Annotated in this window: 49 protein-coding genes (2 of these 49 cut by a window edge); 23 read left to right on the top strand and 26 right to left on the bottom strand. The window is 70.7% G+C overall.

Going from position 1 to position 57241, the window contains the following annotated elements; translation table 11 throughout:
- Positions 1–702, bottom strand: partial view of a DUF418 domain-containing protein gene (locus AB8810_RS15675; RefSeq protein ID WP_369914148.1) — the 5' portion only. The gene continues 576 nt to the left of window position 1, outside the view; the window shows 702 of its 1278 coding nt (coding positions 1–702); it begins with the start codon at positions 700–702; its stop codon lies beyond the left edge, outside the window.
- A gap of 169 nt (positions 703–871) precedes the next feature.
- Complete coding sequence (locus tag AB8810_RS15680) at positions 872–1351, bottom strand: peptidylprolyl isomerase (protein ID WP_369914149.1); 480 nt, start codon at positions 1349–1351, stop codon at positions 872–874.
- Positions 1352–1527: 176 nt separating this feature from the next.
- Between AB8810_RS15680 and AB8810_RS15685 the strand changes: the two genes are divergently transcribed.
- From AB8810_RS15685 to AB8810_RS15695, 3 genes are all read left to right on the top strand, one after another.
- Complete coding sequence (locus AB8810_RS15685) at positions 1528–2004, top strand: C40 family peptidase (protein WP_369914150.1); 477 nt, start codon at positions 1528–1530, stop codon at positions 2002–2004.
- 107 nt (positions 2005–2111) lie between these two features.
- Positions 2112–2933 carry a C40 family peptidase gene (locus AB8810_RS15690; protein WP_369914151.1) on the top strand — a complete coding sequence of 274 codons (822 nt, stop codon included), beginning with the start codon at positions 2112–2114 and terminating at the stop codon, positions 2931–2933.
- A 245-nt stretch (positions 2934–3178) separates the two neighbouring features.
- A complete protein-coding gene (locus tag AB8810_RS15695) occupies positions 3179–3928 on the top strand; it encodes a nucleotidyltransferase domain-containing protein (RefSeq protein ID WP_369914152.1) in 750 nt (249 codons plus the stop codon).
- A gap of 28 nt (positions 3929–3956) precedes the next feature.
- Here the strand turns inward: AB8810_RS15695 and AB8810_RS15700 are convergent, their stop codons facing one another.
- The 3 genes from AB8810_RS15700 to AB8810_RS15710 all read right to left on the bottom strand — a co-directional run bounded on the left by AB8810_RS15700 (position 3957) and on the right by AB8810_RS15710 (position 6792).
- Positions 3957–4436, bottom strand: coding sequence for an acyl-CoA thioesterase (locus AB8810_RS15700; protein ID WP_009584133.1), 480 nt, complete (start codon positions 4434–4436; stop codon positions 3957–3959).
- A 171-nt stretch (positions 4437–4607) separates the two neighbouring features.
- Positions 4608–5444: a class I SAM-dependent methyltransferase gene (locus AB8810_RS15705; RefSeq protein WP_369914153.1), complete on the bottom strand. Its 837-nt coding sequence runs from the start codon at positions 5442–5444 to the stop codon at positions 4608–4610.
- A 7-nt stretch (positions 5445–5451) separates the two neighbouring features.
- On the bottom strand, positions 5452–6792 hold the full coding sequence (locus AB8810_RS15710) for a dicarboxylate/amino acid:cation symporter (RefSeq protein ID WP_191824750.1): 1341 nt from the start codon (positions 6790–6792) through the stop codon (positions 5452–5454).
- Between the two features lie 150 nt (positions 6793–6942).
- On the opposite strand from AB8810_RS15710, the gene AB8810_RS15715 reads away from it, so the two are divergent.
- The 5 genes from AB8810_RS15715 to AB8810_RS15735 all read left to right on the top strand — a co-directional run bounded on the left by AB8810_RS15715 (position 6943) and on the right by AB8810_RS15735 (position 12216).
- Positions 6943–8652, top strand: coding sequence for an alkaline phosphatase (locus AB8810_RS15715; RefSeq protein ID WP_369914154.1), 1710 nt, complete (start codon positions 6943–6945; stop codon positions 8650–8652).
- Positions 8653–8675: 23 nt separating this feature from the next.
- Positions 8676–9224: a WG repeat-containing protein gene (locus tag AB8810_RS15720; protein ID WP_369914155.1), complete on the top strand. Its 549-nt coding sequence runs from the start codon at positions 8676–8678 to the stop codon at positions 9222–9224.
- Between the two features lie 515 nt (positions 9225–9739).
- The gene (gene tilS, locus AB8810_RS15725) at positions 9740–11050 is read left to right on the top strand and encodes a tRNA lysidine(34) synthetase TilS (RefSeq protein ID WP_369914156.1); all 1311 of its coding nucleotides are present in this window, start codon (positions 9740–9742) and stop codon (positions 11048–11050) included.
- 31 nt (positions 11051–11081) lie between these two features.
- The gene (locus tag AB8810_RS15730; RefSeq protein ID WP_038237299.1) at positions 11082–11345 is read left to right on the top strand and encodes an exodeoxyribonuclease VII small subunit; all 264 of its coding nucleotides are present in this window, start codon (positions 11082–11084) and stop codon (positions 11343–11345) included.
- A complete protein-coding gene (locus AB8810_RS15735; protein ID WP_206257467.1) occupies positions 11335–12216 on the top strand; it encodes a polyprenyl synthetase family protein in 882 nt (293 codons plus the stop codon). The genes AB8810_RS15730 and AB8810_RS15735 overlap by 11 nt, the downstream gene beginning before the upstream one ends.
- Positions 12217–12505: 289 nt before the next feature.
- Here AB8810_RS15735 and AB8810_RS15740 read toward each other — a convergent pair whose 3' ends face one another.
- Complete coding sequence (locus tag AB8810_RS15740) at positions 12506–14059, bottom strand: beta-xylosidase (RefSeq protein ID WP_369914157.1); 1554 nt, start codon at positions 14057–14059, stop codon at positions 12506–12508.
- 281 nt (positions 14060–14340) lie between these two features.
- Here AB8810_RS15740 and AB8810_RS15745 point away from each other — a divergent pair, with 281 nt between their 5' ends.
- Positions 14341–15432 carry a M35 family metallo-endopeptidase gene (locus tag AB8810_RS15745; protein WP_206228629.1) on the top strand — a complete coding sequence of 364 codons (1092 nt, stop codon included), beginning with the start codon at positions 14341–14343 and terminating at the stop codon, positions 15430–15432.
- A gap of 172 nt (positions 15433–15604) precedes the next feature.
- Here the strand turns inward: AB8810_RS15745 and AB8810_RS15750 are convergent, their stop codons facing one another.
- The 3 genes from AB8810_RS15750 to AB8810_RS15760 all read right to left on the bottom strand — a co-directional run bounded on the left by AB8810_RS15750 (position 15605) and on the right by AB8810_RS15760 (position 19723).
- A complete protein-coding gene (locus tag AB8810_RS15750) occupies positions 15605–16744 on the bottom strand; it encodes a DUF1501 domain-containing protein (protein ID WP_369914158.1) in 1140 nt (379 codons plus the stop codon).
- A 37-nt stretch (positions 16745–16781) separates the two neighbouring features.
- Positions 16782–18203, bottom strand: coding sequence for a DUF1800 family protein (locus AB8810_RS15755; RefSeq protein ID WP_369914159.1), 1422 nt, complete (start codon positions 18201–18203; stop codon positions 16782–16784).
- A 149-nt stretch (positions 18204–18352) separates the two neighbouring features.
- Positions 18353–19723, bottom strand: coding sequence for an MFS transporter (locus AB8810_RS15760; RefSeq protein ID WP_369914160.1), 1371 nt, complete (start codon positions 19721–19723; stop codon positions 18353–18355).
- Between AB8810_RS15760 and AB8810_RS15765 the strand changes: the two genes are divergently transcribed.
- Positions 19635–20714 carry a LysR family transcriptional regulator gene (locus AB8810_RS15765; protein WP_369914161.1) on the top strand — a complete coding sequence of 360 codons (1080 nt, stop codon included), beginning with the start codon at positions 19635–19637 and terminating at the stop codon, positions 20712–20714. The two genes, AB8810_RS15760 and AB8810_RS15765, sit on opposite strands and share 89 nt — an antisense overlap.
- A gap of 47 nt (positions 20715–20761) precedes the next feature.
- On the opposite strand, the gene AB8810_RS15770 is transcribed toward AB8810_RS15765, so the two are convergent.
- The 3 genes from AB8810_RS15770 to pmbA form a co-directional block, all read right to left on the bottom strand.
- Positions 20762–21139, bottom strand: a complete 378-nt coding sequence (locus AB8810_RS15770) for a DUF4870 domain-containing protein (RefSeq protein ID WP_185813339.1) — start codon at positions 21137–21139, stop codon at positions 20762–20764.
- Between the two features lie 112 nt (positions 21140–21251).
- Positions 21252–21665: a DUF4870 domain-containing protein gene (locus AB8810_RS15775; protein WP_369914162.1), complete on the bottom strand. Its 414-nt coding sequence runs from the start codon at positions 21663–21665 to the stop codon at positions 21252–21254.
- A 55-nt stretch (positions 21666–21720) separates the two neighbouring features.
- On the bottom strand, positions 21721–23085 hold the full coding sequence (gene pmbA, locus AB8810_RS15780; RefSeq protein ID WP_179563790.1) for a metalloprotease PmbA: 1365 nt from the start codon (positions 23083–23085) through the stop codon (positions 21721–21723).
- Between the two features lie 146 nt (positions 23086–23231).
- On the opposite strand from pmbA, the gene yjgA reads away from it, so the two are divergent.
- Entirely contained in the window at positions 23232–23825 is a 594-nt protein-coding gene (yjgA, locus tag AB8810_RS15785) for a ribosome biogenesis factor YjgA (protein ID WP_179563789.1), read from the top strand.
- A 147-nt stretch (positions 23826–23972) separates the two neighbouring features.
- Here yjgA and tldD read toward each other — a convergent pair whose 3' ends face one another.
- The 4 genes from tldD to AB8810_RS15805 all read right to left on the bottom strand — a co-directional run bounded on the left by tldD (position 23973) and on the right by AB8810_RS15805 (position 31599).
- Positions 23973–25415 carry a metalloprotease TldD gene (tldD, locus tag AB8810_RS15790; protein WP_179563788.1) on the bottom strand — a complete coding sequence of 481 codons (1443 nt, stop codon included), beginning with the start codon at positions 25413–25415 and terminating at the stop codon, positions 23973–23975.
- A 64-nt stretch (positions 25416–25479) separates the two neighbouring features.
- Positions 25480–29373, bottom strand: a complete 3894-nt coding sequence (locus AB8810_RS15795; protein WP_369914163.1) for a YhdP family protein — start codon at positions 29371–29373, stop codon at positions 25480–25482.
- Positions 29374–29542: 169 nt separating this feature from the next.
- A complete protein-coding gene (gene rng, locus AB8810_RS15800) occupies positions 29543–31033 on the bottom strand; it encodes a ribonuclease G (RefSeq protein WP_179563786.1) in 1491 nt (496 codons plus the stop codon).
- The gene (locus AB8810_RS15805) at positions 31033–31599 is read right to left on the bottom strand and encodes a Maf family nucleotide pyrophosphatase (RefSeq protein ID WP_369914164.1); all 567 of its coding nucleotides are present in this window, start codon (positions 31597–31599) and stop codon (positions 31033–31035) included. Before AB8810_RS15805 ends, rng begins: the two co-directional genes overlap by 1 nt.
- 132 nt (positions 31600–31731) lie before the next feature.
- On the opposite strand from AB8810_RS15805, the gene AB8810_RS15810 reads away from it, so the two are divergent.
- From AB8810_RS15810 to AB8810_RS15820, 3 genes are all read left to right on the top strand, one after another.
- A complete protein-coding gene (locus tag AB8810_RS15810; RefSeq protein WP_179563784.1) occupies positions 31732–32469 on the top strand; it encodes an SIMPL domain-containing protein in 738 nt (245 codons plus the stop codon).
- Positions 32470–32707: 238 nt separating this feature from the next.
- Entirely contained in the window at positions 32708–33379 is a 672-nt protein-coding gene (locus AB8810_RS15815) for an energy transducer TonB (protein ID WP_206228640.1), read from the top strand.
- A gap of 224 nt (positions 33380–33603) precedes the next feature.
- The gene (locus AB8810_RS15820; protein ID WP_369914165.1) at positions 33604–36318 is read left to right on the top strand and encodes a TonB-dependent receptor; all 2715 of its coding nucleotides are present in this window, start codon (positions 33604–33606) and stop codon (positions 36316–36318) included.
- Positions 36319–36489: 171 nt separating this feature from the next.
- On the opposite strand, the gene rlmH is transcribed toward AB8810_RS15820, so the two are convergent.
- The 8 genes from rlmH to AB8810_RS15860 form a co-directional block, all read right to left on the bottom strand.
- Positions 36490–36960, bottom strand: coding sequence for a 23S rRNA (pseudouridine(1915)-N(3))-methyltransferase RlmH (gene rlmH / locus AB8810_RS15825; protein ID WP_064540057.1), 471 nt, complete (start codon positions 36958–36960; stop codon positions 36490–36492).
- A 178-nt stretch (positions 36961–37138) separates the two neighbouring features.
- On the bottom strand, positions 37139–38269 hold the full coding sequence (locus AB8810_RS15830; protein ID WP_369914166.1) for a J domain-containing protein: 1131 nt from the start codon (positions 38267–38269) through the stop codon (positions 37139–37141).
- Positions 38270–38297: 28 nt separating this feature from the next.
- Positions 38298–38711: a ribosome silencing factor gene (gene rsfS / locus AB8810_RS15835; protein ID WP_179563780.1), complete on the bottom strand. Its 414-nt coding sequence runs from the start codon at positions 38709–38711 to the stop codon at positions 38298–38300.
- Between the two features lie 59 nt (positions 38712–38770).
- Positions 38771–39493: a nicotinate-nucleotide adenylyltransferase gene (nadD, locus tag AB8810_RS15840; RefSeq protein WP_369914168.1), complete on the bottom strand. Its 723-nt coding sequence runs from the start codon at positions 39491–39493 to the stop codon at positions 38771–38773.
- A gap of 80 nt (positions 39494–39573) precedes the next feature.
- Entirely contained in the window at positions 39574–40608 is a 1035-nt protein-coding gene (gene holA / locus AB8810_RS15845; RefSeq protein ID WP_179563778.1) for a DNA polymerase III subunit delta, read from the bottom strand.
- Positions 40609–40694: 86 nt separating this feature from the next.
- On the bottom strand, positions 40695–41297 hold the full coding sequence (gene lptE / locus AB8810_RS15850) for an LPS assembly lipoprotein LptE (RefSeq protein WP_179563777.1): 603 nt from the start codon (positions 41295–41297) through the stop codon (positions 40695–40697).
- 151 nt (positions 41298–41448) lie between these two features.
- Positions 41449–44091: a leucine--tRNA ligase gene (leuS, locus tag AB8810_RS15855; RefSeq protein WP_369914169.1), complete on the bottom strand. Its 2643-nt coding sequence runs from the start codon at positions 44089–44091 to the stop codon at positions 41449–41451.
- 266 nt (positions 44092–44357) lie between these two features.
- Positions 44358–44981, bottom strand: a complete 624-nt coding sequence (locus AB8810_RS15860) for a DUF998 domain-containing protein (RefSeq protein ID WP_191824848.1) — start codon at positions 44979–44981, stop codon at positions 44358–44360.
- A gap of 210 nt (positions 44982–45191) precedes the next feature.
- Here AB8810_RS15860 and trxA point away from each other — a divergent pair, with 210 nt between their 5' ends.
- From trxA to AB8810_RS15880, 4 genes are all read left to right on the top strand, one after another.
- Positions 45192–46055: a thioredoxin gene (gene trxA / locus AB8810_RS15865; protein WP_191824767.1), complete on the top strand. Its 864-nt coding sequence runs from the start codon at positions 45192–45194 to the stop codon at positions 46053–46055.
- A gap of 157 nt (positions 46056–46212) precedes the next feature.
- Positions 46213–47898 carry a FecR domain-containing protein gene (locus AB8810_RS15870; RefSeq protein ID WP_369914170.1) on the top strand — a complete coding sequence of 562 codons (1686 nt, stop codon included), beginning with the start codon at positions 46213–46215 and terminating at the stop codon, positions 47896–47898.
- Positions 47895–49544 (top strand): CHASE2 domain-containing protein, encoded by a 1650-nt coding sequence (locus AB8810_RS15875; protein ID WP_369914171.1) that lies wholly within the window; start codon positions 47895–47897, stop codon positions 49542–49544. The genes AB8810_RS15870 and AB8810_RS15875 overlap by 4 nt, the downstream gene beginning before the upstream one ends.
- A gap of 202 nt (positions 49545–49746) precedes the next feature.
- Positions 49747–50196 carry a DUF4442 domain-containing protein gene (locus tag AB8810_RS15880; protein WP_206259856.1) on the top strand — a complete coding sequence of 150 codons (450 nt, stop codon included), beginning with the start codon at positions 49747–49749 and terminating at the stop codon, positions 50194–50196.
- A 234-nt stretch (positions 50197–50430) separates the two neighbouring features.
- Here AB8810_RS15880 and AB8810_RS15885 read toward each other — a convergent pair whose 3' ends face one another.
- The gene (locus AB8810_RS15885; RefSeq protein WP_369914172.1) at positions 50431–51765 is read right to left on the bottom strand and encodes a hypothetical protein; all 1335 of its coding nucleotides are present in this window, start codon (positions 51763–51765) and stop codon (positions 50431–50433) included.
- An 87-nt stretch (positions 51766–51852) separates the two neighbouring features.
- Between AB8810_RS15885 and AB8810_RS15890 the strand changes: the two genes are divergently transcribed.
- The 3 genes from AB8810_RS15890 to AB8810_RS15900 all read left to right on the top strand — a co-directional run bounded on the left by AB8810_RS15890 (position 51853) and on the right by AB8810_RS15900 (position 55480).
- The gene (locus tag AB8810_RS15890; RefSeq protein ID WP_179563772.1) at positions 51853–52530 is read left to right on the top strand and encodes a DUF502 domain-containing protein; all 678 of its coding nucleotides are present in this window, start codon (positions 51853–51855) and stop codon (positions 52528–52530) included.
- A 10-nt stretch (positions 52531–52540) separates the two neighbouring features.
- The gene (locus tag AB8810_RS15895) at positions 52541–53314 is read left to right on the top strand and encodes a queuosine precursor transporter (RefSeq protein ID WP_179563771.1); all 774 of its coding nucleotides are present in this window, start codon (positions 52541–52543) and stop codon (positions 53312–53314) included.
- A gap of 294 nt (positions 53315–53608) precedes the next feature.
- Positions 53609–55480 carry a DUF885 family protein gene (locus AB8810_RS15900; RefSeq protein WP_191824769.1) on the top strand — a complete coding sequence of 624 codons (1872 nt, stop codon included), beginning with the start codon at positions 53609–53611 and terminating at the stop codon, positions 55478–55480.
- 165 nt (positions 55481–55645) lie between these two features.
- Here the strand turns inward: AB8810_RS15900 and mmuM are convergent, their stop codons facing one another.
- Entirely contained in the window at positions 55646–56599 is a 954-nt protein-coding gene (mmuM, locus tag AB8810_RS15905) for a homocysteine S-methyltransferase (protein ID WP_369914173.1), read from the bottom strand.
- 225 nt (positions 56600–56824) lie between these two features.
- Between mmuM and AB8810_RS15910 the strand changes: the two genes are divergently transcribed.
- Both AB8810_RS15910 and AB8810_RS15915 read left to right on the top strand, forming a co-directional pair.
- Positions 56825–57190 carry a VOC family protein gene (locus AB8810_RS15910; protein ID WP_369914174.1) on the top strand — a complete coding sequence of 122 codons (366 nt, stop codon included), beginning with the start codon at positions 56825–56827 and terminating at the stop codon, positions 57188–57190.
- Positions 57187–57241 carry the start of a VOC family protein gene (locus AB8810_RS15915; protein ID WP_191824772.1) on the top strand. It continues 341 nt past the right edge of the window, so only the first 55 of its 396 coding nucleotides appear in the window; its start codon is at positions 57187–57189; the stop codon falls past the right edge of the window. Before AB8810_RS15910 ends, AB8810_RS15915 begins: the two co-directional genes overlap by 4 nt.

A 57241-nucleotide genomic window follows, 5' to 3' on the forward strand; every position in this document is an offset into this window, starting at 1 on the left:
GATCAGGTCGCGCAGGCGCTGCGCGGTCGCCTGCGCGTAGCTGCCGTGGCCGAACACCTGGCGCTGCTGTTCCAGCGCCGCCGCCGCGCGCTGCGCCTGCTCGGCCATGACCTGCCGCCACTGCACGGCGCCGTGCGGATCGGCCTGCGCCGCCGAGCCGACCGCGCCGGTCAGCAGCGACAGCAGCGGCGAGCACAGATAGACCGCCAACGCCATCCACGGCAGCCAGCGCGTCGGCGCCTCGCGAAAGGCCAGCAGCATGAACGCCAGCAGCGCATAGCTGACCAAGATGTCGCCGGACCACAGCAGCACCGCATGCAGCACGCCGATCAGCAGCAGCGCCGCGCTGCGGCGCACGAAGAAGCCGCCGAACTCGCGCCGCGCCGCCTCCGCGCGCTGCGCCATCACCGCAAAGCCCATGCCGAACAACAACGAGAACAAGGTGTAGAACTTGCCCTGCACCAGCAGGTAGACCGCCGCATCGGCGACGCGATCGGCACCGCGCAACAGCGGATCCAGCCCGGTCATCGCCGTATCCAGCGGACCGACGAAGCCTTCGATGTTCATCAGCAGGATGCCGAGCAGCGCGAAACCGCGCAGCACGTCCAGGGTGACGATGCGTTCGGCGGGCGCTACGGGCTGCAGCACGGGAGCGGAGGAAGCCAAGGCGTGGCACCGGACGAAAGACCGGCGATTATCCATCGCCGCGGCGCGCATGCGCCAAGGCGCATCGCGAAGTACATGAAGTACGGAAGTGGCCGAGCGGCGAGCGCGGCCGCGCCGTTCGGCCACGCCGATCAGGCAGCGGCGGCGCAGCGCGCACCCGCACGGCGCAGACGGATCCCGCCAACGGGACCCGCGCCGCGCTCACTCAATGATGGTGACCGCCCTCGCCGTGCACGTGGCCGTGCTCGATCTCTTCCGGCTTGGCTTCGCGCACCTCGAGGATCTCCACGTCGAAATGCAGGTCCTTGCCCGCCATCGGATGGTTGAGGTCGACATCGACCACGCTCATGCCGACCTTCTGCACGGTCACCGCGCGCGGGCCAAAGTTGGTCTGCAGGACCACCTGGCTGCCCGGCTGCAGCTTGGTCGCGCCGAAATGCTTCTTCGGCACGCGCTGGGTCAGGCCCTCGCGGTAGTCGCCGTAAGCGTCCTTGGCGGCCACGTCGACGCCGAAGCTGGCGCCGGTTTCCTGGTCCAGCATCGCGTTCTCCAGGCCCGGGATGATGTTGCCGTGGCCGATCAGGATCACCAGCGGATCGCGGTCCTTGGACGTCTCGATCGGCGCCTGGCCGGCTTCGGAGACGGTGTAGTGGAAACGGACGACGCGGTCTTTTTCGATCTTCATGTGCAACTCTGCGCTGTGGCTGCCGATGGCAGACGGTGTGGACGGCTTGTCGGCCGACGGGAGCGCCGCCATGATGGCGGCCATCTAAGGTTGCGCATTATCCCGGCTCCATGCAGAACAAGCCAGTTGCAACGTCCACGCGGCGCCTTCTTCCCTGTGGGGCGGTCCTGCTGTGCATGGCCGTGCTGGCCGCCTGCGGCCGCCACGAGGTGCGCCCGTCGCGCCCGCCGCCGGTGGCGGTGCGCAGCTGGCCGCAGGTGGCGCCGGCCGACCCGGCCGCGGCCAACGCGGTGCTGATGCGCGCGCTGGGCCTGGTCGGCACGCCCTACCGCTATGGCGGCAATACCCCGGATTCCGGCTTCGACTGCAGCGGCCTGGTCGCCTACGTCTACCGCGACATGCTCGACCTGCGGCTGCCGCGCACCTCGCGCGAACTGGCCGCGGTGCAGGGTCCGCGGATCGATCCGCAACGCCTGAGCACCGGCGATCTGGTGTTTTTCGGCAGCGGCGGCACGGTCAGCCATGTCGGCATCTATGTCGGCGAGGGCCGCTTCGTGCACGCCCCCAGCACCGGCGGAACGGTCCGCCTGGACTATCTGGACGGGACCTATTGGCGCGACCACTACACCGGCGCCAAGCGCGTCCTGCACTGAACTGTGGTTGCGCTCACATTCATAATTACGAAATATTAACGTAATTTGAACTTCGTCTTGCCGTCTACAGGGCATCATCGCCCATCGTTTGAATTTGTGATCGAAGCGTGACGACCGAAGCCAAGACCTCTCCAGGCAAGACCTCCGTCCCCCGCCGGGCCGCCTTCCGCTTAATCTGCACCGCCTCGCTCTGCCTCTCGGCCGTTCCGGCCCTGGCCCAGTCGGCTCCGGCCGACACCGTGATCCCCGAAACGATCGCCCCCGTCGCACCGGCGCAGATGACCGCCGCCGGCGCCACCAGCACCACTCCCACGACCTCCCAGCCCGCGACCGCCAAGCCGGTCGCCGCGCAGGCCCCGGCCACCGCACGCAGCAAGGCCGACGCCGCCGCCACCGCCACCCTGGCCGCCCTGCTCCCGCATCTGGCCGCCAACGACACCATTCCGCTGATGGACCGCTCGGCGATGTTCGCCGGCGACATCAGCCGCCTGCTGGCCAACTACGACGTGTCCCAGGCGCCGCTGCGCGAGGGCGTGGTCCCGGGCGGCGACAAGGTGCAGTCGGTGCTCAAGCGCGCCATGGCGCTGCTCGGCACCCCGTACCGCTGGGGCGGCGAAGACACCGAAGGCTTCGATTGCAGCGGCCTGGTCGGCTACGTGTTCCGGACCGCGCTGGGCATCGAGCTGCCGCGCGTGTCGCGCGAGATGGCGCGCGAGGCCAATGCCGAACTGATCAAGGACCGCGACGCGCTGGCGCCGGGCGACCTGGTGTTCTTCGGCCGCAAGGGCCGCGTCGACCACGTCGGCCTGTACGTCGGCGAAGGCCGCTTCCTGCACGCGCCGAGCCGCGGCAAGGACGTGCGCGTGGACACGCTGACCAGCGGCTACTGGAGCGAGAAGTTCGTGCAGGCGCGGCGCGTGGCGATGTAAGCCGCGCAGCACGCAGGCAAAAAAAGAAAGGCCGCTGGAGACAGCGGCCTTTTTCGTTGTGGCGATCGTTCGCCATCCGGCGCCTGGCGCCTGGCTGCCCTGCTGGCGGCACGTTACGCTGGTCCGGCTCGATCATGCCCCGGGACCACAATGACGCCACCGCCCTCGCCCGCAGCGCCGCCGCGCCGTGTCCACCGGCACCGTTGTTCCTCCATCCCTCCGCGGTGCCGGCAGGCGGCGCACTGATGCCGGCCGCGCCCGTTCTGCCCACACCCGCGCAAGCGCTGGCGATCGCGCAGGCGCTGCTGTCCAGCCGCTACGACGGGGCGGCCTTCGGCTTCGCCGCCGGCTCGATCCTGCGCGGCGAAGGCACCCACCTGTCCGATATCGATCTAGTGGTGGTCTACGAGCGGTTGCCCGCGGCGCGGCGCGAATCGTTCCTGGCCGACGGCGTGCCGGTCGAAGCCTTCGTCCACGATCCGGGCACGCTGACCTGGTTTCTCGATGACGACGTGGCCCGCGGCCGCCCCAGTTTGCTGCACATGATCGCCGAGGGCTGCATCGTCGGCACCGCGAGCGAACCCGCGCGCACCCTGCAAGGCCAGATCGCCGCACGCCTGCAGGCCGGTCCGCCGCCGCTGTCGCCGGCGCAAGTGGACGCGCTGCGCTACCAGATCACCGACCTGATCGACGACCTGTGCGGCGAGCGCAGCGCCGCCGAGATCGTCGCGATCGGCGCCGTGTTGCACCCGCTCCTGACGGAACTGGCGCTGCGCGGGCGCGGCCGCTGGTCCGGCAGCGGCAAATGGGCGCCGCGTCTGCTCGCGCGGATCGATCCCGCGCTGGGCCAGCGCTTCGAGCACGCCTTCGCCGCGCTGTTCGCCAGCGCGGACTGCGCGCCGGTGCTCGCGCTGGCGCAACGGGAACTGGCCGCGCACGGCGGCCGCCTGTTCGATGGCGACTGCCGCACCGCGCCTGCGGACTGGCGCGCTTGAGTCGCGGCGCGGCGTCTTGGCCGCGATATCAGGCCTGGTAGTGGGAAATGGTGTCCTCGATGCCCTTGCTCAGCTCCATCACCTTCAACGCGTACTCGGACAGGCGATGGTCTTCCGGCGTGTCCGGCTGCCACGACGGCACCGGGGTCGGCTTGCCCTCCACCCCGTCCAGGGCCACGAACACGATGATGCAGTGGGTGCACAGCCGCGAATCGCCGCCCATCGGGTCGCGCGCGCGCACGTCGATCGCGAAATGCATGCTGGTGCTGCCGGTGTAGACCAGCTTGGCGGTGACCGTGACCATGTCGCTGATCCGGATCGGCGAGACGAACCGGATGCCGCCGACCGCCACGGTCACGCTGTAGCGTCCGCTCCAACCCACCGCGGCGGCGTAGCCGACCTGGTCGATCCACTTCATCACCACCCCGCCGTGGACCTTGCCGCCGTAGTTGACGTCGATCGGCTCGGCCAGGAAGCGGAAGGTCAGTTCGCGTTGCGTGCCGCTCATCGGGGCTCCAGGGAAAGGAAGGAAGCGGAAGTCTGCCACGTACCGATGCTGCAGGCGCCGCGCCGCCGCATCGCGCGGATCGGCGGTTCAGGGCCGGCAACGGCGCCGCGCGGGAACCGCCAATGCCTCTCTTGCCTCGCCAGGGGCGCCCGCACGCGATCGCGACGGCAATTAACCAACCGCCAATGCCGGGTTGTCGCGTTTGCGGATGCACAGCCACGGAAAGTGCGGCTGTGGCCGGCGCAGCGCGCGCAGGCAACGGGCACGCAGGCTGCGCGGATCGAACAGCAAGCGCAGCGCGATGCCTTCGAACGCGGCCCAGGTGTGCTGGTGGTACTGGCTGGCCAGTTCCGCGCAACCCAGTCCGCTGAAGTAGCGCAGGCTGCGCGCGGCGCTGGCCTGCGCCTGCGCGGCGTCGGCGTAGAACGGACTGTCGATCACGTGCAGTTCGCCGTCGTGCTGCAACAGGCCGAGCAGGCGCGCGATCAGCGCGCGCGGGTCGGCGAAATACTGGATGCAGGCCGGCAGCACGACCGCATCGAAGCGCTGCGGCGGCAGCGGCAGCGTGTGGATGTCGCCGGCGACGAAGCTCAGATGCGCACTGGCCGCGAACACGCGCGCGGCCTGCGCCAGCTCGGTGCGGTTGACGTCGACGCCGCAGACCTCGCGCTGCAGGCCCTCGGCCAGCCGCTGCGACAGCCAGCCGTTGCCGCAGCCCAGTTCGAGCAACGGCCCGCTGCCGCCGCGCGCACGCAGGTGACGCAGCAGGCGCCGGCACGACTCGGCACGCACCCGCCACTCGTGGCTGGCGGCCAGCGCCCCGCCGGGATGCGGCAGCGTGCGTACCTGCGCGTCGCTGTAGACGCGGCCTTCCTGCTGCCGGACCGCGAGGTACTGGCGCTCGAACGGATCGGCGGCCAGCGCCTGCTGCACCAGCACCCCATCGATCGGCGTCAGCCCGGGAAGCTGTTGCAGCTGTTCGCGCAGACTGATCGCTGGCGTGCTCACCGCGGAATCAACGCAGCTGGCCGGACCCGTCGGCCGGCGGATCTTCCAGGCCGACATTGCTCGAGGCCGCCTCGTACACGCTGCGGTCGAGCAGGCCGGTTTCCTTGGCCACCAGCACCGGCACCAGCATCTGCCCGGTGACGTTGGTCATGGTGCGCATCATGTCCAGCACGCGGTCGATCGCGTACAGGTAGCCGATCACCTCCAGCGGCAGGTTGGCCGCGCTCAGCACCACCGTGGCCATCACCACCGCGGTACCGGGCACGCCGGCGGTGCCGAAGCTGCCCAGCACCGAGGCGATCAGCACCACGAAATACTGGTTGGCGGTCAGCGGCACCCCGGTGTATTGGGCGATGAACACTGCGCACAGCGCCGGGAAGATCGCCCCGCAGCCATCCATCTTGATGCTGGCGCCCAGCGGCACCGCGAACGCGGCGTAGTCCTTGTTGACGCCGAGGTTGTGGGTGATCGAGCGCAGCGCCACCGGCATCGCGGCGAAGCTGGAGGAACTGACGAAGGCCACCTGCATGCCCGGCGCGGCGCCGCGGAAGAACTTCCACGGGTTCAGCCCGTGCGCCAGCAGCAGGCCGCTGTACACCACCAGGATGTGGATCGCGCAGGCCAGGTACAGCGCCAGCACGAAGTTGCCGAACGGCAGCAGCTTCTCGAAGCCGTAGCTGCCGACCAGCGAGGCGATCAGGCCGAAGGTGCCGAGCGGGGTCATCTCCAGCACGAAGCGGGTGACCTGGATCATGATCTCGCTCATCTGCCCGGTGAGCTTGCGCGCCTCGGCCACGCGCTCGCCCAGCTTGACCATCGCAAAGCCCAGCAGCGCGGCGAAGAAGATCACCGGCAGGATCGAGCCGCGCCCGGCCGCCAGCACCGTCTCGCCGGCGGCGTTGGTCCTGGTGCCGATGCCGGTCAGCGCATAGAACGGATTGGACGGCACCACGTCCAGCAGCACCTGGATCGGGCTGGGCACGTCGCGCGGCTTCCATGCGCCATCCACGCTCAGGCCGAAGTGGCCGGCGCCCGGCTGCAGCAGCGTGCCCACGGCCAGGCCGACGCCGACCGCCAGCGCGGCGGTGAGCACGAACCACAGGAAGGTGCGCCCGCCGAGCCTGGCCACCGATTGCTGGCCGTGCAGCGAAGAGATCGCGTTGATCACCGCGAAGAACACCAGCGGTACCGCGATCATCTTGATCAGGGTCACGTACAGGTCGCCGAGCGGCCCGAACCAGGTGTCCGCCGCCGGCCCCAGCGCCCAGCCGGCCAACGCACCGAGCACGAAGCCGGCCACCACGCGCTGCCAGAACGGGATGCGCAACCAGGCGGTCACCACTTTCATCGATGCTGTCCAGAAAATCTCGGGGTCCTGCACCATAGCGCAAGCCGGCGCGGGCGACGACGCCATGGCTGGAAAGGCGCGATGTCATCGGCGTGCCTTGTCGCAGCCGGCATAATGCGCAGGACTTCGTGCCCAGGGGCCGTTCCTCGCATGCGCCATCTCGTTCCCGCTTTCGCCGCCGCTTCCACCCTGCTGCTGGCGGCCTGCGCCAGTGCGCCGCGCGCGCCTGCCAGCGCCGCCATCGCGCCCATCGCCGTGCCGGCCGTCGCCCATCCCGGCGGCGAGACGCCGGACTGGTGGTACCGCAGCGGCGCGGCCAAGGCCGCCAACAACGGCGCGATGCGCGGCAAGGCCAAGAACGTGATCCTGTTCCTCGGCGACGGCATGAGCCTGACCACGGTCGCCGCCGCGCGCATCCTCGACGGCCAGCGCAAGGGCGCCTCCGGCGAGGAGAACCAGCTGTCGTGGGAGGCGTTCCCGGCCACCGCGCTGAGCAAGACCTACAACACCGACTCGCAGACGCCGGACTCGGCCGGCACCATGACCTCGATCACCACCGGGGTGAAGACCCACATGGGCGCGATCGGCGTGTCCGCCGGCAAGCGCGAAGCCTGCGCCGACAGCCTCGGCAAGCAGTTGCTGACCTGGCTGGAACTGGCCGACAGCGCCGGCCTGAACACCGGCATCGTCACCACCACCCGGCTGACCCACGCCACCCCCGCGGCGACCTACGCGCACACCCCCGAACGCAACTGGGAAAGCGACACCGACCTGCCCGAGAAGGCGGTGGCCGAAGGCTGCCGCGACATCGCCCAGCAGATGGTGAGCGCGCGCTACGGCCGCGGCCCGCAGGTGATGCTGGCCGGCGGCCGCAGCCAGTTCACCACGGTCGAGCAGCGCGACCCGGAATACGACGACAAGGTCGGCCTGCGCCTGGACGGCCGCGACCTGGTCGGCGAATGGCGCCAGCGCCACCCGCAGGGTGCCTATGTGTGGAACCGCGGACAGCTGGAAGCGGCGCAGAACGCGCCGGCGCTGCTTGGCCTGTTCGAGCCGGACCACATGCAGTTCGACCACGACCGCGACCAGAGCGCGGCCGGCGACCCCAGCCTGGCCGAGATGACCCGCGCCGCGATCCGCACCCTGTCGCGCGGCAAGGACGGCTATGTGCTGATGGTCGAAGGCGGCCGCATCGACCACGCCCACCACGCCGGCAACGCCTACCGCGCGCTGGACGAGACCATCGCCCTGTCGCAGGCGGTGCAGGCCGCGGCGGAGGCGACCTCGGCCGAGGACACGCTGATCGTCGTCACCGCCGACCATTCGCACACGCTCAACTTCGTCGGCTACCCGCAGCGCGGGAACCCGATCCTGGGCAAGGTGCGCGGCACCAGCGGCGAAGACGCCAACACCGGCGAGTTGGCGCTGGACGGCAACGGCCAGCCGTATGCCACGCTCAGCTACGCCAACGGCCCCGGCTACACCGGCGCCAGCAACCAGCAGCCGGCCGGGATCAAACAGTTCCCGCACGCGCCAAGCAGCTTCGAACCGGTCAAGGGCCGCCCCGACCTGACCCACGTCGATACCGAACAGCCGGACTTCATGCAGGAAGCACTGGTGCCGACCAAGGCCGAGACCCATGGCGGCGACGACGTCGGCATCTGGGCGCGCGGCCCCGGCAGCGACGCGTTCCGCGGCAGCCTGGAAGAGAACGTGATCTACCACGTGATCGTGCAGGCCACGCCGAAGCTGCGCGGGCGCCTGTGCCAGGCCGGCACCTGCAACGGCGACGGCGTGCCGGTGCAGTTGCCGAAGCCGGACGCGTTCGTCGCCGACGCTGCCGGCGCCACCGCAAAGTGAGTTTGGCGCGGCAGCGGCACGCGATGACGACAAGGCGGCGGGCGGCGGCGCTGGTCGCGCTGGTCGCGCTGGCTGCGCTCGCGGCGGCGCCGGCCGCCTGGGCGCAGGCCGACAGCGCATGCCGGATCGCCGACCCGAACTCCGACCGCGCCATCGTGCCCGGCTGCAGCGTCGCGGCCGATGGCCGCCTGCGGCTTTCGCCGCGGACAGCGCAAGGCTTGCAGTTCGACGCCGATGGCCTGTCGGTGCTGACCGTAGGCGACCAGTTCTACTACGTGCGCGCCGATGGCAGCAGCCTGCCGGTGATCCTCTGGGACAGCGGCCCGGACTATTTCGCCGAAGGCCTCACCCGCGGCATCTTCCATGGCCGCATCGGTTTCTACGACCGGCAGCTGCGCGAAGTGATTCCGCCGGTCCACGACTTCGCCTGGCCGTTCGAGAACGGCGTGGCCCGGGTCTGCGACGGCTGCCGCCGCGGCACGCCCGATGGCGACGGGCATACGCCGATGGAGGGCGGGCGCTGGTACGCCATCGACCGCAAAAACCGCGAAGTGCCCGAACCGCAGCCCTGAGCGTATCCATAGCGGGGCGACCGCGTCGGCCTACCGACAAAGCAGGCGGCGGACTGCGTCCCTATCCCCTTTTCAGTGCCCGCGCCGCTGGCGCGAAGCGAAGCTTGCGGCGCGGCCGCCGCGTACCGTCGAACGGGACAGGAGCCGCAACCCGCCACGGCGCGCGGACGCGGCGCTGCGGTACGGCACCGAGCCCCTGCTCCAGGCGCTCGACAACCGGCAGCCGGTTGCCGGTTGCCGCTGCCGTCTTCGACAGGATCGGCTGCAGGTTCCTGCCGACACCGCCACCGACAGCGCGGCGATACGCCGCATGCCGAGCGCGGCCGCGTCGGATTGGATCGGATCGGGCAGCGATACAAGCGCATGGTCGCGATCCAGGCCACCCTTCGCCGCCGCCTCCAGGACAATCCGCTGCGCGACCGCGACGTACCGTCCGCAGCATGCTTCGCGGCCACGCCGCCAGCCTCTAAAGTGACGCGATGAAGCCCCATTCGGATATCGCATCGTCCTGCGCCGTGAGCGCCGCCCTGCCCGACCCGGCGCCGGCGGCGGTCCTGGTCGCGCTCAGCGGCGGGCTGGATTCCAGCGTGCTGCTGCACGCGCTGGCGCGACAGCCGCAGTACCGCCGCGCCGGGCTGCGCGCGCTGCACGTGCACCACGGCCTGCATGTCGACGCCGATGCATGGGCCGAGCACTGCACCGCCTGCTGCGCCGCCCTGGCGATCCCGCTGCAGGTGTTGCGCGTGCAGGTCCCGCGCGACAGCGGCCACGGCCTGGAGGCGGCGGCGCGGCAGGCGCGACGCGCAGCCTTCGCCCAGGTGCTGGGCGAAGGCGAGTGGCTGGCGCTGGCGCAGCATCGCGACGACCAGGCCGAGACATTTCTGCTGCGCGCGTTGCGCGCGTCCGGCCCGGACGGGCTGGCGGCGATGCAGCCGCTGCGCAGCTTCGCCAACGGCATGCTGTGGCGTCCGTTGCTGGCCTTGCCGCGCAGCGCATTGCAGGCCTATGCGCAGCTGCACGCGCTGCGCTGGATCGAAGACCCGAGCAATGCCGACCCCGGCTTCGACCGCAACTTCCTGCGCCTGCAGGTGTTGCCGCTGCTGCGCCAGCGCTGGCCGCATGCCGATGCCGCGCTGGCGCGCAGCGCGCAGCTGTGCGGCGAGGCCGGCGCGCTGCTGGACGACGGCGACCAGGCCGCGCTGGAGGCGCTGCGCGCCGACGCCACCGCGCCGCTGTCGCTGCCGCAGCTGCGCGCACTGCCGGCGCCGCGCCGTGCGCGCGTGCTGCGGCGCTGGATCGCGCAAGCCGGCCTGCCGCCGCTGCCGGCTGCCGGCCTGCTGGCGATCGAGCGCACGCTGCTGCACGCGCGTGCCGACGCCGCCGCGCAGTTCGCCTGGCATGGCGCGACGCTGCGCAGCTGGCGCGAGGCGCTGTACGCCGAACGCGATCCGCCGCCGCTGCCCGCCGACTGGCAGGCGCAGTGGGACGGCCGCGCACCGCTGGCGCTGCCCGACGGCCGCCGCCTGCGGCTGCTCGCCGACACCCCATTGGTGTTCGACGCCCCGCTGCTGGTGCGCTTGCGCCAGGGCGGCGAACGCATCCTGTTGCCCGGGCGCCTCCACTCGCAGGCGCTCAAGCAACTGCTGCAGGAGCGCGCCGTGCCGCCCTGGCAGCGCGCGCGCCTGCCGCTGCTGTTCGACGCCGAGCGCCTGCTCGCCGCCGGCGACCGGATCGTCGCCGCGCCGCTGCACGCCTGGCTGCAGGCACGGCACGCGCGGCTGGTACTGGACAGCGCCGCCACGCCATCGTCACCCGCCTCGCATTGACCCTGCCGCCGGCGCCGCGCACACTTCCGCGATGCCCAAGAAGTCATTAGAAGAAGCCTCCCCGGTCGCCCGCTTCGAGCAATCGCTCGAGGAACTGGAAGTGCTGGTGGAGAAGATGGAAACCGGCGACCTGAGCCTGGAGCAGTCGCTGAGCGCCTACGAGCGCGGCGTCGGCCTGTACCGGCAGTGCCAGCAGGCGTTGGAACAGGCCGAACTGCGCGTGCGCCTGCTCAGCGACCCGGAGCAGCCGGACACCGCCGAGCCGTTCGATCCCGCCCCGCTCCATGGCGGCTGACGCCGCGTTCGCGCGCTGGCGCCAGCGCGTGGAAGCCGGCCTGGATGCGCACCTGCCCAGTGCCGCGGCCGCGCCGCAGCGCCTGCACGCGGCGATGCGCCACGCCACCCTCGGCGGTGGCAAGCGCATGCGTCCACTGCTGGTCTACGCCACTGGCGCGCTGTTCGCCGCCGACGAAACCCGACTGGACGCGCCGGCGCTGGCGGTGGAACTGATCCACGCCTATTCGCTGGTCCACGACGACCTGCCGGCGATGGACGACGACGCCTTGCGCCGCGGCCGTCCCACCGTACACATCGCCTTCGACGAGGCCACCGCGATCCTGGCCGGCGATGCGTTGCAGAGCCTGGCCTTCGCGCTGTTGGCCGGTGCCGACGCGGCCGATGCGGCATTGCGCGTGCGCTGGCTGCAGACCCTGGCCGAGGCCGCGGGCGCGGCCGGCATGTGCGGCGGCCAGGCGCTGGACATCGACGCCACCGGCACGGTGCAGCCGCTGGCCGAGCTGCAGCGCATGCACGCATTGAAGACCGGCGCGCTGATCCGCGCCAGCGTGCGCCTGGGCGCGCTGGCCGGCGGTGCCGACGCCGCCGCGCTCGCGCAACTGGATAGCTTCGCCAGCGCGCTGGGCCTGGCGTTCCAGGTGCGCGACGACATCCTCGACATCGAGGCCAGCTCCGAGCAGCTCGGCAAGACCGCCGGCAAGGACGCGGCACAGGCCAAGTCCACCTATCCCGCACTGCTCGGCATGGACGGCGCCAAGGCCAAGCTCACCGAACTGGCGGCGACGATGCGCGACAGCCTGCATGGCCACGGCGCCCGCGCCGAGACGCTGGCGGCGCTGGCGCGGCTGGCGGTGGATCGCTCGCACTGAGTCCATCCAGCCGCTCCCTGTAAAGCCCTGTAGGAGCGGCTTCAGCCGCGACAGAGGCAGCGGCAGGATCGGATAGGCTCGGTGCCTTCGGGCTGAAGGTTCACGTGGGAGCGACTTCAGTCGCGACGGACTCCATCGGTAGCCCTCCAGCACGACTGGGCGCTGGCACGTTGTAGGAGCGGCTTCAGCCGCGACCGGAGCTGTCCCAGGCAGGAACGACCCGGTCGCGGCTGAAGCCGCTCCTACAGGTTGCAGGCGCGCGCTGCCAATGGGCGCGAAAACCCGCGCGCTAGCGCGGACGCAACTCGACCAATACCACATCGTTGGCGCGCATCGCCACGTCCACCTGCGCGCTGCCGTCCTTGCCGACGCGTACGCGGCGCAATTCCGGCGTGTCGGTCGTCCGCTCCTGCAGCTGCCGCAGCTGCTGCGCGCTCAGCGCCTTCGGCGAGCCCATGCGCAGATAGGCACTGTACGCATCGTTGGCGTCGAAACCGGTGCGGCGGATCGCCAGCGCATACGTGCCCGGCGCCAGTCCGCGCAACTGCAGCCGCAGCGGCGTGGTCGCGGCCGCCGGCAGCACCTGGGTGAAATACGGGCGGTTGCTCTTGTCCTGCTGCGGGGTGACGAACTCCCAGGCCAGCAGCTTCAGCACGCCGCCGTCGTAGGTCGCATAGCTCTGCGCATCCGTAGTGCGCAGCTGCCGCTCGCCCAGCGCATTGAGGTACTTGTAGGCGAAGTACGCCGGCTTGCGGATGCCCTGCGGATTGAGCAGGCCGAAGCCGCCCTGGAACGGCGCGGTCGGCGGGCCCGGTTCCTCGAACAGGTCGCTGTAGGTCCAGTAGCTCATGCCCTGCGCCAGCCCCTCGACTGCCTTGAGCTTGCTCAGGATGTAGGCCGCGCTGAGGTAGGCATCGTGGACCGGATCGCGCGGGTTGTAGCTGGCGCTCCACTCGGTGAAGTACAGCGGCAGCCCCGGCATCGCCGAAGCCTGGATCTGCTCGCGCACGCGGCGCACGTCGCCGGTCACCGCATCGGGCGATGGCGACAACTTGTTGTCGCTCTCGCCCTTCTCGTCGAGGAAGCCGCCGTCCACGCCGTAGGTGTGGGTGGCGATGAAATCCAGCGGCGTGCCGGCGGCATGCGCATGCGCGATGAACTCCGGCACCCAGGCCGCGCCCGCGGTCGACGGCCCGCCGACCTTGAGCTGCGGATCGATGCGCTTGATCGTCTTCGCCGTTGCGGCGTACAGCGCGAAGTACGCGGGCTGGTCGGCGCCTTCCCAGAAACCGGCCAGGTTCGGCTCGTTCCAGACCTCGAAGTACCAGCGGCGCACTTCCTCCTCGCCGTAACGCTGGCGCGCATGGCGCACGAACGCGTCCACCAGCGCACTCCACTTGTCCAGCTGCGGATGCGAGGTGTTGCCCTTCCAGTAGAAGATCTGCTGGTCGGAAGTCTTCATCGCCTCGGGAGTGAAGCCCAGTTCGACGAAGGGACGGATGCCCATGCCGAGCATGCGGTCGTAGAGCTGGTCGATCTTGCTCCAGTCGTAGACCGGGCGCCCATCGACCTCGCGGTAGGTGCCGAGCACGTCGTGGAAGATCGCGTGGAAACGCAGATAACGGAAGCCCAGTTCGTCGCGGGCCGTGCGCAGCTGCGCCAGGCTGTCCTCGCGCAGCAGCGTGCCCGAATAGTCCGACCCCACCGACAGGTCGTAGAAGCGATCGCGCGGCGAGGTCGGCCCCTGCACGTCCAGCGCGATCTCGCGGACCGCAGGCTGCGCCGCGGCAACCGCTGCCAGCGAACCCAATGCAGCAGCCAGCAACAGCCGTAGCACTCCCATGACATCCCCTCTCCCAAGGCGCGAATGCCCGACTCTAGCATCGGCATGCGCACCGGCAAACCGGAAGCGCACGGGCGAACAGGCGATGCGAGGCGCTACACGCGCGTCCTGCAGCGAATCGCTGCGCCGCGTCTGCGCGCGAACGTCGTTTGTGGGACCGATCGCCCGGTTCGCTGGACGGAATCGCAGACAAACGCGCAAACGCCGGTTGCCCGCGGATCGTCGGGCTAGTTTGCATACGCCCTCGCACGGGCACCCCCTTTTCGACGGAGAGAGCCTGCATGAAACACGTATCCCTGATCTCGGCAGCCATCGGCTTCAGCCTGGTCGGCCTCATGTCGGCGGCCACTGCGCAATCGCAGCTGTCGCGCACCGCCACGCCGCTGCAGGTCGAACTGGCGCCGGTCGCCGACGCGGACGGCCACTACCGCGGCCAGGTCGCGGTCACCGTGCGCAACACCGGCGAGCGCGTGGCGCGCGTGCCCAGGTGGGAGCTGCCGCTGGGCGAACTTGATGCCAGCCTGTTCGAGATCGCACGCGACGGCAGCACGGTCGATTACGTCGGGCGACTGGTCAAGCGCGCCGCGCCGCGCGCCGAGGATTACGTGACCCTGCAGCCGGGCGAAGCGCGGCACGCGCAGATCGACCTGGCCAACGCCTACGACCTGTCGCGCAGCGGCAACTACACCATCCACCTCAACGCGTCGCTGCAGTACGCCGCATTCGCCGACGGCGAGCGGATGCAGCGCGCCGACGGCCAGGCGCAGACCGTGTCCAGCGCACCGCTGACATTGTGGCTGGACGGCCGCGGCCGCGCGGTGCGCAACGAGCTGATGGCCGGTCCGCAGGCCGTGGTCAACGGCATCAACTACGCCTCGTGCAGCAGCAGCCAGATCAGCACAATCGGCAGCGCGGTGAACTCGGCGCGCACCTATTCGCAGAACGCCAAGACCTATCTCAACGGCGGCAGCACCGGCGCGCGCTACACCTCCTGGTTCGGCGCGTACAACGCCAGCCGCTACAGCACCGCCACCTCCAACTTCGTCAACATCGATGCGGCGATCGACCAGAACAACGGCCAGGTCACCATCAACTGCGGCTGCAGCGACAGCTCCTACGCCTACGTCTACGCCAACCAGCCGTATCAGATCTACGTGTGCAACGCGTTCTGGAGCGCGCCGCTGACCGGCACCGACTCCAAGGCCGGCACGCTGATCCACGAGATGAGCCACTTCACCGTGGTCGCCGGCACCTCGGACTATGCCTACGGCCAGAGCGCGGCGCGCAACCTGGCTACCAGCAACCCGGCGCGCGCAGTGAAGAACGCCGACAGCCACGAGTACTTCGCCGAGAACACCCCGGCGCAGAACTGAGCCTGGCGCCGCACGCAGCGCACGCGCGACCGGTGCCGGCAGCCCATGCCGGCACCGGTGCCGCAGCGCAGTACCAGGTGATGGCCGCCGCATCGGATGCCGAGCGGCGGCCGGTTTGTCGTGCATGCGACCACGGATCGGAAGCGTCGACGTGCAGCGTCGGCATGCCCTGTCAGCGCGACGCCACCAGTCCCTCCATCGCGCGCACCGCACCGCTGCCCGGAAACACCTGCGTTTCCAGCGCCGCTTCGGACACGCCCAGGTGGGCGCTCAACAGATGCTTGAACAGGCCGCGCAAGTCGGCCGTCGCGCGCAGATCGCGGCCTTCGTTCAAGGCCCGCGGCGACAGCCCCGGCCAGTCGCCGGCAACGCGCCCGCCGCGGATCGCGCCGCCGGCCAGGAAGGCCACGCCACCGGTGCCGTGATCGGTACCGCCGGTGCCGTTGACCGCCGCGGTGCGTCCGAACTCGGTCACCACCGCGACCACGCTGCGCTCCCAGCTGGCGCCGGCGCCGTCGTGGAACGCGCGCACTCCGGCATCGAGTTCGGCCAGCTTGCGCTGCAGCACCGCGGCCTGGTTGCCGTGCGTGTCCCAGCCCGAATCCTCGACAAAGCCGATCCGCGGGCCGTCGGCCTTGGCCATGAAGCTGGCGGCGGCGCTCATCGCCTGCGGCAGCTGCCCGCCCTTGACGCTATCCACCTGCATGCCCTGCCCGCGCACCGCGCGCGCGAAGCCGTCGGCCAGTTGCGCATCTGCGGCGTACAGGGGCTGCAGCCGCTGCAGCAGGATCGGATTGACCGCGGTCGGCAACGGCGGCGACCAACTGCTGACCGCGCCCGGACCGCGCATGATCAACGGCGTCACCGTGCTCACCGAGAGCGCGTCGGCACCGTGCAGCGCCGCCGCACAACGGTTGAGCCAGCCGCTGGAGGCGCCGCTGGGCCGCGCGGTGCCATTTTCCAGGCAGTCCTGCGCTTCGAAATGCGAGCGTTGCCGATACGGCGGCGCCACCGCCACCACCGGCAGCCACTGCTTGCGCGCATACAGTTCGTGGGCGAAGGCCAGCGCCGGGTGCAGCGCGAAACTGCCGTCCAGCGCCAGGGTCTGCGGCGGCGCCAGCGCGCCGCGCAGCCGCGCGTAGTCCGCATCGCCCTGCGGCACCAGCGCATGCAGGCCGTCCAGCGCACCGCGCAGCAGCACCACCAGCAGCCGCGTCTGCGCGCCCGGCGTGGCCAGAGCGGAACCGGACCACAGGCTCAACAACGTGGCCGCACCGCTGGCGGCGAGAAAACGGCGGCGTGTCAGTTGCATCGGGCGCTCTCCGCGATCATGGTGCGCGACGCGCCGCTCAGGCGCGCCATTGGAAGGCCGGGCTGGCCAGCAGCAAGGCCACGCCGTCGCGCGGCGATTCGGCGCGGCGCAAGGCACTGGCGGTGTCCTGGTCCAGGCTGGTGGCGAACACGCTGCCGGCCAGCGCCAGCGGATCGGTGGGCGCGACCAGCCCGGCCAGCGCCTCGGCCGCCTGCACCCGCTTCCACAGCGCATCCGGCCCGCTCCATTCGGCGGCCACGTCGGCATAGCCGGCGGGCGAGCGCGGCGTGAACGGCGGCTGCCCCATGCGCATCAGCAGGCCGAGCACCGTTTTCTGCTGCGCCGGCGCCTGCGGCCATTCGCCGCCGGCGCGCAGCGCCGACAGCACGAAATCCTGCGGTGGCTTGAACTTGCGCGCCTGCGCACTCCACGCCTCCGGACTGTCGATCAGCGCCCGGTACACGCTGGGCAAATGCCCATCGCTGCGCAGCCAGGCGTCGGCCATGCGCTGCACCAGCGCCGGCGGCGGGTCGTCATGGACGAAATGCCGCGCCAGCTTCAGCGACACATGCCGCGCGGTGGCCGGGTGCCCGGCCAATGCGGTCAGGATCGCCTCGCCCTGCTCCAGCCCGGCCTCGGCGTAGCGCCGGCCCAGCACCTGACGGCTGCCGGCGGCATGCGCCGGGGCGCGAAACACGAAGGCGCGATCGGGCGCGCCCTGTTCGAAATCGCGCGGCGTCGGCACGCCCCAGCCGGTGATCGCGCGCGCCAGCTCGGTGACGTCGGCCTGGGTATAGCCGCCGTCCACGCCCAGCGTATGCAGCTCCAGGATCTCGCGCGCCAGGTTCTCGTTGAGGCCGGGCCGGCGCGCCGGCGCATCCAGCCCCTGGCGCGCCGCACGGCGCTGTGCGCGTTGCGCCAGCACCGAGTCGGGACCGATCGAATTGGCGTTGTCCAGGTAGCGCAGCATCGCCGGATGCCGCTCCACCGCCAGCAACAGGTCGGCGAAACGGCCCATGCACTGCGGGCGGATCGCTTCGCGCTCCATCGGCGCGGCGTACAGCGCGGCCGCACGCTTGTCGACCGAGACCGCGAAATGGTTGGACCAGAAATGCACCAGGCGCTCGGCGAAACCGTCCGCGCTGGCGACCGCGACAGCGTAGCGCGCCGCCAGTTCCTGCGCCTGCGCCTGCCGGTACAGGCCGCGCGCCGCCTGCTGCGCGGGCTTGGCATCCGCTGGCGCCTGCATCCGCGCCTGGCGCCGTTCGCGCTGGTAGTCGGCTTCGCGGCGCAGATAGTCCAGGCTGTCGGGCAAGCCCTGCATGGCGGGAACGGCAGCGGGCGCCGCGCGCACCTGCGCGGCCAGCCACGCGTGCGGATCGCCGATGGTCGCCAGTTCGCCGGGGCGTGCGCCCAGACCGAAGCGGTTCGCGGCACTCAGGGTTTCGCGACGGATCATGCGGCGCTCCGGTTCGGCATCGGTAATGCAAACGCGCGACACCAGGCCGGGTTGACCGGCCGCAGCCGCAACCTGCCGCGCGAGCTCGCCGGAAGAGCGGATCGTGGGCGAGGAACCACGCGCAGGCCGAGGCGGCACCACAGACCCGGTCACACGGTCGGACGCTCCGGACGGATGCCGAACCAGCACAGCACGCTCCCGCACAGCAGCAACGCCACGCAAATGCCGATCGACAGATGCATGCCGCGCATGAAGGCCGCGGCCGCGGTATCCCGGATCAGGTAGCCGAAGATGGCCACGCCGAGCATGCCGCCCACCTGCCGTGCGGAATTGAGCACGCCGGAGGCGATCCCCGCACGCGACGCGTCCACCGACGACAGCGTCGCGTTGGTCATGGTCGGCACCATCAGCGCGATGCCGCTGGCCGCCAGCAGCATCGGCCCCACCAAGCGCCAATAGCTGCCATCGATGCTGACCGGCAGCAGCAGCGCGTAGCCCAGCGCCGCCAGCAGCAACCCCGCGACCATCAAGCGCCGGCTGCCCATGCGGGTGATCAGGCGGCCGGCCAGCACATTGACCGCCATCAGCACCAGCGTCATCGGCAGGAAGGCAACCCCCGCCAGTTGCGGCGAGAGCTGCTGCTGGATCTGGAAGAACAGGCTGAACACGAAAATCAACCCGTAATAGGCGAAGTTCACCACCACGCCGGCGACCGAGGCCACGGCGAAGGTCGGAATCCGCAACAGCGGCAACGGCAACATCGGCGCGGCGCTGTGCGCCTCGATCCAGACGAACCCCAGCGCCGCCGCGACCGCCAGCAACAGCATGCCGAGGACCAGCCCATGGCTCCAGCCGAGCGGGCCGGCTTCGGTCAAGGCCATGGTCATCGCCGCCAACGCCACGATGGCCGTCGCCTGCCCGCCCCAGTCCAGGCTGCGCCGATGACTGCCGCCATGCGCGGCGACATGGCGCAGCGTCAGGCAGATCCCGATCGCGCCGATGGGCAGGTTGAGCAGGAAAATGCTGCGCCAGCTCAGGTGGGTCACCAGCACTCCGCCCAGCACCGGCCCGGCCGCCAGCGAGATGCCGCCGCAGGCGCCCCACCAGCCCACCGCGCGGCTGCGCCGCTCGCGGTCCGGGAATGCCTGTTGCAGCATGGACAGCGAATTGGGCACCAGCAGCGCCGCGCCCAGGCCCTGCACCAAGCGTGCGGCGATCAACAGCGGCAGGCTGCCGGCCAGGCCGCACGCGGCCGATGCCAGGGTGAACACCGCGAAGCCGAGCAGGAAGATCCGCCGCGCGCCGTAGCGGTCGCCGAGCGCGCCGCTGCTCAGCAGCAGGGCGGCGAACACCAGCGTATAGGCGTTGATGACCCATTGCAGGCCGGCCACGTCGGTGGCGAAGCGCTGGCGCAAGGCGTCCAGCGCCACGTTGACCACGCTGACATCGAGCAGCACGACCACGAAGCCGAGCGCGGCCGCCAGCAAGGTGCCGCGCGCGGAGGGAGAAGGCGAAGCCATGGAATGCGTCCGAAATGCGATGACGCTGCATGCTAGGCGCCGCCCATATCCGCGCAAATTCCCTAAAATCGCCAGCCAGCCTGGAGAAAACGCACAAATGTTCGATTGGGAGAACTTTCGTCATTTCCTGGCGGTCGCGCGTGCCGGCACCTTGTCCGGCGCGGCCCGCGCCCTGCAGGTGGACCATGCCACGGTCAGCCGCCGGCTGACCGCGCTGGAAGCCGAGCTGCAGGCTGCGCTGGTCGAGCGCCTGCCGCGTTGCTGTCGTCTGACCGCCATGGGCGCGCATCTCTACGAACACGCCAAAACGATGGAAGCGGCCGCGTTCGCCGCGGAACGCCTGGTCCGTGCCGACCACACGCCGCTGAGTGGAACGGTGACGCTCAGCGCGCCGCCGGTCTTGGTGACGCACCTGCTGGCACAGCGGCTGCCCGATTTCCGCAGCGACTACCCCGGCATCCGCCTGTCGGTGCTGGCGCAGGCGCAGCAGGTCTCGCTCAGCCGGCGCGAAGCCGACGTCGCCCTGCGGCTGGTACGCCCCACCGAAGCCAGCAGCGTCGTGCGCAGGCTCGCGCAGATGCCGTTCGCGCTGTACGCGAGCCGCGACTACGCGGCGGCGCACCACCCCGAGGACTGGACCTTCATCGCCTACGACGCGCAATTCGCCGACATGCCGCAGCAACAGTGGCTGCTGGACATCGCCGGCAAGCGGACGGTGGGCTGCGAACTCAGCGACATCGGCAGTCATCTGGCCGCGGCGCGGGCCGGGGCCGGCGTCGCCGGCCTGCCGTGCTTCCTGGGCGACGCAGACCCCGCGATGCAGCGACTGGAACACGCGGGAAACATGTTCTCGCGCGATATCTGGCTGGTCGTGCACCGCGACCTGCGCCGATCTGCGCCGGTGCGTGCGGTGATGGACTTCGTGGCCGCGGCTGTCGCAGCGACACCGGGACTTGGCCTTGAACCGCCGGTTGCCGAGCGGCCGAAATAAAAAAGGCCCGGCGAATGCCGGGCCTTTTTGCGAACCGGACCGCGCGCTTACTTGATCAGGCGCAGCGCGAACGGGTAGCGGTAGGCCACGCCTTCGTTGGCCTTGATCCCGGCCAGGATGCAGAACACCAGGTTCACCACCCACACCACCGGCATCAGCAGCCCGCCGATCACGATGACGCTGAGCACCACGCAGATCACGTAGGCGATGGCGACGGTGATCTGGAAGTTCAGCGCTTCCTTGGCCTGATCGTTGAGGAACGACTTGGCCGGGTTGTCCTTGTTGATCAGCCAGATGATCAGCGGCACGATGAAGCCGGCGATGATGCCCGACAGATGGGTGATCAAGGCGACCGTGCGGTCTTCCTGCGGACCGGCAGCAGCCGGCGGCGGCGGCGGTGCGGTCACGTTGTCGAATTCGCTCATCGGTATTCCTTTCCTTATGGTGGTGAGTGGGCAAGGCGCTTCGCGCGCCACTCTCGGTGGCCCGCGCGAGCCTGTCAAGTGATCCGGCCCCCCGCGCCGGGGCGGCGCCTGCTCAATCGCCACCCCAGGGCAGCAAGGGATGGCGGTAGCGGCGGCCGCACACGGCCGCAACGGTGGCGGCCAGGCCAGACCCCATGCTGGCCAACATAACCAGCATCAGCAGCGGCAGCGCAAGCAGCCCCGCAACGACGACCAGCAACGCCGGCGCCAGCAGCGCGCACAGGAGCGACAGGCAGGCGCCGAGGGCCAGCGCCTGCGCGCAATGCGCGGCAGCGAAGGGCCGGCGGCGCCTGGTCGCCAGCCACAGGCGGCCAGGCGGCACCCACAGGCACAGCAGCGCGTACAGCATGTAGACCAGATGCCCGTTCGCCGCGACGAACGCGACCAGCCACATCGACAGATGCGCGGCCACCGCCACTGCGCGCTGCGGCGCCGATGCGGTCGGATCCGGCGCCCCGGCGCGCATGCCTGTGCGGTGGTCGCGTTCGCCCAGTTTCGGTCCGGACCGGGGAGCGACGGCCTCAGTCGTTGCCGGCCACCGTCATCTTGCCGACCAGCACCGCGCCGATGTGCACGTGCGAACGCACGTCGATGTCGCGGCCGACCGCTTCGATGCGCTGGAACATCTCGCGCAGGTTGCCGGCGATGGTCACCTCGTCCACCGGGTAGGCGATGGCGCCGTTCTCGATCCAGAAGCCGCCGGCGCCGCGCGAATAGTCGCCGGTGACCGGGTTGACGCCGTTGCCCATCAGCTCGGTGACCAGCAGGCCGCGCGGGATGCCGGCGGCGATCGTGGCCAGATCGTCCGCGTTCGCCGCCACCTGCAGGTTGTGCACGCCGCCGGCGTTGGCGGTGGTCTGCAGGCCGAGCTTGCGCGCCGAGTAGCTGCCCAGCACGTAGCGCTGCAGCACCCCGCCGGCAACCAGCGGCGCGGCACGGGTGGCCACGCCCTCGCCGTCGAAGGTCGCCGAGCGCATGCCGCGGCGCAGGTGCGGCAGTTCGTCGATCGCGAACCACTCCGGGAACAGGCGGCTGCCGACGCTGTCGAGCAGGAAGCTGGCGCGGCGGTACAGCGCGCCGCCGGACACCGCACCGAGCAGATGCCCGACCAGCGAGCGCGCCATCTCCGGCGCGAACAGCACCGGCAGCTCACCGGTCGGCAGCGAGCGCGGCTGCAGCCGGGCCACGGTGCGCTCGGCGGCGCGGCGGCCGATCGCCGCCGGCTGTTCGAGATCCTCGCGCGCCAACGCGCTGCTGTACCAATGGTCGCGCTGCATGCCGTCGCCGTGGCCGGCGATCAGCGCGCAACCGATCGAATGGTGGGTGCTGCGCTCGCGGCCGACGAAGCCGTGCGAGTTGGCGTACACCGACAGGCTCTCGCTGCTGCCGGCCGAGGCGCCGTCGGAATTGGCCACCCGCGGGTCGGCCTCGCGCCCGGCGGCCTCGCAGGCCAGCGCCAGCTCGATCGCCTCCTCGGCCTCCAGCGCCCACGGATGCCAGCGGTCCAGCTCGGGCATGTCGCGCGCCATCAGCGCCGCGTCGGCCAGCCCGGAGGCGACGTCGTCCTCGGTATAGCGGGCGATCGCGCAGGCCTGGGCGACGGTCGCCTCGAGGCTGGACTCGTGCAGGTCGGCGGTGCTGGCGCTGCCCTTGCGCTGGCCGAAGTAGACGGTGACGCCGATGCCGCGATCGCGGGTGGCCTCGACCGTTTCCACCGCGCCCAGGCGCACGTTGACGTCCAGCCCGCGGTCTTCGCTGCAGCTGACCTCGGCCTGGCTGGCGCCCAGCTCGCGCGCCCGCGCCAGCAGCCGCTCGGCGATGCCGGACAGGCGCTCCAGGCGTTCCAGGCTGTCGTCGCGGCGCAGTTCGGAAGTGATCGCGTTCAATGCTTTATCCTTGTTGTGCGAGTCCCTTCGCAAGAGCCCGTCCATCCATGGCCGGACTTGGAATTGTGCGATTCCTTCGCAACAGCCCGGCCATCCATGGCCGGACTTTCTAATTTGATGTTTCAGACTGATCGAGTAGTACGACGATGCGCGGACGCGACGAAGACACCGGTGAATTCCGCGGCGACAGCCGCAGCCAGCAGCGCCGCGCGGCGCTGGAAGTGCTGACCCTGGGCGAGAAGCTGGTGGCGCTGACCCCGGCGCAGCTGGCCAAGCTGCCGGTGCCCGAGTCGCTGATCCCGCATATCGAGGAAAGCAAGCGCATCACCTCGCACATCGCGCACAAGCGGCAGCTGGCGTTCCTGGCCAAGCAGATGCGCCGCGAGGACGACGCCACCCTGGACGCGATCCGCGAGGCGATGGACGCCAACAGCGACGGCGCGCGCCGCGAAGTGGCGGCGATCCACCGCGTCGAGGACTGGCGCGCGCGCCTGCTCGCCGACGGCGACAGCGCGCTGTCCGAACTGCTGGGCGACTACCCCGAGGCCGACCGCCAGCGCCTGCGCCAGCTGATCCGCAACGCCAAGGAAGAGCGACTGAAGAACAAGCCGCCGCACGCCTACCGGGAGTTGTTCCGGGAGTTGCGCGAGTTGGTATTGGAGGGTGCGGGACTCGGGACCGGCGACTCGGGACTCGAGGAAGTAGACGACGACGCGTTCGAGGACGACGCGCGCGACTGAGCCGCGGCGGCGCCGGCCCCGCACGGTTGCGCACCCGCGACCGCTTCGGCACGCGGGGCGGCGACGCCGACCAAACGCATCGGCATCGCCACAGCCACCGCGCGCGGCTGTACCGAATCCCGAATCCCGAATCCCCACTCCCGGCTCCTACGCCGTCCCGCCCACGGTCAGCCCGTCGATCAGCAGCGACGGCTGGCCGACGCCGACCGGCACGCTCTGCCCGTCCTTGCCGCACACGCCCACGCCTTCGTCCAGCGCCAGGTCGTGGCCGATCATGCGCACCTTCTGCATCGTCTCCGGGCCGTTGCCGATCAGGGTGGCGCCCTTCACCGGCGCGGTGACCTTGCCGTCCTCGATCAGGTAGGCCTCGGTCGCCGAGAACACGTACTTGCCGCTGGTGATGTCGACCTGGCCGCCGCCGAAATTGACCGCGTACAGGCCCTTCTTCACCGAGCGGATCATTTCTTCCGGATCGTGCTGGCCGGCCAGCATGTAGGTGTTGGTCATGCGCGGCATCGGCAGGTGCGCGAACGATTCGCGGCGGCCGTTGCCGGTCGGCGCCACGCCCATCAGCCGCGCGTTCAGCGAATCCTGCATGTAGCCCACCAGCACGCCGTCTTCGATCAGCGTGGTGCAGTTGGTCGGCGTGCCTTCGTCGTCCACGTTCAGCGAGCCGCGGCGGCCGTCGAGGGTGCCGTCGTCGACGATGGTCACGCCCGGCGAGGCCACGCGCTGGCCGATGCGCCCGGCATAGACGCTTGTGCCCTTGCGCGCGAAGTCGCCTTCCAGGCCATGGCCGACCGCTTCGTGCAGCAGCACGCCGGGCCAGCCGGGACCCAGCACCACCGGCATCACCCCGGCCGGCGCCGGCACCGCCTCCAGGTTGACCAGCGCCTGGCGCAGCGCTTCCTTGGCGAAGGCTTCGGGGCGGCCGTCGGCGAACAGCACTTCGTAACCGTAGCGGCCGCCGCCGCCGGCATAGCCGGACTCGCGGCGCCCGTCCTGCTCGACGATCACCTGCACGTTGAGCCGCACCAGCGGGCGCACGTCGGCGGCGAGCACGCCGTCGCTGCGTGCCACCAGCACCGTGTCCACGCCGCCGGACAGGCCGACCATCACCTGCTGCACGCGCGGGTCGGCGGCGCGCAGGAACTGGTCCAGGCGCCGCAGCATCTCGACCTTGAGGTCGTTGCCCATGCCGTCCACCGGGTCCAGCGCCGGATACAGCGCGCGCCCGTTGCCGCGCAGCAGCGACTGCGCCGGCTGCGCGCCGCCGTCGCGGGAAATCGCCCGCGCCGACTGCGCCGCGGCCAGCAGCGCGTCGCGGTGGATGTCGTCGGAATAGGCGAAACCGGTCTTTTCGCCGGAAATCGCGCGTACGCCCACGCCCTGCTCGATGGAATGGGCGCCGTCCTTGACGATGCCGTCCTCCACGCTCCAGCTCTCGCGCCGCGAATGCTGGAAATACAGGTCGCCGAAGTCGATGCCGGGGCCGAGCAGCGTGCCGAAGGCGCGCTCCAGGCTGGTGGCATCGAGGCCGGCGGGAAGCAACAGGCGGGTTTCGGCGAGGCTGAGGGCGTTTTCGGTCATGGGGCTCAACATGGGGGACGGGGACGCTCAGCGCAAGCGCCGGCGGTGCGGCGCGGGCGCCGATTCAGGGACTTCTGGACGCCGCAGGCGGTGCCGGCGGACGCGCCGATTCGCGCTCGATCACCTCCACCTTGGGATCCTTCCACGGGCCGGTGACGCGGTAGGTGCGCGCGCCGATCGCGCCCAGCGGCTTGCCCAGCACCGCGTTGGCGGCGGCGCCGACCGCCGCGCCGACCGGGCCGCCGGCGACCGCGCCGACCACGGTCAGCAGGTTGCCGGATTTGGGATTGACGTCGATGGTCTGGTCGAACTGCTGCGCGCGCAGGTCGGCCTGCCCGCGCACCTTGATCTCCGCGGCCGGACCGTCGATCAGCATCGATTCGCTGCGCGCGACGCCGTCGCCGAACTGGACCTGGCCGTCGATGCGGTTGAAGGCGAAGCCCTTGGAGAAGAAATCGCGGAAATCGAACATCAGCCGGCGCGGCAGCTGCGCCACGCTGAGCAGGCCGAGCACGCGCCCGGCGCCGGGGTTCAGTTCCAGCAGCTGGCCATTGCGCGCGGCCACGTCGAGCTGGCCCTGCAGCGTGGCCAGCTGGAACCCGGCCGGATCGCCGGGCCAGGCGGCGCGCAGGGTCAGCGTGCCTTCGCCACCGCGCACCTGGCCGCCGAAGTCCAGGCTCTGCATCAGTTCGCCCAGGTCCTGGCTGTCCACGCTGGCGCTGAGCTGGGTGCGCGCGGTGGCGCCCTTGCCGCGCCAGTCGCCGCTGATGTCGATCTTCTGCTTGTCCGAGCGCAGGTGCAGCTGGTCCACCTGCATGCCGTCGCTCAGCTTGCGGGTGCGCAGCGAGGCGGCACCGAGGTTCATCGCGCCGAAACGCAGGTCGTCCACGTCCAGCGCCAGCGCCGGGATCGAGGCCGGATCGATCGCCTCGGTCAGCGGCCGCACCGCCGCAGCCGCGGCCGCGGGGGTGGGATCGGATGTCGCGTCGGCCGGCGCCGCGGCCGCGGCCGCAGGCGCGCTCGCCGCCGGCGCGGCGCGCCAGTGCACCCGCGCCAGACGGCCGCCGAGCACCCCGCCCTCCTTGCTCGGCACGCTGAGTTCCCCGGCCAACGCCGGTCCGTCCAGATGCACCGCCACCGTGTCGGCCTGCGGCTGCAGCCGCAGCCGGGTGTTGTCGAACACGCCGCCGAGCAGCAGCAGGTGGTCGGCCAGCACGTCGATCTGGCGCAGCGGCATCGGGTCTTCGGCGCCCGGCGTGGCCGACTTGTTCGGATCCGGGCCGCTGACCAGGCCGATCCAGTCGATCGCGTTCAACGAGGCGGTGCGGCCGCTCACGGTCAGGCCGCTGCTGGGCGGATCCTCGGCCACGTGGTCGCTGCCCATCACCACCTTGACCCCGGTCTTGCCGTTCTGGCTGCGCGCGACCAGCGCCATCAGCTTGCCGAAGGCCACCTCGATGCGCCCGCTGCCGACCGGCAGTGGCACGTTGACCGAGGTCGCCAGCGGCGCGGTCACGCCCTTGTCCATCGGCGCCGGCAGCAACAGCTGGGTGCCGACCAGATCCGAATGCAACTGCAGACGGCTCGGCGGCTGCACCCCGCCATCGGCGGTCTTGGGCAGGCCGACACCGATGTTCCAGCGCGAGCGGCCCTGCACGAACGGCTTGAGCCAGGCCATTTCCGGCGCCCGGTCGAGCAGTTCGTCGGCGTCCACCGAGGCGCTCAGCGCCGCCTCGAAGGCCTGCTGCGGATCGCTCACGCCATCGCCGGCGCGCAGCGCCAGTTCGCCGGCATGGCCCGCGTACTGCACCGCCAGTCTGGGCGCTTCGAAGCCGGTATCGCGATAGTCGGCACTGCCGCGCATGTCGTCGAAGGCCACATCCCAGCGGCGGTCGGCGATGTGCGCGCCGAGCAGCTCGACCTTGCCGCGCAGATGATGCACGCCCACGTCGCGGCGCAACGGCTGCAGCAGGTCGAAACTGACGTCGGCCGGGCCGGAGGCGCTGAGCGCGTCGAGGGTGTCGCCATAGCGCTTGCGCAGCGGACTCTGGCGCAGCATCGCCAGCAGCTGCCCGGTTTCGGCGCGGCTGCTGGCCAGCACGCTGAGCTGGCCCTCTTTGTAGTCCGGCAAGGTCGCCGACAGCCGTTCCACCGGCACCCCGCCCATCTCGCCGCGGCCCTGGACCTGGAAGCCATTGCCGATGAACACGACATCGGCGTCCACCTTCTCCACCGCCGGCCATTCGCGCTGGAAGCGGACCTTGCCGTCGTCCAGCCGTGCACTGGCCTCGAAGCGGCCGTTGTGGTCGACGAACGGCCACTGGTCCAGGTCGCCGGACACCAGCGCGCGGCCGCCGCGCAGGCGCCCGCCCTGCAGCGCGGCGTCCAGCCAGTCGGTGGCCGCCTTGCTCATCTTCGAGTGCACCCAGAATTTCTTCGCCGCCACCACCGGCGCGTCCTGCAGCTCGGCGGCCACGTCGATCCACGGCCGCGAGCCGTCGGCCTGGAAGCGCAGCCCGCCGCGGAAGTCGGCGCCGTAGTCGGTGCCCTGCACGCGCAGCGCGGGCGTCGCCACGCGCAGGTCCTCGCCGTCGCGGAACACCACGATGCGCCCGGCCAGTTGCACGTCGTGGGGCACACCGAACCCGGTGGGCCAGTCGAAACGCACCGGGCTGGCGGCATCCAGCACCAGCTCGCCGCCCTGCGCGTCGCCCTCGAAGCGTCCGCGCAGGCCGCTGACGCCGGGCGATTGCCCGACCGGCGCGAACGCCAGCGCGCCCAGCCGGCCCTGGCCGTACAGCGGCCCGCCGGCGCGGCCGGTCAGCGCCACCTGGGTCAGCTGCAGCCGCGGCCGCGCCGCGTGCAGCCAGGCGCGCAGGGACGGCGACAGGCCGTCGCTGAGCGCGGCCACCGCCAACAGCGGCGCCAGGTCCAGGTGTTCGCCGAGCAGCGCGAAGCGGCGCCCGCCGGCCACGGTCAGCCCGTCCAGGCGCTGCATCGGCTGGCCCGCCTGGCCGATCTGCAACTGCGGCGCATCCAGCCGCCAGCCGCCGTCGATCTGCCGCCAGCGCGCGGTGGCGCGCAGCGTGGTGAACGCGGTCTGCAGCCGTGCTGCGCCGGCGACCGGCGCCGCGCCGCTCAGGCGCAGGTCGCGCAGCGTGGCCTCGACGCTGACCCCGACGATCCGATGCCGCTGCAACTGCGCCCAGCCCTGCACCTGGCCGGTGCCGCCGTCGACGCGGATGCCGCCGGCCTGCAGCAGCCCCGACCAACCGGCCAGTTCGGCCGGGCGCGCGGCCACATAGGCCTGGCCGTTGCCGCGCCGGCGGTCCATGTCCAGCACCGCGGTCAGCGGCGCCTGCCTGGGATCGATCCAGCCCTGCGCACCGACGCGCAGGCGGTCGCCGTCCACACGCAGGCGCAGGTCGATCTTCGGCAACGTCGCCTCCACGCCCAGTTCCGGCGCATGCACCGCCAGCCGGCCGTCGATGACCTGCAGCTCGCCCAGGCCCTGCAGCGCGTCCAGCGGATCGCCGCCCTGCCCGGTGGTCGGCAGGCCCTGCACCGACCAGGTGCCGTCGGCGCCACGCAGCAGGGTCAGCGCCAGTCCGCGCAGGCGCAGCTCGGTGAACGAGCGGCCCGGCAACAGGCCGGCGTACATCGACACCAGCACCTCGGCCTGGCCGACGCGCACGCCATCGCCGGCGCCCACGCGCAAGCCATCCAGGCGCAGCAGCGGACCGCGCCGGGTCCACGCGGTCTCGACCCGGTCGAACTGGATCGGGCGCCCGGCGCGCTCGCTGAGCCAGGCCTGGATCCGCTGCGGATGCCGCTCCACGAACGGCAATGCCTGGCTCAGCGCCCCCACCACCAGCGCCACGCACACCAGCCCGATCGCCACCGCGTAGAACGCGAAACGGCGGGCCAGGCGCAGGCGGCGGCGCAGGGGGGTAGGCATCAGAGGCCGGGAGTGGGGAATCGGGAATCGGGAATGGGAAGGGCAGGACGCCGGCAACTCACTGCTGCGTGCAATGCCGCAAACGACTTCGTGGATCGAAAACAGGATGCATCGGGGCCGACATCACGCTCTTGCCCCATTCCCCATTCCCGATTCCCCACTCCCAGCCTCACAACAACACCACGTCGAACTGCTCCTGCAGGTATTGCTCGTCGGCCTGGAAACGGATGCTCTTGCCGAGGAATTCCTCCAGCTCGGCCACCGCCGAGGATTCCTCGTCGGTGATCCGCGCCACCACCTTGCTCGAGGCGATCACCAGCAGCCGCGCGGCGTCGAACTGGCGCACCGCGCGGGTGATCTCGCGGAAGATCTCGTAGGTCACGGTTTCGGCGGTCTTGATCGAACCGCGCCCGCTGCATTCCGGGCACGGCTCGGACAGCTGCCGCTCCAGGCTCTCGACGGTGCGCTTGCGGGTCATCTCGACCAGGCCCAGCGGCGAGAATTCGTACACCGTGGTCTTGGCGTGGTCGCGCGACAAGGCCTTCTCCAGCGTGCGCAGCACCTGGCGGCGGTGCTCGGCGTCGTCCATGTCGATGAAGTCGATGATGATGATGCCGCCCAGGTTGCGCAGCCGCAGCTGCCGCGCCACCGCCTGCGCCGCCTCCAGGTTGGTGCGGAACACCGTTTCCTCGAGGTTGCGCTGGCCCAGGAACGAGCCGGTGTTGACGTCGATGGTGGTCATCGCCTCGGTCTGGTCGATCACCAGGTAGCCGCCGGACTTCAGCGGGACCTGCTTGTCGAGCGCGCGCGCGATCTCGTCCTCGACGCCGTACAGATCGAAGATCGGGCGGTCGCCGGTGTACAGCTCCAGGCGCTCGGCCAGGATCGGCATGTACTTGGCGACGAACGCCTGCAGCCGTTCGAAGGTCTCGTGCGAATCGACCTTGACCTTCTCCACGTCCTTGCGGATCAGGTCGCGCACCGCGCGCAGCGGCAGGCTCAGGTCTTCGTAGATGATGCTGGCCGGGGCGCCGTCGCGGCCGCGCCGCTCGACCACGTTCCAGACCCGCGACAGATAGGCGATGTCCTCGGCCAGCGCCTCGGCCGGCTGGCCCTCGGCATTGGTGCGGATGATGTAGCCGAAGCCGCCGTGGCTGGCGGCCAGGTCGGCGACCAGGGTCTTCAGGCGCAGCCGCTCGGCCTCGTCCTCGATCCGCGCCGACACCCCGATCACCCGCGACTGCGGCAGCAGCACCAGGTAGCGCGAGGGAATGCTGATCTGCGTGGTCAGCCGCGCGCCCTTGCTGCCGATCGGGTCCTTGACCACCTGCACCACGATGTCCTGGCCGTCGCGCAGCAGCTCCACGATCGGCACCCCCGCCGCCACCGGCAGCGGCGGCGCCTCGTCGGTGTCGCCGTTGGCCACCGGCGCCGGCCGCACCACGTCGTTGGCGTGCAGGAACGCCGCGCGCTCCAGCCCGACCTCGACGAACGCCGCCTGCATGCCCGGCATGACCCGCTGCACCCGGCCCTTGTAGATGTTGCCCACCACCCCGCGGCGCCAGCCGCGCTCGATGTGCAGTTCCTGCAGCATGCCGTTCTCGATGACGGCCACCCGGGTCTCGCGCGGTGTGACGTTGACCAGGATCTCTTGCGACATCAAAGCACTCCGAAGGCGCGCAGCAGTTGGGAAGTTTGGTGCAGGGGCAGGCCCATCACCCCGGAATAACTGCCGTCCAGGCGGCTGACGAAGCGCTCGGCGCCGCCCTGGATCGCATAGGCGCCGGCGCGCCCCATCGGCTCGCCGCTGGCCACGTAGTCGGCGATGTCCTGCGCCGACAAGGCCGCGAAGCTGACCTGGGTCGGCACCAGCAGCACGTCCTCGCGCGCCGCGGCGACCAGCGCCACCGCGGTGATCGCCTGGTGGGTGCGCGCGGACAACGCGGCCAGCATCGCCGCCGCGTCGGCGGCGTCGGCCGGCTTGCCGAACACGCGGTCGTCCAGCACCACCTCGGTGTCGGCGCCGAGCACCACCGCACCGGCCGCACCGGCCAGCTGCGCCATGCCGGCGCGGGCCTTGTCCAAGGCCACGCGGCGCACATAGGCTTGCGCAGATTCGTCGGCCGCGCGCACCTCCGGCACCTCCAGATCGAGGATCCGGAACGGCACGCCCAGGCGCGTCAGCAGTTCGTTTCTGCGGGGGGAACGGGAAGCGAGATACAGCATGGCTGAAGGATAACCCGGCGGGCCTGACTGAACGATCGCTAATTCCGGAGGCGCACACTCGACCCCGCTCCGAATCACGACGCGTTCATCGTCGCGGCAACACCCTCGCCTCACTTTCAAGGAGAACCTCCAATGCGTGCACCCTCCATCCGTCCGCTGCTGCTGGCCCTGACCCTCGCCCTAGGAGGCACGATGACCGCCCATGCCCAAACCGCCGCACCGGGCTACGCCGTGCCCGCCGACGGCACCCTGCTCAACATCGCCGCCCAGGCCGAGGCCAGGCACGCGCCGGATGTGGCCACGCTGTCGGCCGGTGTGGTCACCCAGGCCAGCGACAGCGCCGCGGCGATGCGCCAGAACGCCGAGCAGATGACCAAGGTGCTGGCCGCGGTGCGCGCCGCCGGCATCGCCGACAAGGACGTGCAGACCAGCGGCATCAATCTCAGCCCGCAGTACAAGTACGTCGAGAACCAGGCGCCGCAGATCCTCGGCTACCAGGCCAGCAATTCGGTCAACCTGAAAGTGCGCGACATCGCCAAGCTCGGCAAGGTGCTGGACGCGCTGGCCGCGCAGGGCGCCAACCAGATCAACGGCCCCACCTTCGAGATTGATGATCCGGAACCGCTGTACGACCAGGCCCGGGTCGATGCGCTGAAGAAGGCCCAGTCCCGCGCGCAGACCTACGCCAAGTCGCTGGGCCTGCGCGTGCGCCGCATCGTCAGCATCTCCGAAGGCAGCGGCGGCGGCGTGCGCCCGATGCCGATGATGCGCACGATGGCGATGAAGGCGGAGATGGACAGCACCCCGGTGGCGACCGGCGAAAGCAGCGTGTCGGTCAACCTGGACGTGGTGTTCGAACTGGGCAAGTAAGCCCCGCCCGCACCAGCTTGCCGACGACGGCGCCTGCGGGCGCCGTCGTCGTTTCTGCGCCCATGCGATGCCGTGGCGCCGGGCTGGCGTGCGGGTCCGCCGGCGATGCTTGCCATGGCGACGGCAACAGGCGCAATGTCGAAGGCGCGGGCGGGCGCCGCATCGACCCCGTCCGCCGCGCTGGCGCGTTTGGTCGTACCGCAAGTCCACAAGACGCACTTCATCATGGAGGTGGATCATGGTTCGCACGCAACTCCCCGCTCCCTCGTTCGGTATCGACCTGTCGCGGATCCTGGCGCTCAGCGCCGCGATCGGCCTGCACCTGTTGGCCATGCTGCTGTTGCTGATCCCGCTCTCGCACGTGGCGCCGCCGCAGGAGCCGGCCAAGCCGCAACCCATCTGGCAGCAACCGATCGTGGTTCCGGTCACTCCAACGCCGCCGCAAGCCACGGTGCAGCCCGAGAAGCGGCCGATGACCCAGCCGCGGATGCCGACCGCCGTGCCGGTACCGACCCCGGTGCAGGCGCCGCTGGCCGACGCCAGCCCGATGCCGATGCAGGCCGAGGCCGCCGATCCGGCCCCGACCGCGGCCGAGCCGAGCGTGCCGCCGGATCAGGTCAGCGCACCGGTCGCCGGCATGCAGCTGCAGTACCTGCGTGCGCCGGCCCCGCCCTACCCGCGCGATGCGCTGCGCGACGGCTTGCAGGGCAGCGTGTTGCTGCGCGTGCTGGTCGGCGTCGACGGCCAGCCGCTGGAGGTCAGCATCGCCAAGAGCAGCGGCCACCGGATCCTGGACCAGGCCGCGCGCGAGCAGGTGCTGAAGCGCTGGAAGTTTCATGCCGCACTGCAGCAAGGAGTGCCGGTTCAGGCTTATGGACTGGTGCCGGTGGATTTTTCCCTGGGCCGTTGAGGTAGCTGCGTCCGTCCCGCTGCGACACCCCGCGGCGGGACGGCTGCATCGCCAGGCTTCACTGAAATTTCACAATACCTGCAAGTACATGGCACGCGTCCGACCGGGACAGGTCGGCGCCCTTGCGATTTTTAGCCGTACAACTCGCGTTTCCAGTTAGGAGAGAAACTGTGAACATCCAGCAGCAACGGCGTGCGACCCGCCGCCTTGTCCTGTGCGCGTGCGTGAGCAGCGCCCTCGCGACCGCCGCGGCCACCCCCGCATTCGCACAAGAAGCGGCCACCAACCTCGACCGCATCACCGTCACCGGCTCCAACATCCCCCGCACCAACACCGAGACCCCGTCCCCGGTCCAGGTGGTCACCCGCCAGGAAATCGACCGCACCGGCAAGAGCACGGTGGCCGAATACCTGCAGACGCTGACCTCCGACGGCGCCGGTTCGATTCCCAAGAGCTTCGGCAACGGCTTCGCCGGCGGCGGTGCCGGCATCTCGCTGCGCGGCCTGGGCGCCGGCTCCACCCTGGTGCTGTTGAACGGCCGGCGCATGGCCACCTACGGCCTGGCCGACGACGGCCAGAAGGTGTTCACCGACCTGAGCACCATCCCGCTGGACGCGGTCGAGCGGATCGACATCCTGAAGGACGGCGCTTCGGCGATCTACGGCTCCGATGCCATCGCCGGCGTGGTCAACATCATCCTGCGCAGCGACTTCGAAGGCGCGATCCTGCGCGGCTCCTACGGCATGTCCGGCGACAGCGACGGCAACGCGCGCAAGGCGACCCTGACCGCCGGCACCGGCAACTTCGCCAACGACGGCTGGAACGCGTTCTTCAGTCTGGACGTGGGCAAGTCCGACGCGATCAAGATCAGCGACCGCAAGGACCGCAAGTGGATCGGCACCGGCGACATCCGCCGCTACGGCTACGACCCCGCCGACATACAGTTCATCACCGGCGCCTATCTCAGTGGCGGCACCGCCGGCGGTGCCGGCCCGAACGGCTCGGTGTTCAACAACGCGGCCACGCCGCAACTGGTGGCCTTGCCCGGTTGCGCCAGCGTCAGCACCATCCCCGGCCAGACCGACGCCACCGCGCAGGCCCAGGGCTGCCTGGGCGATGCGGTCCAGCAATACCGCGACCTGAGCCCGGAGGAGAAGTACGTCAACGTGTTCGGCCGCGCCAGCTTCGCCTTCGGCGAGGGCGGCGAGATCTACACCGAGATCGGCTACTCGAAGAAGGAAACCGTGTTCTCCAACACGCCGTCGGGCGTGTCCGGCGGCTGGGGCTATCCCGGCGGCCCGGTCAATGCCAACAGCGGCGCCGGCGCCACCGTGCTCTACGCCGGCCATCCCGACAACCCGCTGCCCTACGCCGCGCGCCTGCGCTACAGCGCCTGGGACGTGGGCCCGCGGGTGACCGACAACACCAACGAGTTCAACCGCTTCCTGGCCGGGGTCAAGGGCAATTGGGGCGAGTGGAGCTACGACACCGCCTACCTGCATTCGGGCACCGACCTGGTCAACAAGCGCACCGGCTTCCTGCGCTACAGCGCGGTGCGGTGCGTGCTCGGCAACCCGGCCTGCCCGGCAGGCACCTGGCGCATCGGCGACGACGCCGGGCTGAACTCGCAGGCGCTGTACGACTACATCTCGCCGACCATCAGCGCGCGCGCCAAGTCCAGCCTGGACATGTTCAACTTCACCGTCTCGCGCAGCCTGGCCGACCTGCAGGGCGGCCCGCTGGGCCTGGCGCTGGGCACCGAATGGCGCCGCACCAGCAACAGCCTGACCCCGCAGACCTACACCGACATCGGCGACATCATCGGCCTGGGCTACTCGTCCTACGACGGCACCCAGAACGTCTACGCCGCCTATGCCGAGCTGTCGGCGCCGGTGCTGGAGCAGTTGGAACTGTCGGCGGCGGTGCGCTACGACAAGTACGAGAGCGGCGACAGCAAGGCCACGCCGAAGCTGGGGGTGAAGTGGACGCCGGCCGACTGGATCGCCCTGCGCGCCAGCTACGCCGAAGGCTTCCGCGCGCCGAACCCGGCCGAGAACGGCGACGGCGGCCTGGCCGCATTCTCCAATGCGGTCGACCCGATCCGCTGCGCGATCGATCCGGCCAACGAATGCACCGCGCGCTCGGTGGCGATCATCACCCGCCCCAATTCGGCGCTGACCCCGGAAGAGTCCAAGAGCTACTCGGTGGGCTTCGTGCTGCAGCCGACCGCCAGCACCTCGCTGACCGTGGACGCGTGGGAAATCAAGCGTACCAACGAGATCGCGCAGGGCAACACGCGCGACGCGATCCTCGCCGGCGACGTCCTGCGCGACAGCAACGACATCGGCGGCGTGGCCAACAGCGGCACCATCCTGGCGGTGAACACCGATTACGTGAACGCCAATTCCTCGCGCGTGCGCGGCATCGATACCGACATCCGCCAGACCTTCGCCATCGGTCCGGGCCAGCTGGAGCTGGACGCGCAATGGAGTCACCTGCTCAAGTTCGAGCGCACCGAAGGCGACACCACCTACGACTACGTCGGCACCCACGGCAATTGCGACGTGACCAACTGCATCGGCACCCCGCAGGACCGGGTCAACGTCGGCAGCACCTGGAAGCAGGGCAGCTGGAGCGTCAGCGGCGTGGTCAACTACATCGCCAGCATCGAGAACAAGGACAGCCGCGGCGGCGACTACCTGGCGTTCTATGCCGACGGCAGCCCGGTCGAGAAGATCGCCTCGTTCACCACCTTCGACCTGTCCGGCCGCTGGAACGTCACCGAGGCGTTGGAACTCAACGCCTCGGTGCAGAACGTGTTCGACCGGATCGCGCCGCTGGATCCGTCCACCTACGGCGGCGTCAACTACAACCCGCTGCACTTCAGCGGCGCGGTCGGCCGCTACTTCACGGTGGGCGCGAAGTACACGTTCAACTGATCGAACGCGTTGCGATACACGGAAGAGCCCGGGCGCGAGCCCGGGCTTTTTTGTTTGCGCCGAGCTGCGCAGGTGGCGTGGCGATTGCGTTGCCGGCGTCGCGCCGGCGCCGCGGGCGACGCGCGGCTGGCGCGTCGTGCAGGCGCGGGGCGAATCAGGCGAGCCTGGCGGTCATGCGCGATGATAGGGATGGTTGGCCAGCATCGCCGCGGCGCGGTACAGCTGTTCGGCCACCACCAGCCGCACCAGCATGTGCGGCAGGGTCAGCGGACCCAGCGACCAGGATTCGCCGGCCACTGCCAGCACCTCGGGCGAATGGCCTTCGGGACCGCCGATCAGCAGCGCCAGGTCGCGGCCCTGGCCGCGCCAGTGTTCCATGCGCTGCGCCAGCTGTTCGGAACTGTACGGCTTGCCGGGTACGTCCAGCGCCACCACCAGCGCGTTCTTCGGCAGCGCGGCGAGCACGCGGCGACCTTCGTCCTCGATCGCGCGCTGCGCGTCGCGGCCCTTGCCGCGCAACCCCGGTTCGATCTCGACCAGTTCCAGCGGCAGCCAGTGCGACAGGCGCTTGCGGTATTCGGCGAAGCCCTGCGCGACCCAGGCGGGCGCGCGTTCGCCGGTGGCGATGAGTCTGCATTTCATGCCAGCATGATAGCCGCGGCGCGGCCTGGCGATCGGCGCGCGGCTGTCGCGCCCTGGTCGTGAAGCCAGCCGCCGTCCCTGTAGGAGCGGCTTCAGCCGCGACCGCTTTTACCGGCCGCGCCCATAGCGCGCCATGGGCAGGCCACCCGCCATCGCACTTCCACCTGCCTGCAGCGCGCTACTCGTCGCGCTGCGCGTCGTCCAGCATGGCCTGGAACAGCATGGCCTCGCGCGAGATTTGCGGCGGCTGCGGGTGCTGCCGCTTGAGCCAATGCCGCAGCGCCGGCGCCTGCCGCAGTTCGCGCAGGTCCTCGGCCAGTTCGTCGATCTCGTCCTGCAGCGCGCGCTTGATCTCGGCCATCGCCGCATGCAAGCGCTCCGGCTTGAGCCGGCGCGTGCCGAACACCGCGTAGTCGGCCTTGAACGCGGCATCGATCCGCCGCAGCTCGTCCTGGGCGGCCTGCAATTGCTCGCCGAGCATGCGGTTGTAGCGCTCGATGCGGGGTTCGGCCATCGCCGCCAGCGCGGCGGCGTCGAGCTGGCCGGCCTGCAACTGCAATTCGAGCAGGCCGAGCAGGTCGGCATCGGCATAGGCCGCGTTGAGCCGTTGCATCAGCGCGGTCTTGCGCTCGCGCTGCAACGGATCGGCCTCGCGGTCCGGATGCAGCGCCGCGGCCAGCCTGCGGTACAGCTCGCGCAACGCGGTCTGCGGATCGAACGCCGGCGCCGGCGCCACCGAGGCGGCGCGCTGCGCCTTCTTCGCCTTGCGTGCGACCGCCGCGACCTGGGTCTGCCGGCGGCGCTGCTGCAGGCGCTCGAACAACGCCTGCGGCGATGCCAGATACGGCAGGGCATCGGCGTCCACACCGAAATGCGCGGCGATCAACCCGCGCAGAGCCGCATCCGAGGCGGCGATGCGTTCGTCGTAGGAGGTTTCCGCATGGCGGTCGTAGAGCGGCTTGAGGTCATGCAGGCCAACCTCGTCGATCAACGGCTCGATCAGCGCGCAGAGCTGCGCCGACAGCGCGGCGCGGTCGCTCTTGCCCAGCTTCTGCGCCATGCCCGCCGCATCCAGCGCCAGCACGCGCTCGACGTGCAACTGGTCGCGCCGCTGCAGCAGGGGCTGCACCTGTTCGTGGAAGCGCTGCTGCCAGCGCGGCAGGGCCTCGCGCCAGGCGGCGAGTTCGCCGCGGCTGCGCTCCAGCTGCACCACCAGGCTGTCGAAGCGCTCGCCGGCGGCGCTGCGCAGCGCATTGCCGGCGCCCGGCAATGCGGCCGACAGGGTCAGGCCCGGGCTTGCATCCGCCACCGGCGCGTCACCGCGCCGGGGCGTCGGATCAGGCATCGCGCGCGTCGTCGTCCGCGTCGCTCGGCGGCTGGTCGCCGACCGTCCACAGCCGCTCCAGCGCATAGAACTCGCGCACCCGCGGCAGCATCACGTGCACCACCACGTCGCCGAGATCGACCAGCACCCACTCGGCCTCGCGCTCGCCTTCCACGCCCAGCGGCATCACGTCCAGCTTCTTGGCGTGCTTGATCACTTCGTCGGCGATCGACTTGACGTGGCGGGTGGAGGTACCGGAGACGACGATCATGTAGTCGGTGACGCTGGACTTGCCGCGCACGTCGATTTCCACCGCGTCCTTGGCCTTGAGCTCGTCGAGCGCGTTGCGGACGTGAGCGAGCAGTACCGGCAACGACGGCGGCGGGTTGGGCAGTTGGGTCTTGATGACGTGGGCTTGACTGGACAAAGGTGCGAACTCGATGGAATGGGCGAATTATAGGGAACTACGCGAAGACGCGTATTCAGCTAGTCGGCGCGGGCGCCGCTGGGGGCCGCCGCATACAGCCCGGCGGCACGGATGTAGTCCGCGACCGCGGCCGGCACCAGCGCCGCCCAGTCGCCGCCGGCGGCGATGCGCTCGCGCACCTGGCTGGCCGATTCGCTGCGCAGCGGCTGCCGCAGGCACCACAGCAGGCCACCCGGCGCGCCGGCCAGCGCCTGCGGCGACGCCGCCCAGCGCCCGGCCACCGCCTGCGCCAGTTCGGCCGGCAAAGCGCGTTCCCAGCCGCTGCCGGCACGGTCGGCGACGACCAGGTGCGCCGTGTCGAGCAGGCTGCGCCAGTCGCGCCAGGCGTTGAAGCCGACGAAGCTGTCGGCGCCGATCAGCAGCGCCAGCGGCGCGTCGGCGCCGAGTTCGGCGCGCAGCTCGCGCACCGTGTCGATGCTGTACGAGGCCACGCCCGGCTGCGCCAGCGCTCGCTGCAGTTCGTGCCGGTCGAGCAACAGCCCGGCTTCGCCGTCGATCGCCAGCGCCAGCATCTCGCAGCGCCGCCTGGCATTGGCGCCCGGCGCGTCGCGATGCGGCGGATCGGCCGCCGGCATCAGCCGCACCGGCACCCCGAACGCATCGCGCGCCGCCCGCGCGATCGCCAGGTGGCCGTTGTGGATCGGGTCGAAGGTGCCGCCGTAGATCAGGTTGAGGAAAGGCCGGGAATCGGGAATCGGGAATCGGGAATCGGCAACAGCCACAGCCGCAACTTGACGCGCGGCCGGCACGATCGCAGCGCCGCTGTTCCCATTCCCGATTCCCGATTCCCGATTCCCGGCGGTCATACCACCAACAACCGCACCGCCCGCGCCTCGGCGATGGCCAGCAGCAGGCGCTCCAGCGCGATCCAGGCGTCGCCGTCGGCGCGGCCCTTGGCGATGCGGTCGATGCGTCCTGCTTCGGCGGCGAAGCGCTCCCAGCGGCGCGGTTCGGCATGCCGCTGCAGGGCGCGCTTGAACGGCGCCTGGCGCGACTCCCAGATGCCCTGCCCCTTCATCTCCGCGGCCAGGTTGCCGCCGGCCGCCTGGACCTTGGCCAGCGCCGCGGTGCGCAGCAGTTCCTTGATCAGGATCGGCAGCAAGGCCGCCACCGCTTCGCCCTCGGCGCGCAGCCCGGCGAGCATGCGTCCGACCACCGGCGCCTGCCCGGCCAGGGTGGCCTCGGCCAGGCGGAACACGTCGTAGCGCGCGGCGTCGGCGACCAGCGACTCCATCGCCGCCACGTCCAGGCTCTGCCCGTCGGCCAGCAACGCCAGCTTGTCGATCTCCTGCGCGGCGGCCAGCAGATTGCCTTCGACCCGCTCGGCCAGGCGCTGCACCGCGCCGGCATCGGCGCGCAGGCCCTTGCTGCGCAGGCGGCGCTCGATCCAGTCGCCCAGTTCGTGCGGCTTGATCGCCCAGGCCACCGCGATCACCCCGAGCCGGCCGACCGCGTCGGCCCACTTGCCCTGGTGCGCCTTGCTCCATTCGTTGCAGGTGATCAGCAGCACCACGTCCGGCGGCGGATCGGCGCAGAACGCACTGATCACCTCGCCGCCTTCCTTGCCGGGCTTGCCGCTGGGCAGGCGCAGTTCGATCAGCCGGCGCGGGCTGAACAGGCTCGGCGCATTGAAACTGGAATACAGCTGGCTCCAGTCGAACTCGCGGCCGTCGGCGTCGAACACCTCGCGCTCGCCGATGCCTTCGGCGCGCGCACGCGCACGCACCGCGTCGGCGGCCTCGAGCACGCGCAGGGTTTCCGGGCCGGCGATCAGGTAGACCGGATGCAGCGGCTGCGCGGCCGGCTGGGTGACGAGTTGTTCGGGACGCAATTCCATGGCGGCAACCTAAGGCCTGTCGCTGCGCGCCGCCAGCGGATCGCCCGCGACGGGCGAGCGGCGGGCGGCGGGCGGTGGCCGGCGGTTCAAGGCTGCGGCGAGGTCGCCGGCGGCGTGCCGGGATCCGGCTTGCCTTCGACCGGCGTGCCGGTGGCGGCAGGCGGCGCCTCGTTGACGTTCTTGCCGTTGCGCACTTCGGCGCGCACCACGCTGTCGATCCGGCGCAGCATCGAGGCCGACATCTCGCGGCGCAGTTCGTCGGCGAGGATCTCGCGCTCGGTGGTGGTGCCGGTGGCGTCGGTCGGCGGCGACACGTAGTCGCGCGACAGCTCGATCACCTGCTGCGGCACCAGCACGCTGCCGTCGGCGCGGCGGAACACGAAGATCGCCGCATAGCGCAGGCTGTACTCCTGGGCGCGGCCTTCGGCGTCGAGCGCGATCGGCAGGTCGCCCCAGCGCTCGGACAGCACTTCCAGGCGCGCCACGCCGGTGTTGACCTCTTTCGGCGCGATCTCCGCGCCGGCGGCGCGCAGGCCGCGTTCGAGCAGCTTCACCAGCTCGCTGTACGGCGCCGAGGAGACCACCTTCACCGAGGGCGTGCCGGCCGGCAGGGTCAGCTTGTCGCGCAGATGGAAACCGCAGGCGGTCAGGGTCGTCGCGAGGACGAGGGCGAGCAGGAGTCGGGTCATGGACACAGTCTGGAGGAGCCGGCTGGGCGCGGCAACAGGCGGCTAGCCTGCCCGATGCCGCGTGAACGAGGGTTGAGACGTGCCGAAGCGCGCGCCGACGGCGCCGCCGCAGCTGGCGCCGCGGCAACGCGTGCGACCGCGGCGGCGCGGTTCACGCCGCCACCAGGTTCACGATCTTGCCCGGCACGATGATGATCTTGCGGATGCTCAGGCCTTCCAGGAACTTGGCGGTGTTCGGCTCGGCCTGGGCCAGCGCCTCGATCTGCTCGCGCGGGGCGTCGGCCGCGACCTCGATGGTGCCGCGCAGCTTGCCGTTGACCTGCACCGCCAGGGTCAGCGCGTCGCGCACCAGCGCGGCCGGGTCCGGCTGCGGGAACGGCAGATCTTCCAGCAGGGTCGGCGCATGTCCCAGCGCCTGCCACAACGCGTGGCTGGCATGCGGGGTGATCGGGTTGAGCAGCAGCACCGCCGCTTCCAGCGCTTCCTGGCGCACCGCGCGGCCCTGGTCGCCGGCGTCGTCGAACTTGGCCAGTGCATTGGTCAGCTCCATCACCGCGGCGATGGCGGTGTTGAAGCTGTGGCGGCGGCCGTAGTCGTCGGCGACCTTGCCGATGGTCTCGTGGGTCTTGCGCCGCAGCGCCTTGTGCTCGGCGCCCAGCGCGGCCGCATCCAGCGCCGGGGCGGCACCGTCGGCGACATGCTTGTGGACCTGCGCCCACAGCCGGCGCAGGAACCGCGCCATGCCGTCCACGCCGGCCTCGTTCCACTCCAGCGACTGCTCCGGCGGCGCGGCGAACATCGAGAACAGGCGCACCGTGTCGGCGCCGTACTTGCCGACCATCGCCTGCGGGTCCACGCCGTTGTTCTTGGACTTGGACATCTTCTCGGTGCCGCCGATCTGCACCGGCGCGCCGTCGGCGATCAGGGTCGCGCCGACGATGCGGCCGCGCTCGTCGCGCTGCACGTCCACGTCGGCCGGGTTGATCCAGTCCTTGGCGCCGTCGCCGGTGTCGCGGTAGTAGGTCTCGGCGATCACCATGCCCTGGGTCAGCAGGTTGGTCGCCGGCTCGTCGCTGTCCACCAGGCGCGCGTCGCGCAGCAGCTTGTGGAAGAAGCGGAAGTACATCAGGTGCAGGATCGCGTGCTCGATGCCGCCGATGTACTGGTCCACCGGCAGCCAGTAGTTGCCGCGCTTGTCGACCATGTCCTTGGCGCCGGGCGAGGTGTAGCGCGCGTAGTACCAGCTCGACTCCATGAAGGTGTCGAAGGTGTCGGTCTCGCGCTCGGCCGCCGCGCCGCACTGCGGGCAGGTGGTCTTGCGCCATTCCGGATCGGTCTTCAGCGGCGAACCGGTGCCGCTCAGCGCCACGTTCTCCGGCAGCAGCACCGGCAGCTGGTCTTCCGGCACCGGCACCGCGCCGCAGCTGGCGCAGTAGATCACCGGGATCGGGCAGCCCCAGTAGCGCTGGCGGCTGACGCCCCAGTCGCGCAGGCGATAGTTGATGCGGCGCTGGCCCTGGCCCTTGCGCTCGAAGCGCTCGGCCAGCGCCTCGAACGCGCCGTGGTAGTCCAGGCCGTCGAACTCGGCCGAGTTGACCAGTTCGAACTCGCGGGTCTTGTCGGTGTACCAGTCGCGCCAGACGCTGGACTCCCAGGTGCGCTCCTCGTCGTTCTTCGGCGCCGTCAGCGCGATCACCTGGCGGATCGGCAGCGCGTACTTGTTGGCGAACTCGAAGTCGCGCTGGTCGTGGCCGGGCACCGCCATCACCGCACCGGTGCCGTAGCCCATCAGCACGAAATTGGCGACCCACACCGGGACCTGCTCGCCGCTGATCGGATGCACCGCCACCATGCCGGTGTCCATGCCGCGCTTTTCCTGGGTCTCCAGTTCCGCCTCGGATACCCCGCCCTGCTTCAGTTCGGCCAGCAATGCGGCCAGCTGCGGATTGGACCTGGCCGCGTGCATCGCCAGCGGATGTTCGCTGGCGATGGAGACGAAGGTCACCCCCATCAGCGTGTCCGGGCGCGTGGTGAACACGCGCAGCGGATCCAGCGCCGCGCCGTCGGCGTCGCGCACCTCGAACTGGATCTCCAGGCCTTCGGAACGGCCGATCCAGTTGCGCTGCATGGTCTTGACCGATTCCGGCCAGCCCGGCAGCTGATCCAGGCCGTCCAGCAATTCCTGCGCGTAGTCGGTGATGCGCAGGAACCACTGCGGGATCTCGCGCTTCTCCACCAGCGCGCCGGAGCGCCAGCCGCGGCCGTCGATGACCTGCTCGTTGGCCAGCACGGTCTGGTCGACCGGATCCCAGTTCACCACCGCATTGCGGCGATAGGCCAGGCCCTTGCGCATCAGCCGGGTGAACATGCGCTGCTCGTGCACGTAGTACTCGGGACGGCAGGTGGCGAATTCGCGCGACCAGTCGATCGCATAGCCCAGCGACTTCAGCTGGCTGCGCATGTGCTCGATGTTGGCGTAGGTCCACTTCGCCGGCGCGGTCTTGTTCTTGATCGCGGCGTTCTCGGCCGGCAGGCCGAACGCGTCCCAGCCCATCGGCTGCAGCACGTTCTTGCCGTTCATGCGCTGGTAGCGGCTGATCACGTCGCCGATCGTGTAGTTGCGCACGTGGCCCATGTGCAGCGCACCGGACGGATACGGCAGCATCGACAGGCAGTAGAACTTGGGCTTGTCGGAGGTCTCGTTGACCTCGAAGGCGCGGGTGGCGTCCCAGAACTGCTGGGCGGACGATTCGACCTGCTGCGGGTCGTAGGCGGTGGGCTCGACGGCGGACATGGAAACGGGCAAGGGCCAGGCGGCAACAAAGCAGGCAAGGGTACCGCAGCGCAGCAGGCGGCTCCAATCGTGGCGACGAGCGGTGCCGGCGCCGCTCGCCCGCGCCCGGCCCGGCGAGCCCCACGCGCATCGCTGCCAGTGCGTCGGATACGGGGAAAACCACCCTGACCGCGCCGGCCGGCGCGGCGGACCGACCGCGCAACGGCCTCGCGCCAGGCCGGTTCGATGCGCTGCGGGACGGCGCCGATTGCGCGGCGGCGACGGTTTCAGCCGCGGCGCGGCAGCGCCTGCGGCCCGGGCCAGCAGGCCAGCAGCGCCAGCCAGGCCCACCACAGCGCGAACACCAGCCGCTGCGCCACCGCCGCCGACAGCAGCGCGTCCAGTGCGAACGCGCCGAGCGCGGCCAGCAGCGCCACCGCCAGCGCGGCCCGCGCCCAGCCGCGCGCGCCGGGCTGGCGCCAGGCGCCGACGGCCAGCAGGCTGGCTGCCGCCACCAGCGCCACCACCCACAGCAGCCAGGCGCTGGCATGCAACTGGGTGGCGCGCGATTCCAGGTCGGCCGGATCCAGCGGCAGCAGGCCCATTCCGGCGAAGGCCAGCCCGGCCAGCAGCAGCAACTGGCCGCCGACGCGCAGCGACCAGGGCGCGCCACGGCCGCTGCGCTGCAGCAGGCGCAGCGCCAGCGCCACCGCCAGCGCCCCGGGCAGCACGAAGGCCAGCAGGTCGAAGGCCCAGGCATGGGGGATGCCGCTGGCGCCGAGCAGCGCGACCGGATGCGACCACGGCAGGTAGCCCGGCAGCGCCCGTCCGAAGCCGACCACCGCGGCCACGGCGGCCAGCGCCAGCAACGGCCCTGCATAGCGCAGCGCCTGATCGTATCGGTTGGCCATCGTGTCTCCGGGCACCTGCGCCGCCACGCCACCGCGGCGCGCCAAGCGCCCATTGTCGCCGCTGCGGCCGCGGCTGGCACCCTGCGTGCCCGGCACGGTCGCGATCGCCGCGGCGCCGGGGTGGAGGCCATCGCCGGCCTGCGCGCCCTTGCGTCGCCGCCGGTCTGCCACCATAGAACCCATCATTCTTCGCCAGCCACGATGCCCCCCATGTCCGACATGCCCCACGTTTTCGACGCCAAGACCGAGACCTTCGAAGCGGAAGTGCTGCAGAAATCGCTGCAGACCCCCGTGCTGGTGGACTTCTGGGCGCCCTGGTGCGGCCCGTGCAAGACCCTGAGCCCGATCCTGGAGAAGCTGGCCGCCGAGTACCATGGCGCGTTCGAGCTGGCCAAGGTCGATGTGGACCAGGAGCAGCAGATCGCCGCCGCGTTCCAGATCCGCTCGGTGCCGACCGTGTTCCTGGTCAAGGACGGGCAACTGGTCGACGGCTTCCCCGGCGCCATGCCAGAAGGCCAGCTGCGCGAGTTCCTGACCCAGCACGGCATCGCGCCGCTGCCGGCGCCGGCCGAGGTCCAGGACGACGCCCCCGCGGCGCCGCTGGACCCGCAGGCCGAGGTGCTGCGCCTGCGCGACGCGGTGGCCGCCGAGCCGGACAAGGACGAACTGAAGCTGGACCTGGCGCTGGCGCTGGTGAAGACCGGTGCGGCCAGCGAAGCCGAGGCGTTGATCGACGCGCTGCCGGCCAACCTGGCCACCGACGAGCGCGCGGTGCGCGCGCGGGCGCGGTTGGGCTTCGTGAGCGCCTTGCAGGCGGCGCCGCCGGTGCAGACGCTGCAGGCGGCGATCGCGCAGGACCCGGCCGACCTGAAGTCGCGCTACCTGCTCGGCGTGCAGCGCCTGGTCGGCGGCGAGGACGAAGCGGCGCTGGAGCAGTTCCTGGAGATGCTGCGCCAGGACCGCAGCTTCGAGGACGGCCTGCCCAGGAAGTCGCTGATCGACGCGTTCCGGGTGATCGAGGACGAGGACCTGGTCGGCCGCTACCGGCGCAAGATGTCGGCGCTGCTATTCTGAGATTCATGTCACGGATGGGATCGGTTGGCGATGATCCCGCGGTTCGGCCACCCAGTGGCGGGACGAGTGGTCCGGCTCCCTCCGCGACATCACGACCAGGGGAAATCCACAGGCCCGGCCCGTCCGGCGTCGCGCACCCGGTCCTTGCCAGGGCGAGATGTTGAGCAGCCAGAACCGCACCCCCTCCCGCCGTGCCCTGCCCCTGCCCCTGCCCGTCTGGCGGCTGCTCGCCTTGCTGCTGGCCTGCGCGGTGCTGACCGCCGCGCCCCCGGCCGCGGCCCAGGATTGGATCTATCGCGTCCGCCCCGGCGACACCCTGTGGCAACTCAGCGACCGTTACCTCAAGCCCGGCCTGGACTGGCAGCGCCTGGGCCGGCACAACGGCGTGTCCGACCCCTATGCGCTGCCGCCGGGGCAGCCGTTGCGCTTCCCGATCGCCTGGCTGCGGGTGCAACCGGCGCCGGCGCGGGTGATCGCGCTGCGCGGCATGGCCAGCGTGCGCGGCGTCGGCGCGGCGCCGGCACCGGTCCATGAGGGCATGCTGCTGCCGATCGGCAGCGCATTGCAGACCGAGGCCGAGGCCAGCGTGACCGTGCAGTTCGCCGACGGTTCGCAGATGCAGGTGCGCGAGAACAGCCGCGTGCGCTTCGACCAACTCGCCCGCTACGGCGCCACCGGCATGGTCGATACCCGTGTGCGGCTGGAACAGGGCCGCGCCAGCAACGAGGTGGTCCCGGCCCAGGGTCCGGCGTCGCGCTACATCATCCAGACCCCGGCCGGCACCAGCAGCGTGCGCGGCACCCGCTTCCGCGCCGCCGCCGGCGGCGACGGCAAGTTGGCCGCCACCGAGGTGCTGCACGGCGTCGTGCAGGTCGGCAATACCCACGGCCGGCAGGTGCTGCATCCCGGCGAGGCCTCACGCATGGCCGCCGACGCCTCGCCGCTGCAGGAACAGCTGCTTCCCGCGCCGGCGCTCGACGAGCCGCGCAGCCGCCTCGACCGCGCGCCGTATCTGCTGGCCTGGCAACCGCTGCCGGGCGCGGCCGCGTACCGGGTCGAAGCGGTGGATGCCGAGCGCCGCCAGGTGCTGCGCTTCGCGCGCCAGACCACGCAGGCGCAGATCGCGCTGGACGACCTGCCCGCCGGCCGCCTGCTGTTGCTGGTACGCGGCATCGCCGCCACCGGCGTGGAAGGCGAGGACGCCGAACGGGCGTTGCAGGTGTGGGCCACGCCGCTGCCGCCGCTGACGCTGCAACCCTTGCAGCAGCAGCAATTGCGCACGCCGCATCCGCGCTTCGAATGGACCCGCAGCACCGATGCCACCGCCACCGTGCTGCAGCTGGCGCGCGATGCCCAGTTCAGCGAGCTGCTGTTCGAGCGCACGACCGACGCCACCCGGCTGCGCGCGCCTGTGCAGTTGCCTCCCGGCGAATACTACTGGCGCGTGGCCTCGCGCGATACGCAGGGGCGCCAGGGCCCGTTCGGACAACCGCTGCTGCTGCGGATCAGCGACGCGCCGCTGGACCCGTCGCTGCAGCCGCCGGAAGCGGCCAAGGGCCAGCTGACGCTGCGCTGGCAGGCCGGCGAGCCGGGCCAGCGCTACCACGTGCAGATCGCGCGCACGCCGGACTTCGCCGCGCCGCTGCTGCTCGACCGCACCCTCGACACCCCGCAGATCTCGCTGCCGCGTCCGCGCGGCGGCACCTGGTACGTGCGCGTGCAGGAGGTGGACGACGACGGCTACGCGGCGCCGTTCTCGCCGACCCAGGCGATCTCGCTGCCGTGCCGCGGCTGCTATCTGGGCGGCGGTGCCGGCGCGCTGCTGTTGTGGTTGCTGCTGTGAAGGCGCCCACGCCGCTACGCTGGCTTGCGGCCGCGGCGGCGGCACTGCTGGCCGCCACGCTCGGCCTGTCCGACGGCCTGTGGCGGCTGGACAACACGCTCTACGACACGCTGGTGACGCACTGGCGCTACACGCCCGATTCCACGGTGGTGCTGGTGCTGGTCGACGACCGCAGCCTGCAGGCGCTCGGGCAGTGGCCGTGGCCGCGCAGCACCCACGCACGACTGCTCGACCGGCTGAGCGAGGCCGGCGTCAAGCGCGTGGCGCTGGACCTGGTGCTGAGCGAACCCGACCAGGCCGACCCGGACAACGATGCGCGGCTGGCCGCGGCACTGCGCCGCAACGGCAACACCGTGCTGCCGGTGACCACCAGCAGCACCGACGCCGGCGAGATGCCGCAGGAACTGCTGCCGGTGCCGGCCATCGGCCGCGCCGCGGCCGGGCTGGCACATACCGACATCGAGATCGATGCCGACGGCGTGTCGCGCGGCATCTACCTGCGCGCCGGCCTGGGCAATGCCCACTGGCCGGCCCTGGGCGTGGCCCTGGCCGGCCTCGCCCCGCCGTGGCCCGGCCTGGCATCGGATGCCGGACAAGCGGACGCGATGCCGTATCGCTGGCATCGCGACGACTACGTCGGGGTCCGCTACGCCGGACCGCCCGGCAGCTTTCCGCAACTGTCCTACGTCGACGTGCTGGAAGGTCGTGTGCCGGCGCAAGCGCTGCGTGGCCGGCGGGTGATCGTGGGCGTCGGCGCCACCGGCCTGGGCCAGCGCTTCCTGACCCCGATGTCGCACGAAAGCTGGATGAACGGCGCCGAATATCAGGCCAACGTGGCCGCGATGCTGCTCGGCGGACATGCGATCACGCCCTTGTCGAAGAACCAGCAAATCGCCACCTCGGCGCTGCTGGCCCTGCTCGCCGTGCTCGGCATGACCTATTCGGTCCGCCAGCGGCGCTGGCCGTGGCTGGCCTTGCCGGTGATGCTGGCCTTGATCGTGGCCGGCAGCCTGCTGTGCGTGCTGACCACCGGCCGCTGGTTCGCGCCGACCGCATGCCTGGCGGCAGTGACGCTGGTGTCGGCCTGCTGGCTCGGCCTGCGCATCGCGCACTGGCGGCGCCAGGCCCATCGCGATGGACTCACCGGGCTGGCCAACCGCCACAGCTTCGAACTCGCCTTCCATCAGGAACTGGCGATGGCGCAGCGCAGCGGCAAGCCGCTGACCCTGATCGTGGTCGACGTCGATCATTTCAAGCGCTACAACGACGCCCTCGGCCACCACAGCGGCGACCGCGCGCTGACCCTGGTCGCCGCGGCGGTCGCACGTCATGCGCGGCGTGCGCACGACGTGGCCGCGCGCTTCGGCGGCGACGAGTTCGCGATGATCCTGCCCAACACCGCGCTGGACGATGCGCGCCAGATCGCCGAAGCGCTGCTCGAGGACATCCGCCAGCTGACTGTGCCCGGACCACAGGGCCCGGTGCCGATCACCGCCACCCTCGGCGTGCACAGCACCACGGTCGATGCGGATACCCGCCAACGCGACTTCTTCGCCCAGGCCGACGCGGCGCTGTACCGGGCCAAGACCGCCGGCCGCGACGGCTATGCCTGCAGCACGCCCGGGCAGCGTCCGGCACAGCGATGAAATAGCCCACGCCGCGGTTCGGCGTGCACACGGCAACGAACAACGCGGAGCCGACGGGCGATACGCGAGGGCGCGACGCCGCCGGCCGCGAACGTGTCACGTCGCAAAACCGTGGGCGGCCGCACCCACGGATGCCGAAGACCCCAGCACACCATACCCATGCGAATGGTAAGCTCGCCGCTTCGTCCCGCCTCCACCCGTCATGAACGCTTCACTGTTCCGCTTTGGCCTGAACCTGTGGCCGCCGTTCCTGTTCGCCGGTATCCACCTGGTGGAGCTGAGCCCGGACTACCGCTACGCGCGGGTCGAGCTGCGCATGCGGCCGTGGAACCGCAACTACGTCGGCACCCATTTCGGCGGCAGCCTGTTCGCGATGACCGATCCGTTCTGGATGTTGCTGGCGATGCAGAACCTGGGCAGCGCCTACTACGTCTGGGACAAGGCCGGCAGCATCGAGTTCGTGCGCCCGGGGCGCGGCACGGTGAGCGCGCAGTTCCGCCTGGACGACGCGCTGCTCAACGAACTGCGCACCGCCACCGCCGGCGGCGACAAATACCTGCGCTGGTTCGACAACGAAATCCTCGACGCCCAGGGCGAGGTGGTGGCGCGCACGCGCAAGCAGCTGTACGTCAAGCGCAAGCCGGCGCGGTAGCCGTTCGACGCCGAGGGCGTCAGCGCCGGGATGCGCGCGAACGCGCGACGCTGCCTGAGCGGCGGCCCTGGCCTCGCAGGAAAGGCTTCAGCCCGATGCTGCACCCTGCTTCGTTCGTCGCGGTTGCACCGCTCCTGCCCAGGGGCAGTAACCGGCATGGCCGGCATGCCGTGCCTGCGAAGAACTCACGGCGCGAGCGCCGGACCATCCGCTCCCGCGCCGGCACGCAGCGCGTCAGGGCCGCAGCCTGCTGCCCGGCGACGGCAAGCGCAGCGCATCGCCCTCGCTGTCGGCATACAGCGCCACCTGCACGCCCTGCCCGTCGGCTGTCGCCTGTAGCGGCCGCTGCTCCCCGCGCAACTCGGGCGGTAGCGCTGCCAGGCGCTGCGGCAGCGGCTGCGTGCCGGGATGCGCGCGCAGCCACAGCAATGCCGAGGTCAGCCGCATCGCCGCAGCGGTATCCTGCAGCCTCCATTGCGGACCGCTGGCGACGGTGGACGGCGGCAAGCTCACCATCGCGCATCCGAACTGATTGGCCAGGCAGGCGAACGGCGAGCCCACCGATGCGGTCATCTGCGCCGGCGCCAGGCGCCGGTCTTCGCGCAGGCTGGCGCGCACATCGGCCGCGCACAACCGGGTGTACGCCGGTGCGACCAGCGCCTCGCTACGCGCGCGGTCGAACAAGAGCGTCAAGCCCATCGATTCGTACCAGCGCCGGCGCGGCGCAGCGCGCGTGCGGTCGAGTTCGTCCAGCGCCGCGAACAGCGGCTGCGCCTCGCCGTGCATCGGCCGGCATAGGCTGACCTCGTCGACCGACAGCGGCGCGAAGGCCTGCGCGCACTGCGCCGGCAGCGCCTGCTGCGCGGGCAGCTCGGCGAGCATGGCGGCGAACAGGCGCGCATTGCCGCGCAACATCGCCGCCCCGATCGTCGTCGTCAGCACGTTGTCGCCACCGCGCAGCAAGACCCGCGCCACACTGGCGTCGTTGCAGACTCCGGCCAGGGCCGGATCGGTCCGGCCCTCGACGAAATCCAGAGCCCGGCGCATCTGCGGCGTCTGCAGCACCGAGAACGCAGGCAGCGCCCCTTCCTGGTGCGCCGGGAATGGCGTGCGATAGCCCGATACCGCCGTCGGCACCGGCATGCGCGCCAGCAAGGCATCCTGCGTGGCCAGCGCCTGCGCATAGTCCCGCGGCCGCGCACGCACCTTGGCCAGGCAATCGTCGGCGTTCCAACTGCAACGCGGCACGCGCTCGGACGGCCAGTCCGGCGTGCGCGGATAATCACTGGCCGCACTGCGCAACGGCTGCCCGGCCAAGCCCTGGCGGAACCTGCGCAAGTCTTCGTCGAGCACCGCCTGCCGCTGTGCCGGCGGAATGGCGTAAGGCAGCAGCCACAGGTCGACGAACAGGTTCGGCCCCTGCAGCGGCGGCGGCGGTTGCCGCAGCTGCGCCAGCGCAGCACGCTGCGCCGCCGGCACCGGCCACAACCTCGATGCCAGATACAGCGCCACGGCCAGCAGCAGCACCGCGCCGAGCCCGCCCCCGATCCACTTGCCGATCCTTGCCACGCCGCTTCCCCAATCGCACCTGCACGGAGTGCGCCATCTTAGCCGTCGGGCGCAGCGGCAGGCGCAGCGCGCCGCTACACTAGGCGGATGTCGCCCGATACCCCCGCTCCGCACCCCCGCCCGTCCCTGCAACGGCTGTTCTTCACCGGCCTGCTGACCCTGCTGCCGATCTGGCTGACCTGGGTCGTGGTCAAGTTCGTGTTCGTGCTGCTGTCGGGCATCAGCAGCCCGTGGGTGGTGCCGCTGTCGGCGCGCATCGCCGCCTCGTTCCCGCACGAGATGGGCTGGGCCACCGCGCTGTGGGTGCAGAACACCATCGCGCTGGTCGCCACCCTGGCGGTGATCCTGCTGGTCGGCATCCTCAGCCGGCGGGTGATCGGGCAACGCCTGCTGCGCTGGTTCGAGGCGGTCATGCGCCGCATCCCGCTGGCCAGCGTGGTCTACGACAGCGCGCGCAAGCTGCTGGACATCCTGCAGACCCAGCCCGGCAGCACCCAGCGCGTGGTGCTGATCGACTTCCCGCACCGCGACATGAAGTCGGTGGGCCTGGTGACCCGGGTGATCAAGGAACAGGGCACCGGCCGCGAGCTGGCCGCGGTGTACGTGCCGACCACGCCGAACCCCACCTCCGGCTACCTGGAGATCGTGCCGGTGGAGCTGCTGACCCCCACCGACTGGAGCGTGGACCAGGCGATGAGCTTCATCATCTCCGGCGGCGCGGTGGCGCCGGACAGCGTGCCGTTCACCCGCACCATGGACCGCTGAGGGAAGACGCATGCGCAACGGCACGCTCGACGATCGCGCCGTTCGCCTGTTCATCGGCCTGGCGGCGTTCTTCTGCGTCAATGCCGCGCTCGCCGAATTCATCGGGGTCAAGATCTTCGCGCTGGAAGACACCCTGGGCATCGCGCCGCTGAACTGGAACCTGTTCGGCCAGACCGGCTCGATGAACTTCACCGCGGGCACGCTGCTGTGGCCGCTGGTGTTCATCCTCACCGACACCATCAACGAGTTCTTCGGCCGCCGCGGGGTGCGCTTCATCTCCTGGCTGGCGGTGGCGCTGATCGGCTACGGCTTCCTGTTCGCGTTCGCGGCGATCGCGCTGGCGCCGGCCGGGTTCTGGGTCGGCGCGGCGCAACACCAGGGCGTGCCGGACTACCAGGCCGCGTTCGCGGCGGTGTTCGGCCAGGGCCTGTGGACCATCGCCGGCTCGCTGGTCGCGTTCCTGGCCGGGCAGCTGATCGACGTGGCGGTGTTCCACCGCATCCGCAACGTCACCGGCGAAAAGCACGTGTGGCTGCGCGCCACCGGCTCCACCGCGGTGTCGCAGCTGATCGACAGCTTCGTGGTCATCTACATCGCCTTCGTGCTCGGCCCGCAGCACTGGTCGATCCCGCTGTTCCTGGCGGTGAGCACGCTCAACTACATCTGCAAGATGCTGCTGGCGGTGCTGCTGATCCCGCTGCTGTACCTGATGCGGCGGCTGATCACCGACTACCTGAGCCCCGAACGCGCCGAGCAGCTGCGCGAGGAAGCCGCGGCCGACTGAGTGCGCGGATCGGCCGCGCCGGCGCGGCAACGAGCGGATCCGCGCGCCCGGATGCATCCCGTATTCGCACGGCCGTCGCACCGCTGGCGCGGCCGTCTTCTCGCCCATGCACGGCCGGCGCAAACGCCGAAGACAACCGCCCCGCCTGGGTCGCGCGCGCCGTGCGCACCCGCCGTCCCGGCCGCACCTGCCCTCTGGCTTCCCGGGTTTTTCCTGACCGCGCGCGCGGCGGTGGGTGGCCTCCACGGTGCGGATCGGGCAAGCTCCCGTGCTCGCTTGTCGTTGGAGCCCGCAATGCCGCCCAGCTTTCCCCGCCTGCTGTCGCTCGCCATCGCCGCCGTCCTGAGCCTGTCGCTGGCCGCACCTGCGGACGCGGCCAAGAAGAAGGCCGTCAAGAAACAGCAGACCGTGCAGACCCGCAGCAAGGCCAAGAAGGCGCGACCGGCACCGGCGCCGGTGGTGCGCAGCAAGGCCGAGCAGCTCAACCGCCTGTACGACGACTACTGGGAAGCGTCGCTGAAGCTCAATCCGCTGCAGGCCACGTTCCAGGGCGACAGCCGCTACAACGACCAGTTGCCCAACTTCCTGTCGCCGGCGTTCCGCCAGCAGTCGCACGACTTCACCGTGCTGTGGCTGGGCAAGGCCGAGGCGATCGGCAAGGACGGGCTGAGCGGGCAGGACCTGCTCAGCTACGAGATCTTCGTCAGCGATGCGCGCACTGCGCTGGAAGCGGAGAAGTACCCGAGCTGGATGCAGCCGGTGAACCAGTTCTACAACGTCGGCAGCATCATGGTGATGCTCGGCTCGGGCACCGGCGCGCAGCCGTTCCGCACGGTCAAGGACTACGACAACTGGTCGCGGCGCGCGCTCGGCATTCCCGCCCTGTTCGACCAGGCCATCGCCAACATGCGCGACGGCATGAAGGCCGGCGTGGTGCAACCGCGCGCCTTGATGGAAAAGGTGCTGCCGCAGCTGGACGCGATCATCAAGCCCACCGCCGAAGAGAGCCTGTTCTGGGGTCCGGTGCGCAACCTGCCGGCGGACATGCCCGAGGCCGACAAGCAGCGCATCACCGCCGACTACAAGCGCCTGATCGAATACCGGATCATGCCGGCCTACCGCGCGCTGCGCGGCTTCATCGCCACCGAATACCTGCCGGCCACGCGCAGCACCGCCGGCGTCGGCGCGCTGCCCGGCGGCGCGGACTGGTACGCGTACAACGTGCGCCAGAGCACCACCACCGACCTGAGCCCGGCGCAGATCCACCAGATCGGCCTGGACGAGGTCGCGCGCATCCAGGCGCAGATCCAGGTGGTGATGAAGCAGGTGAAGTTCCGCGGCTCGATGCCGAAGTTCTTCAAGTTCATGCAGAGCGACAAGCGCTTCACCTTCAAGAGCGAAGACGAACTGCTGAACTACTACCGCGGCCTGGAGACGCGGGTGGACGTGGCGGTGCCGCGCCTGTTCGCGCTGAAGCCGAAGGCGGCGTTCGAGATCCGCCCGGTGGAGCCGTACCGCGCGCAGTCGGCGGCCAGCGGCTCGTACATGCGGCCCAGCGAAGACGGCACGCGCCCCGGCATCTTCTACGTCAACACCTACGACCTGCCCAGCCGCAAGACCTGGGACGCGGAAGACCTGTATCTGCACGAGGCCATCCCCGGCCATCACTTCCAGCTCGGCCTGCAGCAGGAGCTGAGCAACCTGCCCAAGTTCCGCCGCTTCGGCGGCGAGACCGCCTACATCGAAGGCTGGGGCCTGTACACCGAATCGCTGGGCAAGGAACTGGGCCTGTACCAGGATCCGTACAACTACTTCGGCTACCTGCAGAACGAATTGTGGCGGGCGATCCGCCTGGTGGTGGATACCGGCCTGCACAGCAAGGGCTGGACCCGCGAACAGGTGATCGACTACATGCTCGAGAACTCGGCCACCAGCCGCACCGATGCCGAAGCCGAGGCCGAGCGCTACATGGCCATCCCAGGGCAGGCGCTGTCCTACAAGATCGGCGAGATGAAGATCCTGCAGCTGCGCGAATACGCCCGCACCCAGCTCGGCGCCAAGTTCGACATCCGCGAGTTCCACGCCGAGATCCTGAAGGACGGCTCGGTACCGCTGGACGTGCTGCAGGAGAAGATCGAACGCTGGGTGGCGAGCAAGAAGGGTTGAGCGACGCGGCCCGGCTCGTATGGGAGGGGCCTCGGCCCCGACCGGGCCTTGCCGGTAAAAGCGGTCGGGGCTGAAGCCCCTCCTACAGTGGACTCCCGGCGCGTCGGGGCAGCCTGCGTTGCTCCCCAGAGCCGGCGTCGGTACAGCGCCTACAGGTTCGCCGAATCAACCATCCTGCAACGCGTTCGCGCGCAACCGCTGCGCCAGCTGCGCGATAGCGCGCGGCGTGGTGCGGCAACAGCCGCCGATCAGGCGCGCGCCGGCAGCGCGCCAGGCATCGACACGGCCGGCCAGACCGCAGGCATCGCCGCCGTCGCCATCCCAGCGCTTGCCAGCGGCGTCGTAGCGCTCGCCGGAGTTCGGATACGCCACCAGCGGCAACCGGGTCAGGGTCGCCAGATGCTGCAGCGCCGGGGTGCACAGCGCCGGCGCGATGCAGTTGACGCCGAGCGCGACCACCTGCGGATGGCCATCGAGCAGCGCCGCCACCTCGCGCAGCGGCGTGCCGTCGCTGAGGTGCGTGGCATCGCGCAGGGTGAACGAAAACCACGCCGTGCCCTGCGGGAACTCCTGCAGCAGCGCCAGCAGCGCAGCGACCTCCGCCGCCGACGGCTGCGTCTCGCAGGCCAGCAGGTCCACGCCCGCTTCGACTAACGCGGCGATGCGCGGGCGGTGGAAGTCCAGCATCTGCGCCTGCGGCAGCGCATAGTCGCCGCGGTATTCCGAACCGTCGGCCAGATAGGCGCCATACGGCCCCACCGAGCCGGCGACCAGCAGTGGGCCGGCCTCGGGATGCGCGGCCCGATGCACGTCGCGTGCCTGCAGCGCCAGCTGCGCGCTCAGCACGATCAGCCGCCGCGACTGCACCGGATCGATGCCGCGCGCGGCGAACCCCAGCGGCGTGGCCTGATAGCTGGCGGTGATCGCGCACTGCGCGCCGGCTTCGAAATAGTCCAGGTGCACCTGGCGGATCAGCTGCGGCTGCTCGAGCAGCACCTTGGCCGACCACAGCGCATCGCCGAGGTCGCAACCGCGCGCCTCCAGCTCGGTGGCCAGTGCGCCGTCGAGCGCGATGCAGCGGTCGTCGGCCAGCAGCGCGGTCAACGGGTTGTGCGGCATGCTCGCGTCCTCGCCGGCGAAACGTGATGCCGCCATTGTGTCAGGCAGTGGTCGCTGCGCAGAATGTGGGCGGTCGCGCGCACCGCCATTTGCGCACATGCAGCAGACGGCACCGCCGCCGTATGCGAACGCATATCCCGCGCCACGCATCGCACAGACTCACACCTGGCGCTGCGCTATGCTCGGCGCATGGCCGACCCTCTTCCTTCCTTGCCGGAGCAGCGCATGACGTTCACCGCGTTGACGCCGATGCTGCGCAGCGCCGACCTTGCCGCGGCGCTGGCGTTCTACATCGACACTCTGGAGTTCCGTCTCGACAGCGGTGGCGCAGACGCCGGCTGGGCCACGCTGCGACATGGGTCGCTGGCGCTGATGCTGGCCGCGCAGCAGGCCACCACCGAGACTGCCGTAGCCGGTTTTCCCGGCTCGCTGTACTTCCGCACCGACGACGTCGACGCCTGGTGGCAGCGGCTGCAGCCGCGCGCGCGCATCGCCTATCCGCTCGAGGACTTCGCCTACGGCATGCGCGAGTTCGCGATCCACGATGCGGACGGCCACCTGCTGCAGTTCGGCCAGGCGCTGTGCCGATGAGCCTGACCCTGCGCGGCGTGCACCACGTGGCGATCATCGCCTCTGACTACG

This window comes from Xanthomonas sp. NCPPB 3005 (assembly GCF_041228095.2).
GTDB classification, from domain to species: domain Bacteria; phylum Pseudomonadota; class Gammaproteobacteria; order Xanthomonadales; family Xanthomonadaceae; genus Xanthomonas_A; species Xanthomonas_A bonasiae.

Coding starts and splice junctions, on each gene's coding strand:
- AB8810_RS15680 (WP_369914149.1), bottom strand. CDS start 1,351: ATGAAGATCGAAAAAGACCGCGTCGTCCGTTTCCACTACACCGTCTCC.
- AB8810_RS15685 (WP_369914150.1), top strand. CDS start 1,528: ATGGCCGTGCTGGCCGCCTGCGGCCGCCACGAGGTGCGCCCGTCGCGC.
- AB8810_RS15695 (WP_369914152.1), top strand. CDS start 3,179: ATGCCGGCCGCGCCCGTTCTGCCCACACCCGCGCAAGCGCTGGCGATC.
- AB8810_RS15700 (WP_009584133.1), bottom strand. CDS start 4,436: ATGAGCGGCACGCAACGCGAACTGACCTTCCGCTTCCTGGCCGAGCCG.
- AB8810_RS15710 (WP_191824750.1), bottom strand. CDS start 6,792: ATGAAAGTGGTGACCGCCTGGTTGCGCATCCCGTTCTGGCAGCGCGTG.
- AB8810_RS15715 (WP_369914154.1), top strand. CDS start 6,943: ATGCGCCATCTCGTTCCCGCTTTCGCCGCCGCTTCCACCCTGCTGCTG.
- AB8810_RS15720 (WP_369914155.1), top strand. CDS start 8,676: ATGACGACAAGGCGGCGGGCGGCGGCGCTGGTCGCGCTGGTCGCGCTG.
- AB8810_RS15730 (WP_038237299.1), top strand. CDS start 11,082: ATGCCCAAGAAGTCATTAGAAGAAGCCTCCCCGGTCGCCCGCTTCGAG.
- AB8810_RS15735 (WP_206257467.1), top strand. CDS start 11,335: ATGGCGGCTGACGCCGCGTTCGCGCGCTGGCGCCAGCGCGTGGAAGCC.
- AB8810_RS15740 (WP_369914157.1), bottom strand. CDS start 14,059: ATGGGAGTGCTACGGCTGTTGCTGGCTGCTGCATTGGGTTCGCTGGCA.
- AB8810_RS15745 (WP_206228629.1), top strand. CDS start 14,341: ATGAAACACGTATCCCTGATCTCGGCAGCCATCGGCTTCAGCCTGGTC.
- AB8810_RS15750 (WP_369914158.1), bottom strand. CDS start 16,744: ATGCAACTGACACGCCGCCGTTTTCTCGCCGCCAGCGGTGCGGCCACG.
- AB8810_RS15755 (WP_369914159.1), bottom strand. CDS start 18,203: ATGATCCGTCGCGAAACCCTGAGTGCCGCGAACCGCTTCGGTCTGGGC.
- AB8810_RS15760 (WP_369914160.1), bottom strand. CDS start 19,723: ATGGCTTCGCCTTCTCCCTCCGCGCGCGGCACCTTGCTGGCGGCCGCG.
- AB8810_RS15770 (WP_185813339.1), bottom strand. CDS start 21,139: ATGAGCGAATTCGACAACGTGACCGCACCGCCGCCGCCGCCGGCTGCT.
- AB8810_RS15775 (WP_369914162.1), bottom strand. CDS start 21,665: ATGCGCGCCGGGGCGCCGGATCCGACCGCATCGGCGCCGCAGCGCGCA.
- yjgA (WP_179563789.1), top strand. CDS start 23,232: ATGCGCGGACGCGACGAAGACACCGGTGAATTCCGCGGCGACAGCCGC.
- tldD (WP_179563788.1), bottom strand. CDS start 25,415: ATGACCGAAAACGCCCTCAGCCTCGCCGAAACCCGCCTGTTGCTTCCC.
- AB8810_RS15795 (WP_369914163.1), bottom strand. CDS start 29,373: ATGCCTACCCCCCTGCGCCGCCGCCTGCGCCTGGCCCGCCGTTTCGCG.
- rng (WP_179563786.1), bottom strand. CDS start 31,033: ATGTCGCAAGAGATCCTGGTCAACGTCACACCGCGCGAGACCCGGGTG.
- AB8810_RS15805 (WP_369914164.1), bottom strand. CDS start 31,599: ATGCTGTATCTCGCTTCCCGTTCCCCCCGCAGAAACGAACTGCTGACG.
- AB8810_RS15810 (WP_179563784.1), top strand. CDS start 31,732: ATGCGTGCACCCTCCATCCGTCCGCTGCTGCTGGCCCTGACCCTCGCC.
- AB8810_RS15815 (WP_206228640.1), top strand. CDS start 32,708: ATGGTTCGCACGCAACTCCCCGCTCCCTCGTTCGGTATCGACCTGTCG.
- rlmH (WP_064540057.1), bottom strand. CDS start 36,960: ATGAAATGCAGACTCATCGCCACCGGCGAACGCGCGCCCGCCTGGGTC.
- holA (WP_179563778.1), bottom strand. CDS start 40,608: ATGGAATTGCGTCCCGAACAACTCGTCACCCAGCCGGCCGCGCAGCCG.
- lptE (WP_179563777.1), bottom strand. CDS start 41,297: ATGACCCGACTCCTGCTCGCCCTCGTCCTCGCGACGACCCTGACCGCC.
- leuS (WP_369914169.1), bottom strand. CDS start 44,091: ATGTCCGCCGTCGAGCCCACCGCCTACGACCCGCAGCAGGTCGAATCG.
- AB8810_RS15860 (WP_191824848.1), bottom strand. CDS start 44,981: ATGGCCAACCGATACGATCAGGCGCTGCGCTATGCAGGGCCGTTGCTG.
- trxA (WP_191824767.1), top strand. CDS start 45,192: ATGTCCGACATGCCCCACGTTTTCGACGCCAAGACCGAGACCTTCGAA.
- AB8810_RS15870 (WP_369914170.1), top strand. CDS start 46,213: ATGTTGAGCAGCCAGAACCGCACCCCCTCCCGCCGTGCCCTGCCCCTG.
- AB8810_RS15880 (WP_206259856.1), top strand. CDS start 49,747: ATGAACGCTTCACTGTTCCGCTTTGGCCTGAACCTGTGGCCGCCGTTC.
- AB8810_RS15890 (WP_179563772.1), top strand. CDS start 51,853: ATGTCGCCCGATACCCCCGCTCCGCACCCCCGCCCGTCCCTGCAACGG.
- AB8810_RS15895 (WP_179563771.1), top strand. CDS start 52,541: ATGCGCAACGGCACGCTCGACGATCGCGCCGTTCGCCTGTTCATCGGC.
- AB8810_RS15900 (WP_191824769.1), top strand. CDS start 53,609: ATGCCGCCCAGCTTTCCCCGCCTGCTGTCGCTCGCCATCGCCGCCGTC.
- mmuM (WP_369914173.1), bottom strand. CDS start 56,599: ATGCCGCACAACCCGTTGACCGCGCTGCTGGCCGACGACCGCTGCATC.
- AB8810_RS15910 (WP_369914174.1), top strand. CDS start 56,825: ATGACGTTCACCGCGTTGACGCCGATGCTGCGCAGCGCCGACCTTGCC.